General features: G+C 55.5%; 58 protein-coding genes (2 of these 58 cut by a window edge). 12 read left to right on the top strand and 46 right to left on the bottom strand.

Features of this window, described 5'->3' with window-relative positions:
• On the bottom strand, positions 1–640 hold the 5' portion of the coding sequence (locus tag QK300_RS02360) for an NADP-dependent oxidoreductase (protein WP_281300158.1). Its footprint begins 419 nt before the window's first position; the window shows 640 of its 1059 coding nt (coding positions 1–640); the start codon lies at positions 638–640; its stop codon lies beyond the left edge, outside the window.
• 191 nt (positions 641–831) lie between these two features.
• Between QK300_RS02360 and QK300_RS02355 the strand changes: the two genes are divergently transcribed.
• Entirely contained in the window at positions 832–1740 is a 909-nt protein-coding gene (locus tag QK300_RS02355) for a DMT family transporter (protein WP_281300159.1), read from the top strand.
• Between the two features lie 5 nt (positions 1741–1745).
• Here QK300_RS02355 and QK300_RS02350 read toward each other — a convergent pair whose 3' ends face one another.
• From QK300_RS02350 to fliF, 12 genes are all read right to left on the bottom strand, one after another.
• Positions 1746–3416, bottom strand: a complete 1671-nt coding sequence (locus QK300_RS02350; protein WP_281300160.1) for a M28 family metallopeptidase — start codon at positions 3414–3416, stop codon at positions 1746–1748.
• 73 nt (positions 3417–3489) lie between these two features.
• On the bottom strand, positions 3490–6756 hold the full coding sequence (locus tag QK300_RS02345; RefSeq protein ID WP_281320807.1) for a TonB-dependent receptor: 3267 nt from the start codon (positions 6754–6756) through the stop codon (positions 3490–3492).
• Between the two features lie 233 nt (positions 6757–6989).
• Positions 6990–8111, bottom strand: coding sequence for a FecR domain-containing protein (locus QK300_RS02340; RefSeq protein ID WP_281300162.1), 1122 nt, complete (start codon positions 8109–8111; stop codon positions 6990–6992).
• A gap of 12 nt (positions 8112–8123) precedes the next feature.
• Complete coding sequence (locus QK300_RS02335; protein WP_281300163.1) at positions 8124–8630, bottom strand: sigma-70 family RNA polymerase sigma factor; 507 nt, start codon at positions 8628–8630, stop codon at positions 8124–8126.
• A gap of 184 nt (positions 8631–8814) precedes the next feature.
• Entirely contained in the window at positions 8815–10077 is a 1263-nt protein-coding gene (locus QK300_RS02330; RefSeq protein WP_281300164.1) for a nucleoside transporter C-terminal domain-containing protein, read from the bottom strand.
• Positions 10067–11137: a radical SAM/SPASM domain-containing protein gene (locus tag QK300_RS02325; RefSeq protein ID WP_281300165.1), complete on the bottom strand. Its 1071-nt coding sequence runs from the start codon at positions 11135–11137 to the stop codon at positions 10067–10069. Before QK300_RS02325 ends, QK300_RS02330 begins: the two co-directional genes overlap by 11 nt.
• Before the next feature lie 95 nt (positions 11138–11232).
• Positions 11233–11898, bottom strand: a complete 666-nt coding sequence (locus QK300_RS02320; protein ID WP_281300166.1) for a DUF938 domain-containing protein — start codon at positions 11896–11898, stop codon at positions 11233–11235.
• Between the two features lie 62 nt (positions 11899–11960).
• Positions 11961–12992, bottom strand: coding sequence for a flagellar motor switch protein FliG (locus QK300_RS02315; RefSeq protein WP_042083122.1), 1032 nt, complete (start codon positions 12990–12992; stop codon positions 11961–11963).
• A gap of 20 nt (positions 12993–13012) precedes the next feature.
• Positions 13013–13924: a flagellar type III secretion system pore protein FliP gene (locus tag QK300_RS02310; RefSeq protein WP_281300167.1), complete on the bottom strand. Its 912-nt coding sequence runs from the start codon at positions 13922–13924 to the stop codon at positions 13013–13015.
• Between the two features lie 17 nt (positions 13925–13941).
• Positions 13942–14214, bottom strand: a complete 273-nt coding sequence (fliN, locus tag QK300_RS13590; RefSeq protein WP_042083124.1) for a flagellar motor switch protein FliN — start codon at positions 14212–14214, stop codon at positions 13942–13944.
• 209 nt (positions 14215–14423) lie between these two features.
• Positions 14424–15104 carry a hypothetical protein gene (locus QK300_RS02300; RefSeq protein ID WP_281300169.1) on the bottom strand — a complete coding sequence of 227 codons (681 nt, stop codon included), beginning with the start codon at positions 15102–15104 and terminating at the stop codon, positions 14424–14426.
• On the bottom strand, positions 15104–16810 hold the full coding sequence (gene fliF / locus QK300_RS02295) for a flagellar basal-body MS-ring/collar protein FliF (protein WP_281300170.1): 1707 nt from the start codon (positions 16808–16810) through the stop codon (positions 15104–15106). The genes QK300_RS02300 and fliF overlap by 1 nt, the downstream gene beginning before the upstream one ends.
• Positions 16811–16945: 135 nt before the next feature.
• Between fliF and QK300_RS02290 the strand changes: the two genes are divergently transcribed.
• From QK300_RS02290 to QK300_RS02275, 4 genes are read left to right on the top strand one after another with little or no spacing between them, the layout of a single operon-like run.
• Positions 16946–17482, top strand: a complete 537-nt coding sequence (locus QK300_RS02290; protein ID WP_281300171.1) for a flagellar basal body-associated FliL family protein — start codon at positions 16946–16948, stop codon at positions 17480–17482.
• Between the two features lie 22 nt (positions 17483–17504).
• Positions 17505–18554 carry a FliM/FliN family flagellar motor switch protein gene (locus QK300_RS02285; protein WP_281300172.1) on the top strand — a complete coding sequence of 350 codons (1050 nt, stop codon included), beginning with the start codon at positions 17505–17507 and terminating at the stop codon, positions 18552–18554.
• Positions 18551–19033, top strand: a complete 483-nt coding sequence (locus QK300_RS02280) for a hypothetical protein (protein WP_281300173.1) — start codon at positions 18551–18553, stop codon at positions 19031–19033. Before QK300_RS02285 ends, QK300_RS02280 begins: the two co-directional genes overlap by 4 nt.
• Position 19034: 1 nt before the next feature.
• On the top strand, positions 19035–19805 hold the full coding sequence (locus QK300_RS02275; RefSeq protein ID WP_281300174.1) for a hypothetical protein: 771 nt from the start codon (positions 19035–19037) through the stop codon (positions 19803–19805).
• 9 nt (positions 19806–19814) lie between these two features.
• Here the strand turns inward: QK300_RS02275 and flhB are convergent, their stop codons facing one another.
• From flhB to QK300_RS02240, 7 genes are all read right to left on the bottom strand, one after another.
• Positions 19815–20912 carry a flagellar biosynthesis protein FlhB gene (gene flhB, locus QK300_RS02270; RefSeq protein WP_281320806.1) on the bottom strand — a complete coding sequence of 366 codons (1098 nt, stop codon included), beginning with the start codon at positions 20910–20912 and terminating at the stop codon, positions 19815–19817.
• Between the two features lie 10 nt (positions 20913–20922).
• On the bottom strand, positions 20923–21687 hold the full coding sequence (locus QK300_RS02265; protein ID WP_281300176.1) for a flagellar biosynthetic protein FliR: 765 nt from the start codon (positions 21685–21687) through the stop codon (positions 20923–20925).
• 18 nt (positions 21688–21705) lie between these two features.
• Positions 21706–23769: a flagellar biosynthesis protein FlhA gene (gene flhA, locus QK300_RS02260; RefSeq protein ID WP_281300177.1), complete on the bottom strand. Its 2064-nt coding sequence runs from the start codon at positions 23767–23769 to the stop codon at positions 21706–21708.
• 16 nt (positions 23770–23785) lie between these two features.
• Positions 23786–24052: a flagellar biosynthetic protein FliQ gene (locus QK300_RS02255; protein WP_042083020.1), complete on the bottom strand. Its 267-nt coding sequence runs from the start codon at positions 24050–24052 to the stop codon at positions 23786–23788.
• A 38-nt stretch (positions 24053–24090) separates the two neighbouring features.
• Positions 24091–24414 carry a flagellar hook-basal body complex protein FliE gene (locus QK300_RS02250; RefSeq protein ID WP_281300178.1) on the bottom strand — a complete coding sequence of 108 codons (324 nt, stop codon included), beginning with the start codon at positions 24412–24414 and terminating at the stop codon, positions 24091–24093.
• 45 nt (positions 24415–24459) lie between these two features.
• On the bottom strand, positions 24460–24876 hold the full coding sequence (flgC, locus tag QK300_RS02245) for a flagellar basal body rod protein FlgC (protein ID WP_042083024.1): 417 nt from the start codon (positions 24874–24876) through the stop codon (positions 24460–24462).
• 63 nt (positions 24877–24939) lie between these two features.
• Entirely contained in the window at positions 24940–25341 is a 402-nt protein-coding gene (locus QK300_RS02240; protein WP_042083027.1) for a flagellar basal body protein, read from the bottom strand.
• 158 nt (positions 25342–25499) lie between these two features.
• On the opposite strand from QK300_RS02240, the gene fliI reads away from it, so the two are divergent.
• Positions 25500–26978 carry a flagellar protein export ATPase FliI gene (gene fliI / locus QK300_RS02235; protein WP_281300179.1) on the top strand — a complete coding sequence of 493 codons (1479 nt, stop codon included), beginning with the start codon at positions 25500–25502 and terminating at the stop codon, positions 26976–26978.
• Between the two features lie 24 nt (positions 26979–27002).
• Here the strand turns inward: fliI and QK300_RS02230 are convergent, their stop codons facing one another.
• The 8 genes from QK300_RS02230 to QK300_RS02195 all read right to left on the bottom strand — a co-directional run bounded on the left by QK300_RS02230 (position 27003) and on the right by QK300_RS02195 (position 32588).
• A complete protein-coding gene (locus tag QK300_RS02230; protein WP_281300180.1) occupies positions 27003–27809 on the bottom strand; it encodes a DUF1217 domain-containing protein in 807 nt (268 codons plus the stop codon).
• Positions 27810–27811: 2 nt separating this feature from the next.
• The gene (locus QK300_RS02225) at positions 27812–28180 is read right to left on the bottom strand and encodes a hypothetical protein (protein ID WP_281300181.1); all 369 of its coding nucleotides are present in this window, start codon (positions 28178–28180) and stop codon (positions 27812–27814) included.
• Positions 28125–28682 carry a flagellar biosynthesis repressor FlbT gene (locus tag QK300_RS02220; RefSeq protein ID WP_281300182.1) on the bottom strand — a complete coding sequence of 186 codons (558 nt, stop codon included), beginning with the start codon at positions 28680–28682 and terminating at the stop codon, positions 28125–28127. The genes QK300_RS02225 and QK300_RS02220 overlap by 56 nt, the downstream gene beginning before the upstream one ends.
• Positions 28672–29082 carry a flagellar biosynthesis regulator FlaF gene (locus QK300_RS02215; protein ID WP_281300183.1) on the bottom strand — a complete coding sequence of 137 codons (411 nt, stop codon included), beginning with the start codon at positions 29080–29082 and terminating at the stop codon, positions 28672–28674. Before QK300_RS02215 ends, QK300_RS02220 begins: the two co-directional genes overlap by 11 nt.
• A 132-nt stretch (positions 29083–29214) precedes the next feature.
• On the bottom strand, positions 29215–30456 hold the full coding sequence (locus tag QK300_RS02210; protein ID WP_281300184.1) for a flagellin: 1242 nt from the start codon (positions 30454–30456) through the stop codon (positions 29215–29217).
• Positions 30457–30678: 222 nt separating this feature from the next.
• Positions 30679–31209 (bottom strand): flagellar export chaperone FlgN, encoded by a 531-nt coding sequence (gene flgN / locus QK300_RS02205; protein ID WP_281300185.1) that lies wholly within the window; start codon positions 31207–31209, stop codon positions 30679–30681.
• Positions 31206–31484: a rod-binding protein gene (locus QK300_RS02200; protein WP_281300186.1), complete on the bottom strand. Its 279-nt coding sequence runs from the start codon at positions 31482–31484 to the stop codon at positions 31206–31208. Before QK300_RS02200 ends, flgN begins: the two co-directional genes overlap by 4 nt.
• A 63-nt stretch (positions 31485–31547) precedes the next feature.
• Positions 31548–32588: a flagellar basal body P-ring protein FlgI gene (locus tag QK300_RS02195; RefSeq protein WP_281300187.1), complete on the bottom strand. Its 1041-nt coding sequence runs from the start codon at positions 32586–32588 to the stop codon at positions 31548–31550.
• 337 nt (positions 32589–32925) lie between these two features.
• Here QK300_RS02195 and QK300_RS02190 point away from each other — a divergent pair, with 337 nt between their 5' ends.
• Positions 32926–33735 carry a response regulator transcription factor gene (locus QK300_RS02190; RefSeq protein WP_281300188.1) on the top strand — a complete coding sequence of 270 codons (810 nt, stop codon included), beginning with the start codon at positions 32926–32928 and terminating at the stop codon, positions 33733–33735.
• A gap of 102 nt (positions 33736–33837) precedes the next feature.
• Here the strand turns inward: QK300_RS02190 and QK300_RS02185 are convergent, their stop codons facing one another.
• The 6 genes from QK300_RS02185 to QK300_RS02160 all read right to left on the bottom strand — a co-directional run bounded on the left by QK300_RS02185 (position 33838) and on the right by QK300_RS02160 (position 41798).
• Positions 33838–34896, bottom strand: a complete 1059-nt coding sequence (locus tag QK300_RS02185) for a flagellin (RefSeq protein ID WP_281300189.1) — start codon at positions 34894–34896, stop codon at positions 33838–33840.
• A 9-nt stretch (positions 34897–34905) separates the two neighbouring features.
• Positions 34906–36369 carry a flagellar hook-associated protein FlgK gene (gene flgK / locus QK300_RS02180; RefSeq protein ID WP_281300190.1) on the bottom strand — a complete coding sequence of 488 codons (1464 nt, stop codon included), beginning with the start codon at positions 36367–36369 and terminating at the stop codon, positions 34906–34908.
• Positions 36370–36410: 41 nt separating this feature from the next.
• Positions 36411–37694: a flagellar hook-basal body complex protein gene (locus QK300_RS02175; RefSeq protein ID WP_281300191.1), complete on the bottom strand. Its 1284-nt coding sequence runs from the start codon at positions 37692–37694 to the stop codon at positions 36411–36413.
• A 141-nt stretch (positions 37695–37835) separates the two neighbouring features.
• Complete coding sequence (locus tag QK300_RS02170; protein WP_281300192.1) at positions 37836–38840, bottom strand: flagellar motor protein MotB; 1005 nt, start codon at positions 38838–38840, stop codon at positions 37836–37838.
• 24 nt (positions 38841–38864) lie between these two features.
• Positions 38865–39755: a flagellar motor stator protein MotA gene (gene motA, locus QK300_RS02165; protein WP_281300193.1), complete on the bottom strand. Its 891-nt coding sequence runs from the start codon at positions 39753–39755 to the stop codon at positions 38865–38867.
• Between the two features lie 45 nt (positions 39756–39800).
• The gene (locus QK300_RS02160; RefSeq protein ID WP_281300194.1) at positions 39801–41798 is read right to left on the bottom strand and encodes a hypothetical protein; all 1998 of its coding nucleotides are present in this window, start codon (positions 41796–41798) and stop codon (positions 39801–39803) included.
• 101 nt (positions 41799–41899) lie between these two features.
• Between QK300_RS02160 and QK300_RS02155 the strand changes: the two genes are divergently transcribed.
• The 5 genes from QK300_RS02155 to QK300_RS02135 are packed head-to-tail and all read left to right on the top strand — an operon-like array spanning position 41900 to position 45419.
• A complete protein-coding gene (locus QK300_RS02155) occupies positions 41900–42634 on the top strand; it encodes a flagellar hook-basal body complex protein (RefSeq protein WP_281300195.1) in 735 nt (244 codons plus the stop codon).
• Positions 42635–42678: 44 nt separating this feature from the next.
• On the top strand, positions 42679–43464 hold the full coding sequence (flgG, locus tag QK300_RS02150) for a flagellar basal-body rod protein FlgG (RefSeq protein ID WP_281300196.1): 786 nt from the start codon (positions 42679–42681) through the stop codon (positions 43462–43464).
• Positions 43465–43492: 28 nt separating this feature from the next.
• Positions 43493–44176: a flagellar basal body P-ring formation chaperone FlgA gene (gene flgA / locus QK300_RS02145; protein ID WP_281300197.1), complete on the top strand. Its 684-nt coding sequence runs from the start codon at positions 43493–43495 to the stop codon at positions 44174–44176.
• On the top strand, positions 44151–44915 hold the full coding sequence (flgH, locus tag QK300_RS02140; RefSeq protein ID WP_281300198.1) for a flagellar basal body L-ring protein FlgH: 765 nt from the start codon (positions 44151–44153) through the stop codon (positions 44913–44915). The genes flgA and flgH overlap by 26 nt, the downstream gene beginning before the upstream one ends.
• A 15-nt stretch (positions 44916–44930) precedes the next feature.
• Entirely contained in the window at positions 44931–45419 is a 489-nt protein-coding gene (locus QK300_RS02135) for a hypothetical protein (RefSeq protein ID WP_281300199.1), read from the top strand.
• Positions 45420–45516: 97 nt separating this feature from the next.
• Here the strand turns inward: QK300_RS02135 and QK300_RS02130 are convergent, their stop codons facing one another.
• The 12 genes from QK300_RS02130 to QK300_RS02075 form a co-directional block, all read right to left on the bottom strand.
• Positions 45517–46173, bottom strand: coding sequence for a flagellar hook capping FlgD N-terminal domain-containing protein (locus tag QK300_RS02130; protein ID WP_281300200.1), 657 nt, complete (start codon positions 46171–46173; stop codon positions 45517–45519).
• Positions 46174–46189: 16 nt separating this feature from the next.
• Positions 46190–47503 (bottom strand): flagellar hook-length control protein FliK, encoded by a 1314-nt coding sequence (locus tag QK300_RS02125; RefSeq protein WP_281300201.1) that lies wholly within the window; start codon positions 47501–47503, stop codon positions 46190–46192.
• A 358-nt stretch (positions 47504–47861) separates the two neighbouring features.
• Complete coding sequence (locus QK300_RS02120) at positions 47862–49085, bottom strand: hypothetical protein (RefSeq protein ID WP_281300202.1); 1224 nt, start codon at positions 49083–49085, stop codon at positions 47862–47864.
• A gap of 147 nt (positions 49086–49232) precedes the next feature.
• Complete coding sequence (locus tag QK300_RS02115) at positions 49233–50927, bottom strand: Na(+)/H(+) antiporter subunit D (protein WP_281300203.1); 1695 nt, start codon at positions 50925–50927, stop codon at positions 49233–49235.
• A complete protein-coding gene (locus tag QK300_RS02110; protein WP_281300204.1) occupies positions 50917–51207 on the bottom strand; it encodes a hypothetical protein in 291 nt (96 codons plus the stop codon). Before QK300_RS02110 ends, QK300_RS02115 begins: the two co-directional genes overlap by 11 nt.
• Positions 51204–52670 (bottom strand): proton-conducting transporter membrane subunit, encoded by a 1467-nt coding sequence (locus QK300_RS02105; RefSeq protein WP_281300205.1) that lies wholly within the window; start codon positions 52668–52670, stop codon positions 51204–51206. Before QK300_RS02105 ends, QK300_RS02110 begins: the two co-directional genes overlap by 4 nt.
• Positions 52667–54154 carry a monovalent cation/H+ antiporter subunit D family protein gene (locus tag QK300_RS02100; RefSeq protein ID WP_281300206.1) on the bottom strand — a complete coding sequence of 496 codons (1488 nt, stop codon included), beginning with the start codon at positions 54152–54154 and terminating at the stop codon, positions 52667–52669. The genes QK300_RS02105 and QK300_RS02100 overlap by 4 nt, the downstream gene beginning before the upstream one ends.
• Positions 54154–54525 (bottom strand): cation:proton antiporter subunit C, encoded by a 372-nt coding sequence (locus QK300_RS02095; RefSeq protein WP_348651812.1) that lies wholly within the window; start codon positions 54523–54525, stop codon positions 54154–54156. Before QK300_RS02095 ends, QK300_RS02100 begins: the two co-directional genes overlap by 1 nt.
• Positions 54525–55499 carry a DUF4040 domain-containing protein gene (locus QK300_RS02090; RefSeq protein WP_281300208.1) on the bottom strand — a complete coding sequence of 325 codons (975 nt, stop codon included), beginning with the start codon at positions 55497–55499 and terminating at the stop codon, positions 54525–54527. Before QK300_RS02090 ends, QK300_RS02095 begins: the two co-directional genes overlap by 1 nt.
• Positions 55496–55861 carry a monovalent cation/H(+) antiporter subunit G gene (mnhG, locus tag QK300_RS02085; protein WP_281300209.1) on the bottom strand — a complete coding sequence of 122 codons (366 nt, stop codon included), beginning with the start codon at positions 55859–55861 and terminating at the stop codon, positions 55496–55498. Before mnhG ends, QK300_RS02090 begins: the two co-directional genes overlap by 4 nt.
• A complete protein-coding gene (locus QK300_RS02080; protein WP_281300210.1) occupies positions 55861–56184 on the bottom strand; it encodes a monovalent cation/H+ antiporter complex subunit F in 324 nt (107 codons plus the stop codon). The genes mnhG and QK300_RS02080 overlap by 1 nt, the downstream gene beginning before the upstream one ends.
• Positions 56185–56188: 4 nt before the next feature.
• Positions 56189–56546, bottom strand: the 3' portion of a protein-coding gene (locus QK300_RS02075; protein WP_281300211.1) for a Na+/H+ antiporter subunit E. It continues 116 nt past the right edge of the window; the window shows 358 of its 474 coding nt (coding positions 117–474); the start codon falls outside the window, past its right edge; it ends in the stop codon at positions 56189–56191.

Genomic DNA, 56546 nt, shown 5'->3' with positions numbered 1-56546 from the left:
CGAAATCATCGGCCTTATGATCGATACAGGCATCAAAACCTAAGGTTTCAACGGCATAGGCGCATTTTTCCGGGCCCCCGGCAACGCCCACCACATGGCAACCCAAAATCTTGCCGATCTGGCCGACGGTGGCCCCCACAGGGCCGGTGGCCGCCGCTACCACCAAAGTTTCCCCGGTCTTGGGCTGACCGATTTTGGTCAGCCCCGCCCAAGCGGTAAAGCCCGGCATCCCCAGAACCCCCAAAGCCCAGGACGGATTTTGCGGATTGCGCCCCAAGGGCATCACCCCGGTGCCATCGGATAGGGCATAATCCTGCCAGCCATTAAAGCTCACCACCCAATCGCCTTTTGCAAAGCCATCGCGCTCGGATTGCACCACCTGGGCCACTGTGCCCCCCACCATCACACCGCCGATTTCCACCGGTGCAGCATAAGATGGGGCATCGCTCATCCGTCCGCGCATATAGGGGTCGAGAGATAAAAACTCGGTCCGCAGCAGCATCTGGCCTTTTTTGGGGGTGGGAATCTCAGCGGTTTCAAGCCTCAAGGTCTTGTCCGTCGGCTCGCCTTTCGGGCGTTCGGCCAGCACGAGACGACGATTGACCGAAGCCGTTTGCTGGGTGGCAGAAGATTGAGACATCACATATTTCCTTGTTTGCCAATACCATCATATTGATCTGATCATATCCTGATCGGGCCATAAAGCTCACAAAAAAGGCATGTTGTACATCAGGATTGAGGGTCAGGAATCATTATCCGCTCGACCTCTTAGGCTATCCCCTTATGCTGCATTCCGGCTCCATCCCATAGCATCAGATTTTTGGAAATTTCGTGATCACTCTCGCCTCTTTGCGCCTGTTTCTCCTCAGCCTTGCCGCCTTGCTGGCCTTTGCCGCCAATTCGGTGATCTGCCGTCTGGCGCTGGCCGATGGGGCCATCTCGCCCGCCGCCTTTACCCTGATCCGGCTTTTATCGGGCGCTTTGATGCTGGCTTTTTTGATGCTTTTGCGAGCAAAAGGGCGATCAGACAAGCTTGCTCAGGCATGGGCGGATAGAGGGTTTTGGCCGGCCCTTTATCTGCTGATTTATGCCGCCGCTTTTTCCTTTGCCTATATCCGGCTTGAAACCGCCACCGGGGCTCTGATCCTTTTTGCCATGGTTCAGGCGAGCATGATCGGCGTGGCCCTGTGGCGGGGGATGCACCCTTCCGGGCGCGAATGGCTGGGGATCGGGATCGCCCTGAGCGGGCTTGGCGCTTTTCTTCTGCCCGGGGCCAGCGCTCCCGATCCTGTCGGTGCCCTGCTGATGGGCTTGAGCGGGGTGGCCTGGGGCTTTTATTCCCTTCACGGTGCCAAAAAATCTTCGCCCAAAAGCGGTTTGGCCCACGATCCCATCGCCGCCACCGCAGGCAATTTCCTGATGGCCAGCCTCATGGCCTTGCCATTGTTTGTGATATTTGGCGATTTTGGCCGTCCACATGCTTCGGGCCTGTTCCTTGCCATTCTATCGGGGGCCGTCACCTCGGGTTTGGGCTATGTGATCTGGTACAAGGCCCTGCCCAAATTATCGCCAAGCCTAGCCGCCTTGTCGCAAACTTCGGTCCCCCTGCTGGCTGCATTGGGGGGAATTGTGTTCGTGGGCGAAGCGCTGAGCACGCGCTTCATCATCTCAAGCATCCTAGTTTTGGGTGGGCTTTTGCTGCTGATCCTGAAACCCAAAGCCCAATCCACCGCACCCTGATCGGCTCAGGGCCGCATATCGGCGCTTTCAGCGCGGATGGCGCGGAAGGGATTGCCTTCATACCATTGGGGCCACAGATCGCTATTGGCCACAGTCCAGCCCACATCATGGATCGCCCGGGCATCCAGCACCACCCCGCTATAATCCCAATCGGGCATGATTTCATCGGATGGTTTATGATAGCGATGGGCCACATAATCGGCCTTGGCCTCGGCTACAAAGGCACGACCCTTGGTGATATGGTCGGTTCCGGTATCCAGATAAAGCGCCGGCACGCCACGCTTGGCGAGGGCGAAATGATCAGAGCGGAAATAAAAGCCCTGCTCGGGATTGGGATAGGGGGTAAGGCTGCGCCCTTGTCCCTCGATTTTTTCGGCCAAAATCTCTTCAAGTTCGGAGGACCCGCGACCGATCACCGTGATATCCTTCATCTCGCCCAAGGGCAAAACCACATCCGTATTGATCAGGGCTGCCGTTTTCCCAAGGGGGATGACGGGGTTATCGGCATAATGATAGGCTCCCAAAAGGCCCTGTTCCTCTGCCCCCACAAACAGGAACAAAACCGTGCGGCGGGGGGATTTTTCGGCAGCGGCCATTTTTTGCGCCACTTCTAAAACCGTCGCGATGCCCGTGGCATTATCGGCCGCGCCATTATAAATTTCATCCCCATCCACCGCCGGGCCTTCGCCCAGATGATCCCAATGGGCCGTATAGATCACCGCCTCATCGGGATGGCTCGCCCCTTTCAAAACGGCACCGATATTCACCGTTTGGGATGTCTCGATGCTGTTTTTCACCGCCACCGATGCGGTCAAACCCATCGTCATGGGCTTGAACCCCGGTATTTGTGCGGCCTTCGTCAGGTCATCAAAATCAAGCCCGGCATCGGCAAATATCTGCTGCGCCACCCTTTCCTGCACCCAGCCTTCAATCGCCACCCGCCCGGCATTGCCATCGGGGCGCACCAGATCAAATTGCGGGCCGGTCCAGCTATTTTCCACCACGCTCCAGGGATAAGCGGCTGGGGCGGTTTGGTGAATGATGATCGCGCCCTCTGCCCCTCGGCGGGCGGCCTCTTCATATTTATAGGTCCAGCGGCCATAATAGGTCATGCTATTGCCATCAAACAGATCGGGGTTTTGGGTGGCAAAGCCCGGATCATTGACCAGAATGACCGCGGTTTTCCCGGTCATGTCGATGCCTTCATAATCATTCCAGCCATATTCGGGGGCGTGGATGCCATAGCCCACGAAAACGAGGTCGCTGTCCTTGATGGCCACATGGTCAGCCACCCGCGTGGTCCAGACCATCATATCGCTGCCATAGGCATAGGATCGCGTTTGCTCATCGCCCGCGACCCGCAACACCGCATCGGGCGCCGCTTCGATCGAGACAAGCGGCACTTTTTGGGTAAAGCTTTCGCCAAAGGCGGGCTTTAGCCCCATGTTTTTAAGGGCATCCACCAGATAGGTGATGGTTTTATCGGCCATTGGCCCCGAAGGGGGCCGCCCACCAAAATCATCGCTGGCAAGGATTGCTGTATGGGCGGCCAGATCCTCCGCTGTGATCGCGGGGCTGAGAGACGTTTTAGCCTCATCCGGTTTTTGCTGGCCGCAGGCAGCAAGGCTAAGGACGAGACAAAGGCCGATGAATTTAAAATCACGTGGGTCGCCCATGGTGCATCACTCCATCTTCATAAAAAAAGGGGGTCAGGCTTTGGCCGAACCCCCTTTTCCGCAATTTAAAAGCCTAGAATTGAACCGTAACGCCGGCATAAAAGAAGCGACCGATCTGATCGAAGACCACCGCATCATCCCCAAAACTGCGGGTTTCCGGCACGCGCGCCAAAGGCGGCGGGGCATTATCAAACACATTATCCACGCCGAAATAGACCTCGGTCAGATCAGCCAGACGATAGCGGACCTGAAGATCGGTGTACCATTCCGATCCGGTGCTGTTGGGATCGCGGAATTCAGGTGATTCTGCCAGATCAAGGCGCTGGCTGGAAATAAAGCGCTGAAAAAGGCTGAAGGTGAGATCGCCCAGTTCATAGGTGCCCCGAAGATTCACCGTCCATTCCGGATCGCCCAATTCTCCGGCTTCCCGATCCGGCACGGCCTGACCTTCCTGCGCAAAGAAATTGAGCTTGTCGAGATAAGTGGCCACCAGATTGAGATCGAGGGTGCCGGGCACGGCATTGTTCGTCACCGCCCCCAGATCCATGAAATATTTGGCCTCGATATCGATGCCTGCCGCTTCCAGCGACGCCACATTGATCAATTGACTGGAAATGCTTTCAAAATTTCCATCCGCCCGGCGCGTGATGCTCTCGCAAAAGGGATTATCGATGCTTTCGGCATCCACGCAATTATTGGCCACCGCCTGTACCGGGAAGCTGTTCACCGCATCATCGATTTCAATATTCCAATAATCGACGGTGAGGCTGAAGCCGGGGATCATGCGCGGGGTGAGCACCGCCCCGAATGTCAGGGTATCGGCGGTTTCTTCTTTCAGATTTTCATTGCCTCCGGTCAGCACCCGGGTGGTAACGGCACCGGCATTGGAAATGAAATCGGCCGGCAGTCCCAAAGCCGCGCAATTGGCGGCCCGGCTGGGTGCCCCGGCTTGCAGATTTGAACTATCGCAGGGGTCTTCCAAAAACACATTGGCCAGCCGGGTCGGGGCAAACAGCTCGCCGATATTGGGGGCGCGCACGGCCTGGCTCACCACCGCCCGAAAGCGAATATCGCTGATGGGTGCCCAATCGCCGCCCACCTTCCATGTGGTGGCGCTGCCGATGGTGGAATAATCGGCAAAGCGCACGGCCGCTTCCAGATTGACCTCTTCAGCAAAAGGCACCCCGCGCAAAACCGGCACGCTGATTTCCCCAAAAGCTTCCCACACATCAAAGCTGCCGGCCACATCTTCGATCGGGCCGCCGGGGAACACATCACCGCTATTGCGCAGGAAGCCTTCTTCGGTTTCTGCCGATTCCTTGCGGTATTCGGTGCCAAGGGCAAAGCCAAGCGCCCCCGCAGGCAGATCGATAAAGCCTGCGGTATCGCCGGTGATGGTGGCATTCACCACCTGCTGAGTCAGTCGCCCTTCGGTCAGGAAATCAACATGGCTGAAGGCCAAAGCATCCGCAGTTGCGGCATTGGGGCCCAGCACATTCAAGGGCACGCAGCCATTCGATTGATCACGGCACACGATATTGCCACCCGCATCGCGCACCGCATCAAGCTGCTGATTGAAGCGCGACAAGATCTGTTCATTCTGGAATTCGGTGGTGTTGTCGGAGCGGCCATACTGATAATGCACCGTATAATCGAGATTGGGATTGATATCCCCCTCAAACCCGATTTCAAGCTGGATGGTATCGCGATCCGAACGCGAGCGCCGCTGCCCCTGATCGACATTGGTGCGCGAGACAAAAAATCCATCCGCCCCGTTGTTCGCCAGAATCGTGCTCAATTCCTGCGGTATGAAGGGGTTGTCGGCGGTCAGGAAAATGGGTGAGAAGGTGGGCAGGGTAAAGGTGGGCTGGCCTGCCGTTGCGCTTTCGCTTTGGGCGTATTTGGCATTGGCAAACAGCGTTACCTTTTCATGCAAATCATAATGCATGCCGGTTGAAACGATCAGGCGTTCAATGGGCACCTGCAAAAGATCGAAAGCGGAAAGATCGACAAAATCGCCACCCTGGCTCAGGAATGGTTCGGGCAATTGCCCCAGAGTCTGGGAAATCAGATTGCCATTCTGATCGAAGGTGAAAGGGCCGCCATCCGCTTCAAACAGGCCAAGGGTATCGGGTGCAACCACCCGGCCCCCTGCCGGGGTGCCGATGAAGCCGGTATTTTCAAACAAAATCTGATCGGGCACCCCATCATTGGGGCCGCCATTGGCCGGATTGCTGGCAAAGCGCAGATTCTGGCTGGCATAGCCGCGATCCAGCGCATTGATTGATCGTGTTTTGTCATAGCTCGTGTTGAAATAAATATTGCCGCGACCATCATCGAAATTGGTGCCCGCAGTCAGGCTCAATTGATAGCTTTCGCCATCGCCCTCATCGGTGATCCCCACCTGTCCATCGAGCTTCAAGCCCTGAAAATCATCGCGCATGATCAAATTGACCACCCCCGATACGGCATCGGCACCATAAACCGCCGAAGCCCCGCCGGTGATCACCTCAACCCGTTCGACCATCGCCGTGGGGATGGTATTCACATCCACCGCCGTGGTGCCAGGGCGGCTGCCCACATGGCGGCGGCCATTCACCAGAACCAGCGTGCGATCAATGCCCAAGCGCCGCAGATTGAGGAAATTGGTCCCCGCTTCCTGCGGATTATCATTGCTGTTAGCCAAGGTCTGCGTTGCCCCGATGGCGGGAAGATTGTTCAAGGTATCGGCAAGGCGGGCATCGCCGCTCAAGGCAATGGCGCGGGCATCGAGCATGGTGACGGGGATCGGCGTTGCGGTGCCGGAGCGCCGAATGCGCGACCCTGTCACCACCACTTCTTCGATCATCTGTTGATCGGCCTGCGCAGCCCCGGCACCCTGGGGTTGTCCTGCGCCCGTTGCCTGCGCCATTCCGGCCATCCGCGCGCCACTGGCTGATGCCAGGCGGGTCCAGCGCTCATCCTGACCATTTTGGCTATCTTTTTGAGCGGATCTGGTCAGAACAGCGATGGTTTTTTCGTCGATCTGGCGAAATTCAAGGCCGGTGCCATCCAGAAGAATCTGCATCGCCGCAGACGGGGTATAATCGCCCTTCACCGCTTTTGCATTGAGCATCGAGGCATCATTGGCTAGCCACGCCATTTGAAAGCCCGATTGTTCGGCAAAACGCTGCAAGGCGGTTTCCACCGCCTGTTCTTCAATCTCGAATGTGCGCGTGTCAGCCTCGGCGACACTTGCCTGCAGCGGGCCCTTATTTTGTGCCGCAACACTGCCGGCATAGGCGGTGCTGGCCAAAGCCATCGCAAGTGCATATGCAGAAACACTGGTCTTGAAGGTCATCATCTTCTCCCAAACTGTCCGCCCTTGATGGTGCGCGATCCAAGGCTTTTTAAAATCCGCATCCCATCGTGCCAAAGATGCAGATCAAGCTTTGCCCACAGGATTAATTATTCTTCCTGTGAAAAGAGTGACGTTTGAGCGATGCTTTTCGGGTACCCGATTTTGTGTTTTTAATATAAATCTTGAATATGATGATTGTAGATCATTATAATAATCTATCAAAATGAGATATATTATATATTATCTTGGATGTTTTTGATCAATATTCTGGATCGCCCGAAAACCAGCGCTTCCACCGGTGCGAATGCTTCCAGCGTATGTGAAAAGGCTTCGGGATCGCGGGAATCAAAAACCCCGCTGATCGACAAATCGGCCAAATCCTCATCCGCCAGAATGATTTCCATCGTGTTATAGCGATTGAAATCCGCCACCACATCGCCAAGGCGCGCGGCCTCAAAAATCAGCTTGTTCTGCCGCCATGACACCACTTTTTCCAATGGCACATCATCCGATCTGCGGATCAGGGGATCGTTATCCGCGCCGCCATCAAAGCGGCTCAGAACGGCCTGCTCGTTCCGGCTCAGGCTGGTTTCCCATGCTTTAGTTTGTTTGGCATCATCGGCTTTGATCTGGCGCAGCATCACCTTTCCCTCCACAACCGTGACGGCCAGATCATCGGGACGCAAGCGGACATTGAATTCGGTCCCCACTGCCTGCACGCTGGCCTTATCAGTCCGCACCACAAAGGGCCTTTGCGGATCTTTGGCCACATCAAAATAGGCCTCACCCTCGAGCATCATGATCGTCCGCTCATGCGGGCTGAAGCGCACTTCCAGCTTTGACAGCGTGTTCAATTGGATCACCGAACCATCATCGAGGGCAATCGTCCGGCTTTCGCCCTTACGGGTTTGGAATGGCTCCACCGCCGGGCCGAAAAGATTATCCGCAATCTGTGAAACCAACACCCCGCCCCCCAAAGGCGGAAAGGAAAGAAAAGCCAACGCCATCAGCATGATCACGGCGAAAGCCGCCGCCATGCGCCCGCCCTTCATGGCCATGAAAAAGCCGTAGAACCGCCGCCCGCGCCCGTCCGCGTCTTTGGCGATCACCCCTTTATGGGCAGGATATAAACGGATCACATCGCTGGTGGGATCAAGGGCCGCGCCATAATCGGCCGCTTCTGTCCATAAGGATAAAACCGCCCTATATTCCTGCAAATGCAGCGGGTTTTCATTGATCCAATCGGCAAAGCCTTTCTTTTCAGCCGCCGTTGGCGCCCCCGATTGCATGATCACGCACCAATGGGCGGCTCTCTCGTGGCGCGATTGTTCCTGATCCATCATCTTGTTATTCATTTTCAAAACGCCTCAAGCCCGATCCGCCGGATCGCCGGCAGGCTGCATATGGGCCCGCAAATGCGCCAAAGCTTTGACCAGATATTTTTTCACCATATTGTCGGAAATCCCCATGCGATCGCCAATATCGCGATAGCTCAATCCATCGCAACGGCTGAGCAAAAAAGCGGTTTGGCATTTGGGAGACAAATCGCCAAGCAAGGTCCGCATCTGGCGCAGGCGGGCGCGATGATAAGCATCGATTTCAGGCGAAGATTGCGCAGCAGGAATATCGGCTGGCAAATCCCCCGCCATTTGCACATGCCGCCGGCTGACATTGGCCCGGCGGATATGATCCTTCATCACATTTTGCGTCGTGCGAACCACATAAGCCGACGGATTATCGACGCGCTTAGGCTGTTTGATGGCAGAAAGCCTGAGCCAGGCATCATGCAAAATATCGCGGGCATCCTGACGATCCCCCAGGCGCGCCGCCACCATGGCATGGAGCGCCTCACGCCTTTCCAGAAAAACCGCCAACAATGGATTCTCCTGATCGGAAAGCTGCGGAATCGTCCCTCTCCCAAATTTATAGCCCCTCCCCAAGCTGAGACCATAGCAGAGTTCCATGAAAATGGCACGGCAGGGGATGTCAGCTTCAATGTTCAAGTACAGACGTTTGAGAGGCCGGGTTCGGGTACCGGACATTTAAAAAACCCCGATTTTAAAACAGCACAAGCCCGGCAATCGCCCCGGTGGCCCCGGTCGCCAGATTGCCCGCAAGCCAGGCCTTCGGCCCCAAAGCCGCGATTTCCGCCCGCCTTTCAGGGGCCAATGTTGCAAAGGTGGCGACCTGAAGACCGATGCTGGCCAGATTGGCAAAGCCGCACATGGCATAAACCATGATCAGCGAGGATCGTGGGGATAACGCCCCCGCTGGCAATTCCGACAGGGCCTGATAGGCGATAAACTCGTTCAAAACCGCCTTCGTTCCCATCAATTGCCCGGCCACCCCGGCTTCAGACCAGGGCACCCCGAATAAAAACACGATGGGCGCAAAAATCCAGCCGAACAACCGATCAAGGCTGAGCGGCGCCCCCCCGATTTCAGGGGCCAGACCCAAAATGGCATTGGCCAGATAAACCAGCGCGAAAACCACGATCAGCATGGCCATCACGCTTAAAAAAACCTTCAGCCCATCTTCGGTGCCCCGCACCAAAGCATCCAAGGAACTGGCATAGCGCACAGTTTGATCAAAATCCTTCGCCCCGGTGGCACTGTCACCCGGGATCATCAGCCGCGCAAATAACAGCGCTGCGGGCAACGAAATCAGGGAAGCGGTAAGGATATGGCCGGTGGCACCCGGCACCACGGGTTCGATCAAGGTGGCATATAAAACCAGCACAACCCCCGAAACGGTGGCAAGCCCCGCCACCATCACCATGAAAATTTCCGCCCGCCCCATGGTGCGTACATAAGCGCGCAAAACCAGTGGGCTTTCCACCACGCCCATGAACAGATTGGCCGCCGTGCCAAGCCCCACTGCGCCACCAATTCCCAAACTGCGCTGCAAAGCCCAGCCCAATCCGCGAATGATGGCGGGCAAAATCCGCCAATGCCATAAAAGCGCCGACAAGGCGGCTGTGACCAGAATGATCGGCAGAATTTCAAAGGCAATGATCAGGGTTGATGCCCCGGCTTTTGCCTCGAACGGTAAAGGGGCGCCCCCCAGATAGCCAAACATATAGGATGAGCCCGCGCGCGACGCCTGTTCCAGCACCATCACGCCTTCGCCGGCTGCTTCCAGTAATTTCCATAACATCGGCACACGCAGGAATAAAAAAGCCAGCACGATCTGCAAAAGCACCGCGCCCACCACCCAGCGCCATGAAAAAGCGCGCCGATCCTCGCTGAAAAGCCAGGCAATGCCAATCAGCACCGCCAGACCAAAAGCCGGCTGGATGGAAACCAGAACATTATCCAGCATAGCTGCGCACGCCCTTTTCGCTCAGGCGTTGCGCGCGGAGATCAGCAATGACCTTGCTCAAAACCTCGCGATGGAAAGCATCGCAGCCAAAACATAAATGGCCCTGAATTTCCCCCTTCGGGGTTTCGCGCATGGATTTTTCATAGAATGTTTCGGTATCCCAACCAAATGACAGGCCCATGCGTTCGGGATGGCCCATATTGATGGCCTCGAACGCCGGATGCCCGGCAAGGCTATCGAGAATATCCACCAGGGCTTCCTGTTGCAGATTGCCCAAGGGTGAAGCCGATTTCAGGCAACAGGGATAAACATCGCCATTCGGCTCAATGGAGACTTCAGACCCGGCATGGCCATGATCAAGAAAATGCAACCCCCCCGACCAGCCATTGCAGAAATTATCGCTGAATGTGGCTTTCGACAGACCATTCAGCCATGACCGCCCCCGGGGCCATAAAGCGCCGATCCATTCTTCGCCATTCGCACCAAACATATCATAAACCGGGCCCTCTTCGTCCGCCCAGCCTTTCACCGGGGCATGATAGCCCGATTTCCTGATCCCCCGCCGGGCAAACAGATCTTTCAGATGAGCAACAAGCGGCAGTTTTTTATCACCTTCAAGGCCCACATGATAATCATCCATGCCGGAAATTGAAATCATCCACATCCCGCGTTCCAACAGATCATCAAGGATGTCCGGGGTCACCAGATCGCCCGTGGTCTGCACGATGATCCGCACGCCGCCCCGATCGCGATATTTGCGGGTGATCGCCTCCATCGCCGGATACAGAATGCGGGTGCGCACCGGATCGACCAGCACATCGCCCCCCGATAAAACGATCCGGCCAATCTTTTCTTCGGGCTCGCCCTTTGCATTACGGGCATCAAGATCGCGATAGGTCATGCGGTCGGGCAGATTGGCGATGATGCGAGCATAGGCCTGTTCGCCTTCCACCACCACAGATTCAAGAGCATCGCGCACATAAGGGCGAAAGCGATCATCATAGCAATGCTTGCATTTGCGATGGCAGGCCCAGCTCAGAACATAATAGATCGATTCCACACTCTACCCTTGTTTTTCAGATCATCTTTGGTCGCAGTCCACCGGTTCCCTTCATTAAACATATTTTGCCCAAAGGGGAAAGAGACAGCGCCCCCCTATAGCCGATGCGCTTCGCTCGATCTTTCAAAAATCAGTGAATAATTATTGGCGGGCATGGCGATCTGATCGATCAGGATGAGATGGTGGGATCGCGCCAGATCGGCTATGGCCTCCAGATCGCGCACGCCCCAGGCCTCATCCTGCGCCTTTAGCCATTGATCGAAATTTTCATTGCTGGGCGCTGTGTGGACACCCTTGATTTTATAGGGGCCATATAAAATCACCCGCCCGCCCGGCGGCAAAAGCTGCGCAGCGCCCCGCATCAGCCCCTCGGCACAGGCCCATGGGCTGATATGCACCAGATTGATGGCAAGGATGGCGCTGATCTGTGGCCGGGCATCCAGAAAAGGCTGCGCCCAATCGGGGGCCGCCACATCAAGCCGCACCGGATCGCGCAGATAAGCTGATGGCTGCTCCATCGCCCAGGCCCTGATGCTGCGCAGATTATCTTCATCAAGATCGCTGGGCTGCCACAGCCTTGGCGCCAGCTTTGGAGCCATATAAACCGCATGTTCGCCGGTTCCCGATGCCACTTCCAAAATCATGCCATCTTGCGGCACAGCTTTATAAAGCACCTGCAAAATGGCCTCGCGATTGCGTTCGGTTGCGGGCGCATGGCGCTTCGCATCAGGCGCAAGATGTTCAGACGGCGGCTGGCTCACGATATTTCCCGGATCAAAACAAAGCGTTTCCCTAGCACGAACCGATCTGGAAATCACCTGACCTAATAGATCACCTGACTATTGGCGTTATCGCCCCGCTGGATCACGATCGCCCCGGCTTCGGCCAGATTTTTTGCCTTTTGCAAAATATTGTTCTTGGCCTGCTCCACATCCCGGGCCAGCACCGGCCCCATGGTTTCGATGGAATCGCGCAAAATAGCCCCGGCGCGTTCCGACATCTGGCCAATGAACATATCGCGGATGGGGGCTTTCGATCCCTTCAGCGCATAAACCAGCATATCCGTATCGCAAGAGCGGATAAGCACCCCCAAAGACATCGGGTCCAATTCCACCAGATCGTCGAAGGTAAACATCAATTGCTTCACAAGGGCGGCGGAATCCGGCATGTCGCGCTCGAAATCCTCGATAAAATCATCAAGGGATTTGGGATCGGTGCGGTTGAAAATCTCGGCCAGTTGTTCATGGCTGTCGGTGGTTGCCGCCAAGGCATAATTGAGCATCAATTCCTTGTGCAGAACTTCTTCCACATCGCCCACCACCTCTTGGGGGATCGATTGCAATTTGACGATCCGGCGCATCGCCGAGCGGGTGATATGGCGTGGCAAAAGGGGTAATATCTTGGCGGAATGATCGGGGTTCAGCTTGGACAGCACCACAGCCACGGTTTGGGGATGCTCGCCTGAGAGATATTTTGCCAATAAATGCTCATTCACGCTCGATAGCTTTTCCCATGTGGTGCGTCCGGCGGGGCCACGAATATAATTCATGATCTCGCCCACCTTGTCATCGGGCAGAAAGGCCTTCAGCATCCGTTCGGTGCTTTCATAAGAGCCGACCACCGAACCCCCCTTGGCGAATTGTTCGGTAAAGCGATTGATCAGATCTTCTAAAACCGATGCCGTGATATTCCCCAAACCCGACATGGCACGGGTGACGATCCTGATTTCATCCTCATCAAGCCGCTCCAGCAATGGGGCGGCGCGTTTCTCGCCCAAGGCCAGAAACATGATCGATGCCTTTTCAGGGCCGGTCAAAGCCACATAATTATCCCGAACGATCGATTGTCCTGCCATGGTCGCGGTTCCTTCCATTCTCAGCCGGCAAAAGACAGCACAAGGCTGCCCGCCAATAATTGCCAGCCATTGATCAAAACGAAAAAGATCACCTTGAAGGGCAAGGCGACGATGGCTGGCGGCAGCATCATCATCCCCATCGACATCAACAAGGCCGCCACCACCAGATCGATGATCAGGAAGGGCATGAAAATCAAAAAGCCGATTTCAAAAGCGCGCCGCAATTCAGAAATCAAAAAAGCCGGGAGCAAAATCCGCAAGGATACCGCATCCGCCCCCCCTTCAGCCGAGCCATCCGCCATTTGGGCCGCCCGGTCGATCATCGCCAGCAGATCTTTGCCGTCCATTGCCGCCGCCCCGCCACCCGGGCCGGATGTTTCTATGGATGGTGATGCGGGCGGGGATGGGGGATCGCCGGATGGATCCTTTACGGCCCCGAAACTGCGTGCGGCCAGTGCATCGAAAAAGGCCAGTTCGCCGCTGCCCACCTGCATCAGCATGAAGCTTTTCACCGGGGCAATAATGTTGCTCACCCCTTGTTCGATGGTCACATCTTCATTGATCATGGGCCGCATGCCTTCATTCCAGGCGCGCTCAAAGGTGGGGGCCATGATGAAAGCTGTGAGAAAAAGGGCAAGGCTGACCAGGACGATATTGGGGGGGGCCTGTTGCAGCCCCAGGGCCGAGCGCAGGATCGACAACACCACCACGATGCGGACAAAACTCGTCACCATGATCAGGATACCCGGCGCAAGGCTAAGCACAGTGATCATCAAGATCACCTGAAACAACCGGGCGGTGAGGGTGGCATCGCTGCCGGTTCCCAGATCAAAGCTCATGGATTGGGCCAGCGCCATGCCCGGCCAGATCATGAAGGCGGCGGCCATCAAAAGAATGCCCAGATGAAAAGCGGTTCTCCGGCTTTGCGGCATATCCCCTCGCCCTTATCTTAATTGTGCGTCATGCGCATATCGACGATATCGGTGAGGGTGACACCCAGCCGATCATCTTCAACGATCACCACTTCGCCCCGGGCCACGAGATGGTTATTGATGTGGATATCCACCGATTCCCCGACCTTGCGATCAATTTCCACCACGGCACCCCGCCCCAGCTTCAAAAGCTGATTAACGGTGAGCGCCGCCGACCCCAAAACCACCTTGATATTGACCGGCACATTATAAAGGGCGGAAAGGCTGTATTTGCCATTTTCATCGGCCATCACCCCACCATCGCCGCCCCCGCTATTGCCGGCAGTGGCCTCACCCGCTTTTTTGCCAACCGGTTTATCTGCCGGTTTGGCCGAGGATTTTCCGGTAGATTTTCCGGCCGATGTCTCTTTTTCCATAACACCCTCGTCGCTGGCTTGTGTCGCGCCTTTTCCGGTTGCTTTTTGATCTGGCTCTTCGCCATCAAAATCTTTTAAATTCATCAGAATGTTCCTTCTTCATGATCTGATTTCAAACGCAGGTCGGATATCGTGCCGATCATTTTGTCGATGCGGTCCAGAGTTTCTTGTGGATCATGGCGCACCGATCCCCGTGCCCATGTGATAGCGATGCCAAAATCGCTCAGATGATCATTTTGCTTCACCACCAGGCCATTCATCTGAGCTTTCATGGTGCCATCGCCCTGCTGCACCAACCGATTGAGGGGATCGGCCAAAAGGCGACCGGCCTCGATCATCAGGCTGGGGGCATCGCCATGCTGATAAAGGGCCTGGCGCACCAGATTTTGCGCAACGATAAGGGCATTATCCTCGGTCAAACGATGCGCCAGCTTTTGCAACAGGGCCAAAAGAGTGCGGGTGGCCTGCTGCTCAATATCAGCCAGAATGTGATCAAGAGCTTCGCGGGCATCGGGCATCTGATCGCTGATATGGTCCAGTGCTTCTAAAATCAGGGCATCGCGTTTGGCCGCAATGGCTTCGCTGGCAGCTTTTTGCCCGGCGGCATAGCCTGCCTGATGGCCGTCTTCGCGGGCCTTTAGCTGCGCGGCCTCAAGATCGGCATCGCTATGGCGCAAGATCAATTCCGGATCGACTGCCGGTTCCTTTGGGGGGGCGGCCTCTTCCTGATCGAAATCACGATGAAAGGCGAAGGGGCGATGCATCAGGCGGCATCCTCATAAATCCAGCTCCGCAAGATCGCCACCACTTCATCGGGATTGTCTTCCACGATATCGCCCAGCTTGCGCAGGGAGCTTGCCCGCACTTTTCCTTCAACCGCGCGCACCTCCAGCATTTGATCAAGACGTTCATCCACACTGGGTTTGGGCAGGGCCCGTGCCCCGCTTGCCGCCGCATCATCGGGGCCATCGAGCCGGGCCTGTTCACCATCCGCGCCCGCCTCCAACGCCAGATCGCCATCCCCGCCCTGCTCTGATGATCGCCCCTGCGCGCCTGCAATGGCCAGCCTGTTTTCGTTTTTGCCATCGCGATTGGCCAAGGATGCGATCAAGGGCCGCAAGCCAAAAATGCTGACCAAAGCAATCGCCACCAATAAAACCAGATAGCGCAGAATGCTCATCAGATTGGATTGAACGAAAGCCATCAAAGCAGACCCCTGCGGCGGGAAGGCCGCGCTGGCAATATCGATGAATTCCAGATTTTCGACCGTCACCTGATCGCCACGGCTGGCATCAAAGCCGATGGCCGATTTCACAAGATTTTCAATGCGTGCCAGTTCCTCAGCCGAGCGCGGCACATAAACCTGATTGCCGGCCTCATCGGTTTGATAGATGCCATTCACCAGCACCCCCACCGATTGCCGGCTGATACCGCCGGGTTCCGTGCTTTGTTCAAACACGCGCGAGGAAATTTCGTAATTCGTGACCTGTTCGCTGCGCTCGCTGTTATTGAGATCGCTGGCGGCATTTTCGCCCCCCACCACCACCTGCGGCAGATTCTGTTCCACGGTCACGGGTTGTTCATTGCTGCCCTCACGATTGGTTTCGGCTTCTTCAACCGATTGCGTGGAACGCACCGCCGTTCCCGAGGGATCAAAAGTTTGTTCACGCAGGCGGCTGCGATTGCGGGCAAATTCAACCGCCGCCTGAACCCGCACATTTTGCGCCCCCAAACGCGGGGTGAGCAAAGATTCAACGGATCGGATCAAAGCCAGTTCGGCCTCGGCTTTCATGCCGGTGGCCGCCCCGGCCATATCCGATCCATCATTGGCAAAAATCTTGTTGCCCCGGCTATCCATCACCGTCACAGCCGATGAATGAAGGCGCGGCACCGAGGCTGATACCAGCGATTGAATGGCACTGGCCTGCGCCTTTTCCAGCGCAAAATTACCCCGCATCCGCACCACCACCGAAGCCGAAGGGGTGATCTGTTCGCGGGTAAAGGCATCGCGATCCGGCAAAACCAGATGCACCCGCGCCGCATCCACATCGCGCAAAGCGGTGATCGTGCGGGCCAATTCCCCCTCCAGCGCGCGCAAGCGGTTGATCTGCTGCATGAAGCTCGTCAGCCCTAAAGAGCCCTGCTGATCAAACAGCTCATAGCCCATTGCCCCATTGCTGGGCAGGCCTTCTTCAGCCAGAGCCATGCGCGCCCGGGCCACGCTGGGCTGCGGCACGAAAAGGGTTGTGCCGCCATCCCGCACATCGACGGATATGCCCATCTGCTCAAGGGAACGGCTGACCTTGCCCGCCTCGGCCAGATCAAGCCCCGAATAGAGAAGCGCCATCGGCGGCTTGGCCAATTGCGCGATCATAACAATCAAAACCACAAGGAGCGTTGCACCCGCAAGGCCCATAACGATCAGGCGATTGCGATCCATTGCCCGAAGAGAGGCAAGCAGCTTGGTCACAAGATTTCTACCTTTGTTGTCTGTCCGAATGCCCCGAAGCTACGACAGCCTGTTTAAACTCAGTTCAAAGATGTGATGCTAATAATCACTCACGAACACTTGGTAGAAATGCATAAAAGAGCTTTTTTAATTAAAATGCCAAACAAAATTGAAGAAGACGATGAAATTGATGAGCCAAAGAAAAGATGGCGTCCGCATCTTCGCTCATCAGCCCGCAGGCATCTTGGTCTGGCTTTGGCTGGCCTTTTGGGGCTGCCCTTGGCGGGCCTGATCGGCCTGATGGCAGCCGTGGGGCCGGATCGGGCCATGAGCCTTGCGGGCGAGACGATGATCGCGATCCGTGCATCCTTTGGCCCGGAAATCAGGGAGCGGCCCCCCGCTTATGTGCATCTGCCCGATCTTCTGGTCAATGGCAGCGGGCCATCCGGGCCGGTGGTGATCAAAGCCCGGATCGTTTTGAAAACACCGGCGCTGATGGTGGGCCGGGTCGAGGCCGCCGAACCCCTGATCATGGATATGATGCTGGAATTTTTCCGCGAACTGGGGGCCCGCGATACCTATGGCAGCGCCGGGCTTTACCGGATGCGCTCTGAATCCTTGCGCCGGATCAATCTGTTATTGGGTGATGAGATCATCGAGCAGGTGCTGATTACAGATCTTTTGGTGCAGTAAACCATCATGAAGGGGTGGATGAATGGCAAATGAGCCGCAAACCGACGATCAGCAAGGCACTTTGGGTCAGGCTTTTGCCGCTGCCGTTGATGTTGATCTTTCCAAAAACGAACTGGATCAAAGCGATATCGACCGCCTGATGAGCGATCACGCCACGAGCTTTGATACCCCTGAAACAGTGATGCAGAAAATCGCCAATTCCACCATCGTCAATTATGAACGCCTGCCCATGCTCGATGTGGTGTTTGATCGATTTGTGCGTCTGTTCGGCGAAAAGCTGCGGCAATTGATGTCAGCCAATCTGGAAGTCAGCATCGATCAGGTCTCGGCCATCCGCTTTGGCGATTTTATCGAACAGGTGCCTTTGCCCTGCCTTGTTTCCATCCTGAATGCCGTGGAATGGGAAGATAAATGCGTGGCCGTGATGGATCACAGGCTGGTTTATACGGCGGTTGAAATCCTGCTGGGCGGGCGCGAGATGCTCGATAGCGATACTTTGGAGGTGCGCACGCTGACATCAGTTGAACGCAGGCTGGTCACCCGGCTGATGACGGTGTTCAGCGGGGCTTTGAGCGAGGCCTTCACCCCGGTTTCAGATATCGCCTTCAATGTGGATCGGCTGGAAACCAACCCGCAATTGGCGATGATCGCGCGCTCCACAAGCGCTTCGATCCATGCCCGTTTTGCCATCGAGATTGAAAATCGCCATGGTTTCGTGGATCTGGTGATGCCCTATTCCATGCTGGAACCGGTGCGCACCTTATTGTTGCAGATGTTCATGGGGGAAAGCTTTGGCCGCGACAATGGCTGGAAAAAGCATTTCCGCGATCAATTGCAGCGCACGGAAATCCGTTTGGATGGTGTTTTGGCCGAAATGGAAATCCCGCTGGCCACCGCCTTGGGCTGGAAAGCCGGAACCTTCATCGAATTGAACAAAAGCGCGGATGGCAGTGCCGATCTTTTATCCGGGGATATGCGCCTTTTATCGGGGCATATCGGCCAAAGCAAAGGCCAGATCGCCATCAAGATCGAAAAGAATATCTTTGATGCTTCTGAGGAGCAAAATGCATGAATGGGATGCTCATCAATATCCTTGTGATTGTCGCCTTGCTGGCGTCGGCCCTTTATTCCATCCGGCTGAATAAAAAAATCAGCGAGATGCGCACAGCGCTGCGCGATATGGAAAGCCTGTTCAAGGATTTTGGGGCGCAGGTGGATCGCTCGCAATCGCTGCTGGCAGATATGAAAGCCGCTGGCGAGCATATCGCCACAGTGCTGGATGAAGGCGTGTTTGAAGCCGAAAAAATCAATAGCCGTCTTTCGCTCACCCTTGATCGGGCGCATCAGCACCGGGCCCCTGCCCCCGCTTTTTCCACCCCGGCCAAAGCGCCGGATGCCCCCCCGCCTTCGTCGCAAGCTTCACCCCCTTCTCCAACGCAATCTTGCGGTCATCAACCGGGTTTCAAAAAGGTTTTATGGCCATTGGCCCAAGCCAGAATCGAACCCATAAAAGGGGCAAATCCTTTTGATCCTGCAAGCGGGGAGCGCTGATATGGCGGTTTTTTCATTTCGGATCATGCCCATCAGCATCGCCGTTTTATCGATGGCCGCGATGGCCCAAGCCTATCAACTGGCCCCGGACAATGACGAAGCGGCGAAAACAACGGCCGCCGCCCAGCCACAGACGGATGATGAGACGACCAAGCCCTATAATGCCTTTGGTCAGCATGATCGCCCCTGGGCGCGTAATTTATTGCCGAAAAATGCACAATCGCCCTTATCGTCGCCTGAGCCATTGGCCAAAAGCGTTCGCGATAATCGCGCTCCCACACCCCAGAACGACGACAATATCTCTGAACTGACCGAACTCTTTTACATGACCGATGCTTTCACCTCGGCCCGAGCCGAGCGCGTGCCAAGCCGGGCTTTGGCCCTGATCCGCGAGCGCGAAGCCGATCTGGCCCGCCAGGAAGCCGATCTGGCCGATGCCCGGGCCCTTGTGGAAGCCAGCCGCAGGGCTGTGGCCGCTGATTTTCAAAAGCTGCAGGATCTGCACCAGAAAACAAGCCAATTGCTTGATCGCCTACAGCAAACCGAAGAAGCCGATCTCACCCGCATGACCAATCTTTATCAGAATATGAAACCCAAAGAAGCGGCGGAAATCCTGAACGAGATGGATGAACGGGTGGTGGCAGCGGTGATCGAGCGCATGCCCGAACGCATCGGCGCCCCCATTCTGGCGCGCATGGATGTGCAAAAAGCCCGCCTTGTCATGCGTCTGTTTGCTGATCGCAAAGCGGCCTTTGCATCAAATAACGGCTGAAGCGGGTGATCAGCCCTTCTTTTTCTTATTATAGGCGCGGCGATCTTCTTTCATCACCACGGTCAAAATCTGGGCAATCATCTTATAAAATTCGGTGGGGATATAATGATCGATCTCCACCAGGGGATATAAAGCCCGGGCAAGGGTAGGATTATCCACCACAGGCACCCCTGCCTCTTTGGCAACACTGCGGATTTTCAGGGCCAGTTCATCCACCCCCTTTGCCAGGCACAGGGGTGCGGGCGTCTGCCCCCGTTCATAGCGCAGGGCAATGGCATAATGGGTTGGGTTCATGATCACCACGGATGCTTTGGGCACCTCGGCCATCATCCGCCGTTTCACCCTTGATCGGCGAATTTCCCGAAGCTTCGCCTTGATCTGGGGATCGCCTTCCATCTGCTTGTGCTCGTCCTTGATTTCCTGTCGCGACATGCGCAATTGTCGCCGCCAATCAAAGCGCCGCCACAAAACATCAAGAATGGCGATCACCACATAAACCAGCATCACAAAAAACAGCAATTGCACCGATAAAGCGCTCAAAAGTCGCGATAATTCATCAATGCCATAGCCGGTGGCCTGCTCGATGCCACCCAATTGCTGGTAGATCAAAATCCCCACCACCAAACCCACCGCCAGCACCTTCACCAGGCTTTTGATGAATTCCACCACAGATGAAAGCGAAAATAGCCGCTTGAACCCGGCAATGGGCGAGACCCGCTCGGTTTTTGGGGTGATCCGATCCACCGCCAGCATGATCGAATTCTGCATCCAGCCCGATAAAAAGGCCGCCGCCACGAAAAAAGCGGCAATCACCGCCAAGGGTGCAAACAGGCCATAAAGGATCTGCAAAGCCAAAGCCCGCAAATCCCCTTGGGCGGATTGCACATCAATCGCATGGGATTGCATGATCAGGGGCGAAATGCTGTTGGAAATCCCCGATGTGAACTCAGCCCCATAAAAAGCCAGCATGATGAGCGCCGCCAGTATCGACATGGCATTCGCCACTTCCCGCGAGACCGGCAAATTGCCTTTCTTGCGGGCCTCATCCAGCTTTTTCTCTGTTGGCTCTTCGGTTTTTTGCGATTTATCCTGATCATCGGCTGCCATCATCGCCCCTCTACAAAACCGTCAGGCGCATCAGCCAATCGGCATAGCTGTCGCGAAACAGGGTCAACATCGCCGAAACAGATAGAATGAGGATGAAAAGCCCCCCGGCAATCGCCGCCGGGATCGAAACGAAAAACACCGGAAGCTGCTGCATCGCCTTGTTCACAAGGCCAAGGCCCAGATAATAAATGAACCCCAAAACCAGAAAGGGCGAAGCCAGTTCAACTGCCAATCGAAAGCTGTGGGCCACAACGGCTACAAAATTTTGCGAAATCCAATCCATATCGGGAATACGCCCCATCGGCAGACCGATATAGCTGCGCGCCAAAGCATCGATGCTCAAAAGATGAAGGCCCGATGCAAAAATGAAAACCAGCCCCGAAAGCATCAGAAAGGCCCCCACAACCGAACCAAGCTGCATCGAAACATTGGGCATCACAAAAATATTCGACAAACCAATCATCTGGGAAATCATCTGCCCCGCCGTGACCAGTGCGGTGATGAACATCCGCCCCGCCAATCCCAGAAAGGCCCCGATGGAAATTTCAAAAAACAGAGCCTGAAACAATATAAAAGGCGCATCGGGAAGATCAGGCTCCCCATGGCTGAGCAGGGGCATCAAAGCCCAACTGAAAACCAGCGCCAATAAAAGCCGTATCCGGGCGGCAACAAAAGATTCCCCATAGCCGGGGATGAACATGAAGGCCGTTCCGGTTCGCGCGAAAATCAAAAGCAGGATATAAATCTCACGGCTGAGAAGGGCTTCCAATGTCATTTTTTGCCCCTCGTAAAACTATATCTGATCCAGAGTTTTAACCGGCGTTTTCGGATCAAGCTCGGCATGCGACAAAATCGGCGTGGTGGGGCTGACCCGTTCCAGAAGCGAGCGCACAAAGGGCCGGGCTTCGGCCCCCACCAAAAGAGCGGGCCAGCAATGGGCGCTGGCATGGGTTTGAATTTTCGAGCGCGCCTGCGTCACGAATTCGGTGACCAAAGAAGGCGGCATGGCAAAAGAGCGATCTTCGCCTTCGCGGCGGATATGCTCCAAAAAGGCCTGTTCCCATTTCGATGACAAGGAAATCACCGCAATGAACCCATCGGCCCCCTTCAAAGTGGCGGAAATCTGCGCCGAAAGCCGCGCGCGCACATGCTCGGTGATCAGGGTGACATTGCGGGTCCAGCCGATGGCTTCGGATATGCCTTCCAAAATCAGCGGCAGATTGCGCACCGATAAACGCTCGGACAGAAGCGCTTGCAGCACCCGCTGGATGGCCGTGGATGAAAGCTGCGATGGCACGATATCGCCCAGCAGCTTTTCATAATCGGGATCAAGATTATCCAGCAAGCGCTGATAGGCGGCAAACGTCAGCAGATGATGCAACTGCCCTTTCAAAACTTCTGCCAGATGGGTGATGATCACGCTTTCCGTATCCACCACCGTATAGGCGCGGGCTTCCGCCAGTTCGGCTGTTGCATCATCCACCCATTTCGCAGGTAGGCCGAATGTGGGCTCTTTCGTCGCTTCGCCCGGCACATCCACATCGCCGCCGCTGGGATTGATCACCAGCTTGCGGCCCATCATCACATGGCCGCGCGCCACTTCGATATCCTGCACCAAAATGACATAGGCATTGGCATCGACATAGGCATCATCACGGATTCTGACCGGGGGCAGCAAAAAACCGAATTCCCGGGCAAAGCGCATCCGCAAGGATTTCACCTTGGGGGGAAGCCCTTTATCGGGGGCCGCGATCAGGGGCACCAATTGCCCGCCCACCTGTACCTCTATATCCTCGATCTTCAAGGATTGTTCGGCGCTCTGCTCTTTATCCGGCAGAGCCGCACTGGCGGTTTTTTCATCTTCTTCGGCGCGGGTTTTCAAAACCCCTTTATGCACCAGCCAGCCCGCTGTACCTGATAAGCTGCCCAAAATCAGAAAAGGCAGCGCGGGCAGGCCCGGCATCAAACCAAAAACCACCATCAAACCCGCCAACAGCATCAAAGCCTTGGGATAGCCGCCCAATTGCGCCACCACGCTCACATGGGCGCTGCCGGTATTGGACCCTTTGGCCACCAAAAGCCCCGCCGCCAATGAGACCACCAAAGCCGGCACCTGGCTTGCCAACCCATCGCCCACAGTGAGGATGGTATAAGACGCCGCCGCCTCACCGGCAGCCAAATCCATCTGCACCACCCCGATGATCATACCCCCGATGATATTGATCGCGGTGATGATCAAACCGGCAATGGCATCGCCCCGCACGAATTTCGATGCGCCATCCATCGATCCGAAAAACGAGCTTTCATCTTCAAGCTGCTTGCGCCGGGTTCTGGCTGTTTTATCATCGATCAGCCCCGCCGAAAGATCGGCATCAATGGCCATCTGCTTGCCCGGAATGGCATCAAGGGTAAAGCGCGCCCCCACCTCGGCAATGCGGGTCGCCCCTTTGGTGATGACCACGAAATTGACCACCACCAAAATCGCAAACACAATGAGGCCAATCACAAAATTGCCCGATATGATGAAATGCGATAGCCCCTGGATCACCCCGCCCGCCGCATCGGGGCCGGTATGACCTTCGGCCAGAATGAGCCGGGTGGACGCAATATTAAGGGCCAGACGAAACATCGTGGCGACCAGCAAAATCACCGGAAAACTTGAAAAATCAAGGGGCTTTTCGATCCACAAAGCCACCAAAAGGATCAGAAATGCCAAAGCCATAGAGGCCGATAATCCGGCATCCAGCGCCCAGGCGGGCATCGGCAGAAACAAAACCGCCAGAATGCCCAGCACACCAATGGCAAAAATCAGATCCTGATGGCGTTTGGCGCCATGGGGCAGAGCAAGGCTTGCCATGCGATTTATCCTGTTATCAATAGCCCCGGATCATCATATCCACCAGAAGTTCGGCATAGCGGGCCATGGCCTGATACATAAACGGCAGGCTGATCAGCACCGCAAAGAAGATGGCGAAAATCTTGGGAACGAAGGTGAGGGTGATTTCCTGAATTTGGGTCAGCGCCTGGAAAAATGCGATCAAAAGGCCCGAAAGCAAAGCCGCTGCCAAAGAAGGGCCACCCACCACAAGCCCGGTCCATAAACCTTCACGGATCACCGTGATCACATCGGCTTCATTCATGGCACGCCACCATCCGACCCGGCATTGCCCAGCATTGCCTAGATCGGCATTCTGAGGATTTCCTGATAGGCGCTGACCAGCCGATCACGCACCGCGATCACCGATTGCACGGTCATATCGGCGGCCATCACCGATTGCACCACCTCCTGCACGCTGGCTTTACCGCGCAGGGCCGCTTCGGTGACCGCTTCCGAGCCGCGCACGCGATTGATCGCGGTCTCGACCCCGGCTTTCATGAAATCTTCAAAGCTGACACCGTTCTGATCGGTGAAGAATGCCGCACCGGGGCCATCAAGGCCCATGGATTGGGCGGTGTTATAGGCCTGAGCTACATGTTCGACGGGGAGAAAAGTGATCGCCATGGCTGAAATTCTTCCAAGCTTGTGGGGGATATGAAAAAATGAGGATCAGGCGCGGCGCAAAAGGTCCACCGTGCTCATCACCATTGAACGCGCCTGTTCGATGACATTGAGATTGGCCTGATAGCTGCGGGAGGCTTCACGCATATCGGTCATTTCGATCAAAGGCTTTACATTCGGCATCAAAACCATGCCATCGGCCCCGGCTGAAGGATGGCCGGGATCATGGACTTCCAGAAAATCGGAGCGATCCACACCAATATTTTTGATGGTCACCAGCTCTGCGCCGGTGGCGCGATCCATGATCTGATCAAATACCACGGTTTTCCGCCGAAAGGGATCACCCCCCGGAACGCTGGCCGTGGAATTGGCATTGGCGATATTTTCTGCCACCACCCGCAGGCGCAGGCTTTGGGCCTGCAGCCCGTGGGATGCAATTTTCATCACAGCTTCAAGGGCATCCATAGCGCGGCTCCTGACTATTCATCTGCGGGGGGTTTGCGATTGTGCGATCAGGGATCATCGCCATCAGGCCCTGAAGCTCAGGGCGGTGCGCATCATATCGCCGGTTTTGCCCATAATCAGGCTGGTCAGGTCATAGGCCCCGGAAATCTGCGAGGCTTTCATCATTTCCTGTTCCAAAACAACACTATTGCCCGCCGGGGCCCGTTCCCAGCCATCGGCCTTGCGATCAAGGGCAAAGCGCTGTTCACCGGCCAATGGCCCCAGATGATCGGCATGGGTGCGGGCCGTGGTCATGGCCATCCCGAACGCCTTATCGATCACCTGATCGAAGGGTTTTAAATCCTTGGTCTGGAAATTGGGCGTATCGGCATTGGCCACATTGCTGGCCACCAGCTTGTGGCGTTCGCTTAAATATGAAAGCCGCATCTGCGCCATGCGGACGACTTCTATTCCATCAAGCAGCATCTGAAAGGCTCCGGTAACAGAATCAATTCCTGATTTGGCTCACAAAACCATGCACGCGCTGACTTAAACACGATTTAAAGGGAACAATTTTATCTTTTACGTCTCTTTGACGGGGCGAACCTATGCTGAGGCAAAGGCATCCATAAGCGGATATTTTGATGAAAATATTTGATGAATTAACACTGGAATTGCGCGCCATGCCCGGCCCGCGCTGGCAGGGCTCGGTCACCGCAACGGCGGGGCGCACCCTTTTGGTGGAAGGGCTGGAAACCCGCCTGGCGGTGGGTGATATCTGCCAGATCATGCGTCGCGATGGCACCCAACTTCAGGCCGAGGTCATCGGTTTTCGCGATGGCCAATCAATTGTCATGCCGCTTCAGGATATGGATGGCATCAGCCATGGCTGCAAGGTGATGTTTGATGGGGCCTATTTCAGCGTCAGGCCCCATGATGGCTGGCTGGGGCGGGTAGTGAATGCTTTGGGGCAGCCCATCGATGGCCTTGGCCCCCTGCCGCAGGGCGAATTTGTTCTGCCTTTGCGCAACACCCCCCCCAATGCCATGAGCCGGCGCCCGGTGGGGGGCAAAATCCAGACCGGGATCAAGGTCATCGATCTGTTCACCCCCCTTTGCCGGGGCCAGAGAATGGGAATTTTCGCAGGCTCGGGGGTCGGCAAATCCACCCTTTTATCGATGCTTTTGCGCCATTCCGAAAGCACGGTGAATGTGATCGGGCTGATCGGCGAACGGGGCCGCGAGGTGCGTGAATTCATCAATGGCTTGGGCCGGGCCGGCCTTGAAAAATCGATCATCGTGGCGGCCACATCCGATGAAAGCCCCTTGATGCGCAAGCAGGCCAGCTATCTCACTTTGGCTTTGGCCGAAGATCAGCGCAAGCGCGGCCGACAGGTTTTATGTGTGATGGATAGCGTCACCCGCTTTGCCATGGCCCAGCGTGAAATCGGCCTGGCCGCAGGGGAACCACCCACCGCTAAGGGCTATCCCCCTTCGGTCTTTTCAGAATTACCCAGGCTTTTGGAGCGCGCCGGACCGGGCATCAACCGCCAAGGCGATGTGACCGGAATTTTCACCGTGCTGGTGGATGGGGATGATCATAATGAGCCGATATCCGATGCCGTGCGCGGCATTCTGGATGGCCATATGGTGCTATCGCGAAAGCTCGCGGAAAAAGGCCGTTTTCCGGCCATTGATCTATTGCGCAGCCTGTCGAGAATGCTGCCCGATTGCCATAATGATTGGGAAAACGCAGTCTATCGGGCGGCGCGCAAATGGATGGCCATCTATGAAGAACGCGAAGACCTGATCCGTTTGGGCGCCTATAAGCAGGGCTCTGATCCCGATGTGGATCAGGCCATCGCCTATTATCCCAGGCTTGAAGATTTCTGCCGCCAATCCACCCATGACCATGTCAATCAGATGGAAGCCTTTGAAACACTGGCCGCGATCATCGAATTTAGCGATCCCCCACCCCATCATCATGATGGGGGGCAGGATCAATCCAAATGGCGCAAAGACGATCAAAAAAGCGAGGTGCGAACGGGCACTGTTTTAGGCCCTGATGAAAGCGGCCCTCTTGCCATGGCCGCTGATCATCGGCCTAAGGTGATGGACTCCTGAAACCTTTGATCATCGGGCTGAACATTAAAAGACGAACGGCCCACGCACCGTGATGGGGGGGATGGACAGCAGATTATTCTGCCCCGATGAAGGCAAGGACAAAGGCCTGAACAGGCTGAGGCGGTCCGCAGCAACCCCGGAAAGACCGCCCGCACCGCCATTTTCCAGATCATGCAGGATCGTGAAGCGTTTGATAAATTTTTCCACCTCAACCGGATCTTGCAGTTTTTCCAGATCAAACCGGCTTTCAAGCTTGACCGCCAAACGATCAAGATCCTGCGAAAAAACCTGCTGGGGCAAACGCAAAGCCACGCGAAACACTTCGGATAAAGCGCGATCGGCAAAAATATCGAAAAAGGATTTGATGCGCGGCGCCTGTCTTTGGAAAAACAGGGCAAGCTGCACGGCTTCATTCTGCTTGCCCTGATCTTCTTCCACCTTCACCGATAAAAACTGCTGAACAACCGCTTTGGTAAAATCGAGACCGGCATTTTTAGGCGCGCCGGGGCCGCCAAAATTAAAGGCAGCGGCAAAATCGCGAAAGCGCCGATCCGTCATCCGCCGGGCCAGGGATCGGGGATCATCCAGATTGCTTTCCAGAACCTGCTGCACCAGAGCTTTGGCAAAAAACTGGCTTTCAAGGCCAAAGGCGGTCAGGGAAAAGCGCAAAAGACGGCTATCCTTCACCAGATCTTCGGCGCTTTCCACATTGGCAATATTGTTCACGAAATATTCAATCTCGCGGCGGTTTTCCCCCCGCGAAGCCATCGTCTCCACCTGCTTATTGAAGGTGCGATCCACCAGTGAAAACTGGGCAAAGCTGCTGGTCATGATCAGCGCTCCTCACGGATCGAGGGAATATCCTCAAGCACCGGCTCCCCTTCCAACAGATCATCAAGGGTCACCATAAACGGCTCCAAAGGGCGCAAGCCGGGGGGAATTTCATAGAGAACATTGCCGGTTTGGGAATCGAGCACTTCGGTCACCAGCCGGGTTTTATCGCGAAAGCGGATGCGAAACGCTTCGCGGTTCTGCTGCTTATCGCGCACCTCATCGGCCAGGGCGGCGCGGGCGATGGCTTTTGCCTCCAGCGTATCCGAGCGGCCTTGAGTTTGCGCCACAGATGCCCTGTTATCGGCAGCCGTTTCAAGGGTGGTGGGCTGTTGAACGGTTCCAGATCCGATCGGGGGAACTGACGCCATGGTCTTCCTCCTCAACGCTATAGGTAAAAATACTGCGGGGCTTCTGCCCTTGCCTGGGCGCTGTCCCCTCGCCCTCGGGGCTTTCATCGGGCGCGTGATCATCAGCCACCCCGGATGGCAGGCAATCGGGGGCTTCACGGCGCATCAGGGCGCGGATATGCGACAGGGCCTTGTAAAAATCACCGGCATGAACAAAATCGAGCGCCCGCATCAGGGCTGTACGTTCTTCATGGGATGTTGCCGCCAGATAAAGCTGCGAAGCGATCTTGTTGATCTCGTCGATATGAACATCGCCTTTTTGCGCTTCGATCAATTGCGTTTGGACCTGAAAATAAAAGCGGCCATAAAGACTTTTCGCGCCTTCCGGCTGCATGATGTCCTTGCTTTTGATGACATGGCCAAAATTCGACAAAGTAATGGTATTGCGCCGGTTCCCATTGGTGACGACACAGCCATTGATGATCACTTTTTCAAAGGGCTTCAGCCGCAATCTAAGCGCCATGCCCGCCTCCATCGCCCGATGCAATGCCCTCAAGCCCGCGAATGATGGATTGGTTGAGATCGATCAGGCTACCCATAGGCCGTTTGCCCGCCACCACATCCGGGGTGGTGCGATCCACATAAAGCGCCATATTGATCAATTGAGCGCGCAAAGCCATGGGCAGGGCATTCTCCTGATCTGAAACTTCAAATAAAACCACGCCCCATAATTGCGAATTGCGCGCCAAAGCATCATTGCGGGCGCGCATGATATCGGGTTTGAAGGGCGGCTTTTCATGGGCCAGCTTTTCAAGAGAGGCCGTCACGGATTTGAACACCCGGCGTTCGATGGAACGAGGATTTTCCGTTTCCCTGATGGTTTGTTTATAGGCGGATGCGCCGCCCACAGCCGATGCCAACATCGATCCAATCTCCTTGCTTTTCTACAAGGGCGCGCAGGCGATCCATAAGCCTCGCAGCGCCGGGAAGAACGGGACGCCATGACAGCGTCCCGTAACGATCCCGTTTCCCGACCAAAAGCCGGGAGACACGTCCTATCGGAAGAGCGACAGGATGTTTTGAGGATTTTGATTGGCGATCCCAAGGGCCTGAATGGCCAACTGCTGCTGCACCTGGAAGGCCTGCAAGCGGGTGGATTCTTCATCCAGGTTCGCTTCAACCAAAGAGGCGACGCCCTGCTCCAGAGAATCGGAGAGATTATCGAGGAAATTCTGACGATTTTCCAAGGTCCGCTCGAATGTCCCCAAAGTGGATGAAGCCAGATTGACCTGACCGATCAACGCATCGGCCACCACAAGACCTGCCTGCACATTGCCATTGGCTCCATTCACCGCAATGGTCCGCAAAGCACCGGTGAAGCCGGATTCCGCAACCGCCTGACGCAGGGCCGTATCCCCCACAACAACCGTATTGACGAATTCCGCAAGCGTGTTGACATCATTGACACCACCGCCATCGAAATCAAGAACCACTGCAGCCGCACCATCAAATGTAAAGGTGCCATCGCCATTGGCAGCAATAGCTGCCTGACCAAATTGCACCAAAGCATTATTGATGGCCGCACCGACATCGGCATTGACCGTGATTTCCGTTGCGATGCCAGAGGCTACGGCCGCCAGATCATCGTCGCCACCGGCCACGAAATCGATCTGTCCATTACCGCCCAGCCCTGTGGGATTAGCCCCATCGATCTGATCCAGAACACCCGGAGCAAAGGATGCGAAAGCGCGCTCAAGGGTGAGCACACCACCCGCTGCCGTGGCATCAAAGCGGGAGATATCACCAAGATTTTGTTCGACGAGGGTAAAGGTCGAGATATTGAAATTACCGCCGTCGCGGGTCACCGTGGTGGTCACAGTCTGGGTATTGTTCCCCGCAAGGAGATTAATGCCGTTGAAAGAGGTGGCATTGATCGTGCCTTCCACTTCGCCCACCAGATTATTGATGGTGAACTGAAGCTCGTTCAGGGCCTGACCGGAATCAGCGGTGGTCAGCGCCTGCTGGATTTCGTTGATCGTGCTGAAAATGGACGTGATGCCATTGGTCGCTGTTTTTGCCGCATTCACCGACAGGGTGAGGTTATCTCGCAAACCATTGAGCACGGCATTATCGCCCCGCACCTGCTGTGAGACGAGGAAGAAAGACGGATTGTCTTTCGCTGTCCGCACTTCAAGTCCGGTGGAAATCCGATCCTGGGTTTCATTCAGGCTATTGGTTGCCGAACGAAGGGTTTGCAAGGCGACCTGCGCCTGCACATTGGTTAAAATACCAGCCATTTTACAAGTTCCCGTTTTCTCAGGTTGACACGGGCGCCTTCTGACGCTGGGGCATGAGGAACAGGGTTCTATCCCTCTGCACCATCACTGTGACAGAGGCCGATTAAGGCGAATTAAAAAATGGAATTTTAGGTATTTACGCATCAAATCATAAAAGATCATGCCCGCTCTATAAAAAAGAACGGGCACGACAACTTCATATATGCCTATTAGAGCCAGCCCCTAAAGCCGCGTATTCAGCCCTTTTTGCGAAAGATTGCCCGGACGCGAGAGGGTTCCATCTTTGGCATAGGTGCCATCGGCATGGCTTTTTTCCAGAGCCATCATGAAACAACTATGCAAATGCAGCACGGCATGTTTATGCGCTTCCAGCTTATGCTTGCATTCCTCGGCCAATTGATCGCACTGCCCGGCCTTTTTTAAAAGCTGTTCCGAAACGGTCCATCCGGCTGTATCAGCGCTTTCCCGAAAACTTTTCGCTGCAACAATCAACTGATCCAGCGCCTTTTCCTTTTCAGATTGCAGCCCGGCCAAAGACTCGATCCTACCGGCTGCCAGATAGCTGCCCTCCTGCTCCAGCACTGCGATGAGCTGATCCATATCCTGCAAAAAGGCGGCTTCATGTTCAGAGATATTCTGATCATCCGCCCCTTCAGCCCCATCGCTTTGGGTGGGCTCAACAGCGGGGGCATCCTGTGTTTCAGGCTTTTTGCCAGTGAAATCTTTCAAGATCGAGCGCAAACCCATCATCATGCATCACCCATTGTGTCATAGGATTGATAAATACCTGAAATATCTCGGTAAATTGCTTCGGCAATGCCCAAAGAGCCGGCTGAGGACAAGGCTTTTCCCAAAGGCTCGCTCAGCATGCCCCGGGCCATTTTCTCGCCATAGCCGCCGCTAAAAAAGCCACCCTGATCAAGGCCCGCAAACATCTGCTCCACCATCTGGCCCATCATCAGGGCTTCAAATTCCTTGGCCACGCCCCAGGCTTTTTCATCGAGGGGCGCCGGGCTTTGAGCAGACATAGGAGAGGCCTGTGCAAGGCTTGACGCATTGATAGGCGCTAAGGGATCAAACATCGGCTTTCCTTATTCTATGATCAGTTCCGCATGAAGCGCCCCGGCCGATTTGATGGCCTGCAAAACGGAAATCACATCCCGCGGGCCAACCCCCAGCGCATTGAGGCCCGCCACCAGTTCCTGCAAGGTGGGGGCTTCGGGCAAAAGCTGGAAACGCGCTTCGGATTGATCATCAACCCCGATATTGGTGCGCGGCACCACCACCGTTTCCCCCTGCTGGGCAAAGGGTGCGGGCTGCGAGACGACCGGCTGTTCATTCACCTCGATGGTGATCGACCCCAAAGTCACCGCCACTTCGCTGATCCTGACATCGGCCCCGATCACGATGGTTCCGGAATTTTCATCGATCACCACCCGAGCCAATTGATCCGGCTCAACCCGCAAAGCCTCAACCTCGCCCAAAAATTGGGCCACACGCCTTTCAAAGCGCTCAGGCACGGCGATCACGATGGTCGATAAATCTTCAGCCTTGGCAATTCGCGCATCGAAATAGTTGTTGATTGCCGCCTCTACACGCAAAGCGGTGGTGAAATCGGGATTGCGCAGGCGCATCCGCAAACTTCTGAAATCATCAAGATTGAACCCCATTTCGCGTTCCACCAAAGCCCCATTGGCAACGCTGGCGATGGTGGGAACCCCACGGGTAACGCTGGCCGCATTGCCGCCCGCGGCAAAGCCGGAAACCGAAAGCTGCCCTTGGGCCACCGCATACACCTGGCCATCAGCCGCCAATAATGGGGTGGCCAGCAGCATCCCGCCTCGCAGATCAGTGGTATCCCCCATCGCCGCCACCGAAACATCGATCGCCGAACCATTGCGGGCAAAAGCAGGCAATCGGGCCGTAACCATCACCGCCGCAACATTGCGGGTCCGCAGATTGGCATTCGGAACAGCCACCCCCAAACGCAGCAACATGCTGATGATGCTGACTTCGGTAAAGGGGGTGTTGGTCAGGCGATCCCCCGTGCCGGGCAGCCCCACCACAAGGCCATAGCCAATGAGCTGGTTATAACGCACGGATTCAAAGCTGGTGATATCCTTGACCCGCACCTGCGCCGCCTGAGCGATTTGGGCGGATATCCCAAAAAAAAATAAAAGAATGAAAATTAAATTTTTAGAAAAACTGGCCACGTTCCACCTATGTAAAAACTGATCCAATGACACTCACTCTAAAGCGCAAACTTTAAAATAGGTTATAAATACCTATTTGTTAAAATTTTATGCTTGTTTATCGTTTAGAATGTCAAATTTTTGATCTAATTTATAATTTTCTATTTATCTTTACTTAATATGGTTGTGTCGATTATTCATCTGTATTCGTAAAATCGCGTGTCAGGTGAAAAACACGAAATTTTATGTGATAACAGCCGCAAATAAGGGGGTTCTTATGCGTGCCTTGCTTTTCGAAACCAATCCAGAAACCGCACGATCCATCGCCAATGCCATGGAACGCGCCAAATTTCCCACGGATCTGATGGACCCACGCCTGTTGCATGGTCTTGATCAGGAACAGCTTGGGCTCGATGCTTATGGTGCCGTTATTTTAGGCGATATTGCCTGCCCAATCGATATCGTCGCCACCTTGCGGCAGTGCAATCTGAAAGCCGCGATCATTCCACTGCTTCCCTTCAGAAATGCCCGCCAATCTGCCGATCTTTTGGCTGCCGGGGCCGATGATGTGGTGGTCAAACCCATCAATGGCGATGAAATGGCCGCCCGAATCAGGGCGATTTTGCGGCGCGGTTTTGGTGAAAACAAAAGCAATCTTCAGATTGGCGATCTCACCATTTTTCTGGATGGCCGCGATCCCGATGTCAAAGGCCGGCGGCTGAAGCTCAGCCACCGCGAACACAGCATTTTCATGCATCTGGCCCAGCAATCGGGACGCGTCGTTTCCAAGGAATCGGTGTATAATGCCGTTTATGGCACGGTGGATATGCTGCCCCACGATAAAGTGATCGATGTTTATATCTGCAAGTTGCGCAAAAAAATCGCCGATGCCACAGGCGGTCAGCAATATATCGAAACCGTTTATGGGCGCGGTTATAAATTCGATCTACCCCAAAAAACCAGCGCCGGGCGCACCCGATTCGGCAAGGCCTGCGAGCAGACCCCCGCCATCCGGCTTCCCACGATGGTGAAGGCACCGATCAGCATCGCACAGATCAGCCGACCACAATTCCAAAAAGCTATTTGAAATCATAGCTTTATAGCACAAAATGACAAACCCCCCGCCCAGTGATCTGGCAGGGGGTTTTTTGTGAATTTTTCATGAAAAAGATGGCGAAAAGCCGCCCGATCAGCGGATGAAATTGACCAGCGACAAATTGGCAATCCGGGCGGTGAGGGTGAAAGAGGTTTCCAACTGCCCGATCAGCGCCTGCAAACGCACCTGAGTTTCAAAGGGATCGACGGTTTCAAGGTTCACCACACGCTCATTCAGCATGGTTTTCAGGGCCCCATTGCGATCTTCCAAAGATTGGGCAAGGCGCTGCTGCTCGCCAAGGCGGGCCGCGCCCGAGCGCAAGGCATCAAGCCCCGATGACAAGGCATCAAAGGCCCCCTTCATCAAAACCGGAAAGGCATCATCGGGCAAAGCTGCCGGATCAAAGCTTGCAAAAACCGCCAGCCCCTTGATGATGTCGCGCAGGGCCTGATCATTACCTTCGGGGCCGAAATCAACAATCACCTGATCGGAAATCCGCGCCTGCGATGGCGGGCTGCCGGTGGGCGCCCCATTGAAAAAGGTTTCTTCAAAATTGGTGCCTGCCGCCGCGGTATCAGCAAAAATCTGATCGATGGAGGCTAAGAACGCCGTGGCGCTGGCCGCATCCACCGGCGGGGTGGTGGCAATAGCATCTTCGATCACCTGAGCCGGCGAAAAGCCGGTGCCCGGATTGATCTGGTTGAAATTCTGCATGGGCGCACGATCCGTGGCAATGCCGCTGAATAAAAAGCGCTGGCCATCGCTGACATTGAAAGAGGCGATCAACTCATCAAGCGCCCCTTTCGCTGCGGTTTGCAGGCTTACCCGCATGGTTTCATTCAGATCATCAAGCCCGGTGGCGGCAATGGTCAGCACCCCGGTCAGGCTGCCCTCAACAGATTGCATCGCCTGTTGCTTTAAATCCGCGCGACTTTGAAAGCTTTGCAAAGACCGCATATCGCTTTCGATCCGGCTGAATTGCGCCCGCAAACCGATCAAAAGCGCTGATTGGCCGGGGCCATCGGCCGCCATATCAAGCTTATTGCCGGTGATCGATTGTTCCCGGAATTGCGCAATATCGGATTGCAGATTTTTCACCAATGAAGCGCTGCTCATCTGCGCGCCCAGGGTTGAAGGGGGTAAGCTGATCATCTTGCCATCCTATCTGATACGATTAAGCTCATCGAACATCGCCTGAACCGTGGCAATGATCCGGGCATTGGCGGAAAAGGCCTGTTCGATGATCAAAAGCCTTTGGGCTTCATCATCCACATTCACCCCGGTTTGATTAACCAGGCGGTTCATCAGGGTATCGCGCACAATGGCGCTGGACCCGGCATCGCGCTCTTTTGCCACTCTTTGCGTTTGCTGCTGATCCACCATGGCCGCGGCAAAGCCCAGTAAAGTTTGCGACGTGGGAAGCCCTGTGCCGGGGGGAAAGCTTGTGGTGCCGGTCAGGCCATCAAGGAAATTGGCAATCTGGCTGCTATCCCCGCTGGCCCCCGGCACAATCGCCCCCACACCATCGCGCAAACGACTGAGAACACCCCCCTGCGCCGGATCGACCTGCGCGCTATTCACGGCGATGCGGCCCGCCAACCCCACGGCAAAGGCTGCCGGATCATGGGCGCCCCCGGCATCGGTAAATAAAGCCGGCGTGCCAGCCGGTACGCTGGGATCGGCATTTTGAAAGCTGTTGATCACCCCACTGGCCAGCCCATCGAGCTGGGCTTGAAAGGCAGGGAACACCTCATCGCGCAGGGCAAAAAGCCCCGCCAAACGGCCCGATTGGATTGATGTGGGGTCGCCACCGCCGGGGGTGATTTCGATCCCTTCAACACTCAGCCCGCTCAATCCCGCGCCGAAAACCAGATTGGGAGGCATGGCGCTCACAGCCGTGAAATCAATTTGCCGGGCCCTGCCATCCACCAAAGTCACCCCTTCGCGGCTGAGGACCACCATTTCCCCATCTTCACGGGTAAAGCTGCGTATCCCCATAAGGCTGGACAAGCCATCAAGCTGACGATCGCGCTCATCCTGCAGATCCGAGGCATCTTCGCCCAAAGCCACGGCCTGCCGGATATCCCGGTTCAGATCCTCGATCCGCCCAAGCCGTTCATTGGCTTCACTCACCGCAAAGGAAATAGACTGTTCCGCCGTCAGCCTTTCGGCATTGAGGGTATCTTGCAAAGCGCCAAAGCCATCAACCAATGCATTGGCCGCATTCAAGGCACCGCGCTGCGCGCTGGGGCTGGCCGGGGCATCGAACAAGGCCCTGAAGCCATCGGCCAAACCTTCGATCAGAAAGGGGATGGATCGCTCCTCCCCCGGTTCGCCCAATTGAAAGCTGTAGCGGCCCAAGGCTTCGGCCTGCACTTCGGCACCGGCTGTAAGTGCGGATTGAAAGCGGATATCGCGCACAAGCTGCTGATCCACCGGCGAGCGCAATTGGCTGGAGACCACACCCGATCCCACGCCCCCAAGCACCAATGAGCTGAGCGACACATCCTTGCGCACAAAACCTTCCGTGCTGGCATTGGCAATATTGACCGATGTGGTGGCAATCTGCTGCTGCGCTGCCCGCAAGCCGGATTGCGCATTGGACAAGGCCAGTGTCAAACTCATGATCGCTCTCCCTTTCGCTTAAAGCCCCGCATTAAAAGATTTTAACGTTTCAGGCGGGTGGCTTCTTCCAGCATTTCATCGGCGGTGCGGATCACCGTGGCATTCGAGGAATAAGCCCTTTGGGTTTCGATGATCGAGGTGATTTCCTGAGCGATTTCCACATTCGCCACTTCCAGAGCATTGCTGCGCAATTCCCCGCTGGGGCCTTCCCCGGGATTGAACAGACGAAAGGTTCCTGAATTTCTGGTCAGTTGAAAGGCATTCCCATCAATAGGCTGCAAGCCATTGGGATTGGCCAGATCCGCCACCGGTATGATGAAAGAGGCGAGCCTTGCCCCAGAGTCGAAGATGGCGAAAACCGTGCCATCATCGCCGATTTCCACGCCCCGCAATTCCCCTGCCGGGGTGCCATCGCGCACGGGCGCGCGCACCGAATTATCGCCCACAAATTGGGTGATCCCGTTCAAGCCCCCCACATTGCCCAGGGATAATTCAATGACCTGCCCGCCATTAACGGTCAGGGTCACAACCCCATTGGCTTCGGGAAGCGCGGTGGTAAAGGCTGCGGGCGATCCCGCCGTGACACCGGGGGTGATGCCATCATCAAAATCGATGGTGACCGTGCCCAAAGCTGTGCCATCGAAATCCGTGATGCTGAGATTAAACTGATTGGGCGTGGCCGTGGCCTGCCATTCAAGGGTCAGGGTTTGGGCGGCGCCCAAAGGCGTGAAATATTCCACCGATGTCACCAGCGGGCCGGGGGGCGGGGCAAGCCCGGTCAATTGCGCCGGCAGATTGCCCTGCAGGCCCAATTGGGTTGTGGGGGTGCCGATATTGTTGAACGCATTGATATTAACCGGCTGCAAGCTGCCAAATGTATCACGGCTGGGAATCCCTGCGGCAAAGCTGCCATCAGGATTGAGAGCAAAGCCCTGAAGCACAAAGCCCGCGCTATTGCGCAAAAAGCCATTGGCATCAGGGGAAAACTGCCCGGCCCGGGTAAGGGCGAATTCATTGGCCCCGGTGCCCGCAACATCCGATGTCACCACAAACATGCCGCGTCCGGCAATCGCCAGATCGGTGCTGCCGCTTGATGTGGTGATGGTTCCATTCAAGGAAATATCGGTGCGAACATTAGGAATGGTGCCTGATGCGGCAAAGCTGCTACCGCCGCCGGTGCCCACGAACAAGGATGTGAAATCAACATCCGATCGTTTGAAGCCAACCACAGAAGAATTTGCCAGATTATCGGAAATGGTCGCTAATCTGGTGGCCTGGGCCAAAAGACCGCTTACCCCGGCTTGCAATGCGCTTCCCAAACTCATGTCGTCTACTCCTCTATGGGGTTCATTCATCGCTCTCCCAAGACTAGGCCCGTCACTTTAAACTGCGATGAAATTTCACTTTTACTGATATTTTTAGATATTTATTTGCCTATCCAGCACACCCCGCCTTCTTATGCTTGTTCAACGGCGGTATTTATTGGAAAATTCCGGCAATAGATTCACCGCCAAGGGTGTTTGCCGCAAAACATGAATGGCAATCCGCCGATTGCGCGGATCAAGGGGGCGATCCATGATCAGGGGATCGCGATCAGCCATCCCCTCGATTTTCCTGATCCGATCGCCTGCCACCCCACCGGATTCCAAAAGCCGCCGGGCCGCATTGGCGCGGGCTGCCGATAATTCCCAATTGCCAAAAGCTTCTGCCGAATAACCTGCGCCATCGGTATGGCCCTGCACGATGATCGGATTATCCACCCGCCGCAAAGCCCGGGCCACCAGATCAAGCAGAAGCACCGCGCGTTCTCCGGGCTGGGATTGTGCAGTGGCAAACATCGCAAAGCCTTGCTTGTCAGTGATCTGGATCAACAATCCTTCAGGTGTACGTTCAAACAGCATCACCGAAAGCAGGTCCGTCAAATCGTCTTCGGCCTTGATCGCATTCAGGATTGCTTCCTCAAGCCCATCCATGGCTGTGGTCTCGCTTTCTGCCATGGTTTTGATCCTGCGCATTTCAGCTTTCACGCCTTCATCCATTTCGGCCAGAAGGCGGCGCGCATCCATGCTTGCCTCATTGCCTGTAGGCAGGCTGAGATCATCGCCCAGATAAGGGGCCCGGGCTTCGCTGCCGATTTCGGCTTCCACCGGCGGGGATGAGACCGGCAGGCTGCGGTCGCCTTCGGCATGGGGAGAGGTGAGCGACCCCTGCTGATCCACGGAGCGTCCACCCATGATGCCCTCCCCCCCTGAATTGGAGCGAGACACCGAAACCGGATTGAAAAAATCGGTCAGCCCATCGCGCTGGCTTTCGGTGGTGATGGTGGCGAGCCATAAAACCAGAAAAAACGCCATCATGGCCGTGGTGAAATCGGCATAGGCAATTTTCCACACGCCATCATGTTCGCCATCATCATCATCCGATAATTTCGGACGGCGGATGATGATCAGATTATCCGGTTTTTTGGCCATGGTTCACCCTTTCAAGATTTCAGATCAGGCCGCCGCCTGTTCTTCCTGTTTTCTGTTCATCGCCACCGCCAGCATCGTCGCTTCTTCCACCTCATAAAAACTGGGGCGCATTTCGGTGATCAGAACCTTGCGGGCATATTCAACGCAAATCTGGGGCGCATAGCCGTTGAGATAGGCCAAAAGCCCGGCCTTGATGCAGGTGAAATAATTCAGATCTTCCTCGCGCCGGGTTTTGATCGCCACCGCCACCGGCGAGGCAAAGCCATAAGACAGCATCACCCCCATGAAGGTGCCGACCAAAGCACCGGCAATCAATCCACCCAGAATTTCAGGCGGCTGATTGATCGCCCCCATCGCCTTGATCACCCCCAAAACGGCGGCCACGATCCCCAGTGCAGGCAAGCTTTCCGCCACCCGATGCAGGGCCTTTGGGGCTTGGGCCTGCTCTCTTTGCATGGTTTCCATTTCTTCCTGCATCAGGGCTTCCAGCTCATGGGCGCGTTCCGATCCCAATGAAATCAGGCGCAGATAATCGGTAATGAACAAAAGACCGCGTTCATTTTTCAGGATGCCGGGAAATTTATTGAACAAATCGCTGGAGAAAGGATCATCGATATCGCGTTCTAACGACATCATGCCCTTGGCTTTTGCCTGCTTATAAAGAGCAAATTGCAAAGACAGTAATTCCAGATAATCGGCGCGCTTATATTTGTTATTTCCCAATAACCCCATCAGCGCCCGGCCGGTATCGCGGATCACCCGGCGCGGATTGCCAATGGTAAAGGCCCCGATGGCCGACCCCACGATGATCAGAATTTCATAAGGCTGCCATAACAGATCCACATGCCCGCCAAGGGCTGCAAAGCCGCCCAAAACACTGACGATCACAATGATCGCGCCGATAATCATATTCATGATTTGTCCTCCTTTTGCGGCTTTCGCGGCATGAGCGTCACCCCCTCAGCCTTCTGCCGCATTGAAATCTTGTTGCTGATTTAAAATATCTGCGGCGATCTGCTCGATGACCGTGCCCAACGCCGTGATGTCCGGCAGGTCCTGCCTCAGCATCTCGGCATGGCTCAAAGGTTCGGCCCCGGGGGATGATCCATCGCCAGAAGGCTGGGACGCGAGCGTTGACGGCGCTTTTAGGTCAGCACCATAAAGGGCCGCATAAAGGGCTGCATTCCCTGCCGATAGATCATGGGGAGCCAGATTTTTCTGGACCCGATTTTTTTGGGCCAGATTGTTTCCGGCCAGATATGACCCCACCAGAAAGCGTCGGCGCTGATTTGGGGACAGGGCCATCGGGTCCGCATCGCCCATCACCGCATCATAGGCCGAAGCCGCCTTCGCCCAAGCCCTGATCTGCCAATAAAAATCCGCAGCACCCAGTGGATTTTCCGCTTCATAAGCGGCAATCAGCCCGGCGGCCCGGCTTTGCTCATCGCGGGCAATGGCGATCCTGATTTCAAGCCATAATGGATCAACCTCGGCCAGCAAGGGTGGCTTTTGCGGGCTGGCCGCATCCAGAATGGCCGCAGCCTGATCCGGCTGATATGCCGCCATCAGGGCATGAGCATGGCTGATCGCAAAGGCATCTGCCTCCTGTGGGCTGATCGCGGCGCGATAGGCCTGCATCATGCGGGCTGCCGCCATGGGCAGGCCCGCCGCCATCAGATAATGGCTGGAATAGCGGGTGATTTCACGTTGGATAAGCCCCGGCTCATGATCATCATGACTTGCCAGCAGAAAATCGATCACCACCAATCGATCTGCATCCGGGATCGCGTCATCGCTCTTTGGCTTGACCAGGGCATGAACCAGTTCGGATAATTTTTCCCGCGCCACCAGCGCCCACAGGCTGCCCGGAAAAGCCGTGATCACATCATGCAAAACATGGCCGCTTTCAATGGATTGCCCCATCTGCTGATAGGCTCCGGCCAAAGCCAGCATCACCTGGGCTTCGATTTCATCGCCGCGCCAATCATAACGCAAAGCCTCAAGGGCTGTGATCAATTGGGGCATGCTTATGTCCCGGCGCTTTGCCGCCATCAACAGCAAGCGCAAGCGCGCTTCGATAGCGGCACTCCCTTCCCCGGCCATGGCTTCCAGATAAAGGGCTTTTGCCTCTTCATATAAGGCCTGCTCTTCGGCGATCCGACCCCGGATCAGCAAAAGGGCGGCCTGATCGGCTGGCAAAATTTTCGTCTGTTCAGAGATCCGGGGTTCAGATAACCGGGAAGGCAAGCTTTCCGCCCCGAGCAGCTCCGCCGCTTCCTCGACCCGGCCCGTTTCCACCAGCGACTCTGCAAAGATCGCCATCAGCCGCCCGCGCAACCATAAAGGATAGGCGGCAAGGCGCTGATAGGCCGCCCCTAGCCAAAGATGATCGGCCAAAGGCCCGCCTTTCAAAGCCGATTGCACCGCCGCCCATAAGCAGGCATCGCGATCCCCATCCACCAGCCATGCCGCCCATCCGGCCTCATCCATGGGGCGGTCGAGCAGGATCTGCGACGCCATTAAAATCGACGCATCAGGGGCGGGATCATCGCGCAAAACCGCCAGAGTTTCAGCCAGCATGGCATGGCCGAAATAAAAACGGGCGAGCTCCTTGAGCGCCATTTGATAGGCCAAAGAACCCTCATCATTGCTGGATAAAGCGACATGATAGGCAGCGCGCTGCGCCTGAAAGCTGCGATCCGATGATGTCGGCGGGATGATGGGATCACTTATGGGAGCTTTTATGGGCAAGCGGCAATATTGCATCCCCAGCGCCCATAAAGATGAGGAGGGCCGATTGCTATCAGCAACAGCCGCTATCCCCTCAGCCTTGATCGGCTTGAGCCGAGGCACCGGCGTAGATTGTGCAAAAACACCATGGGGATGCGCCGCAAAAAATAAGCACAAAAGTGATACATAAAATTTAATGACAAATTTTTTATTTAAATTTTTCATCATTTTTTCAATTCTTTACTAAGTGCGATGGCCTTTTGATTTGAAACTTCGATTTAAACTACGTGCTGTACATTAAATTCAGGTTCAAATTCAGAGAGTGGATCATGGATACATCGCTTTATGTGGGGCTGTCGCGCCAAGTGGCCTTGGAACGCAGCTTTGACATCGTGGCGCATAATATCGCCAATGCCGGCACGGTGGCCTATCGCGGCGAAAGCACCCTTTTTGATCAGTCTATGGAGAAAGCCGGGCTATCTGATCCGGTGTCTTTTGTGATCGATAAGGCAAGTTTTCTTGATGTGCGCCAAGGCAATCTGGATGAAACGGGCAATCCCCTCGATCTGGCGATCATGGGGGAAGGCTGGCTGAGTGTGGATGCCCCCCAAGGCGTTTTGCACAGCCGGGATGGCCGGATGGCGATTTCCCGCGATGGGGTTCTGGTCACCCGCATTGGCGGCCTGCCCATCCTTGATATCAACGAGGCCCCCATTGCCATCGACCCAGAAGGCGGGCCGATACAGATTGCAAAAGATGGCATGATTTCCCAAAAGCTGGGGGAATTCGAACAGCAGATCGGCCAGATCGGCCTTGTTCAGTTTCCTGAAGATCAAAGTCTGACACGCGCCGCCGATGGCCTTTATGCCGCCGTAGCACCGCCGCAACCGGCTTTGCAAAGCACCCTCATTCAGGGATCGTTGGAGCAATCCAATGTGCAGCCGATATTGGAAATGGTGCGCATGATGGATATTTCCCGCGCCTTTCAGCAGGCCACGGAATTCATTGAAAATGGTGATGAATTAAAGCGTGAAGCCATCAGCCGGCTTGGCCGCAGAAGCTAATTCCGCAGCGTTGAACCCTTTCAATTTTTCTGAGGAGACCCGCCATGAGAGCTTTGAAAATCGCCGCCACCGGCATGATGGCACAACAAATGAATGTCGAGGTGATTGCCAATAATATCGCCAATGTGAATACCACTTCCTTTAAGCGCAACCGGGCCGAGTTTACCGATCTGATGTACCAGACAGAAACAAGGCAGGGTGCCTTTTCTTCGGATGCGGGCACCATCGTGCCTGCCGGGGTGCAATTGGGATTGGGGGTAAAAGCCGCCGCCGTCAGCCGCATCGGCACCCAAGGATCGTTGATCCAGACATCCAATCCCCTTGATATCGCCATCGAAGGCCGGGGATTTTTTGCCGTAACCCTGCCCGATGGGGAAACCGCCTATACGCGGGCCGGCAATTTCCAGCTTTCCGATGAGGGCGAAATTGTCACCAATGAAGGCTTCCAGATCGATCCGGGCATTTTCATCCCCCAGGAAGCGACGGATATCATCATCAATCGCTCGGGCGAGGTGTTTGCCGTGGTCGATGGGCAGGATGATCCCGTGGCTCAGGGGCAGATCACCCTTGTCGCTTTTCTCAATGAAGTGGGGCTGGAAGCTTTGGGCGATAATCTTTTTCGCGAAACGGCCGCTTCGGGCGATCCGCAATTGGGCATTCCCGGGGAAGAAGGGTTTGGGCGCTTGCGCCAGCGCTTCGTTGAAGGATCGAATGTCAATATCGTTGAGGAAATCACCAATCTGATCACTGTGCAGCGCGCCTATGAAATGAATTCCAAAATCATCGAATCCGCCGATGAAATGGCCCGGACCGTGACCAATCTGCGCTAGATTTTTAAGGCATCAAGGAAAGAACGCCATGGCTCGATCCCTTATGCAAAGCATAGTCCGCCTTGCTATCTGCGGATGTTTCGCGCTTTATCCCGCGCATCCCGCATGGGCTGACATCGCTTTGGAAGCCCGATTAGCCGAGCACATCCTGAGCCAGCATGACATGAGGCTCAATGCGGATGAAACCCTGACCGTGAAGGCGGTAAGCCAGGGCATCACCGAGACCATGCCCATCCAGCAGATCGATTTCGACCGCGCCTCGGGGCGTTTCAGCGCGCTCATCAATACCGGCAGCCATCTTGCCCGGATTTATGGCCGCGCTTATGTCGAAAAGCCTGCCACCGTTCCAACCCGCACCATCCGCCCCGGGGAAAGGATCACAGCTAATGATCTTGTGCGCGAGCCATTGCGGCTATCTGACATATCGCCCGATGCTGTGCTTGATGGCAGGGATCTGATCGGCCAGGAGGCCCGCCGTGCACTGCCCGCAGGACGCCCCATCGAAGCCCACCAGATCGGTGCACCCACCATCGTCAGCCGCAATAGCCTCGTAGAGATTTCTTATGCGTCTTCGCAAATGAAAATCACCGGCAAAGGGCGCGCCTTATCCGATGGCGGGCTGAACGAAATGGTGCAGGTGATGAATATCGCCAGCAAGAAAGTCATTGAAGCAAGGATTATCGGTCATGGCCATGTTGAAGTCAGTTTTTAAATCCGCCGCTTTCAAAGCCATCCTACTCACAAGCCTTGGCACCAGCCTCAGCGCCTGTTCCGGGCGCTTGGGGCGGATCGGCGAAGATCCGCAAATGGCCCCGGTTGAAGATCCCCAGCAACGCCGGGAGGATCATGTTGTCAGCTACCCCCTGCCCGCCATGAGCGATCAGGCATTGCCGCCCAATGCTTTATGGACGGCGGGCAAAAAAACCTTTTTCCGCGATCTGCGCGCCCAATCCATCGGCGATCTTCTAACCGTGGTGATCGATATCGATGATGAAGCGGAATTAAGCAATTCCACCCGCCAAAGCCGTACCGCCAATACTGATCTGGGACTTGATGGATTTTTTGGCCTGCCCGGCGAATTGGATAGGGCCCTGCCCAATAGCTTTGATCCTTCGTCCGCCATCGATCTCAATAGCAACAGCCAGCATAATGGAGCGGGCCGGATCGACCGAGAAGAAGAAATCCGTTTGCGGGTGGCGGCCATCGTCATTCAGGAATTGCCGAATGGGAATTTCGTGATTTCCGGACGACAGGAATTGCGCGTGAATTCCGAACTGCGCGAAATCCGCATCGCCGGGATCATCCGCCCCGAAGATGTCGCCACCGATAACACCATTCGCTATGACCAGATTGCCGAAGCCCGGTTTCAATATGGCGGCCGTGGCGTGCTCAGCGATATTCAAAGACCCCGCTATGGTCAGGAATTTCTGGATATCATCCTTCCCTTTTGACAAAGGCCCTGCACCATGCCCCTTCCTTATAAACAAGTGCTCACCCATCCTCTTGTGATCCTTGGCCTTTTGGTGGGGCTTGGGGGTTATGGGGTTGGCTATTTTACAAACCCGGATAAGACCCAAGATCAAAAGGCCGAAGGTGGGGATGATAAAGAATCCGCTTTACCATCCGATAACAGCTATCTGGAGATGGGCCAGTTGGTGATCCCCGTTCATGATCTGAACAATGAGGTGAAAGCCTTTTTGCTGGCCGAAATCAGCTTAGGTGCCTCCAGCACTGAAAGCGCCGGTTTTTTATTGCGACATATGCCCCGTGTGCGCCATGAAGCCTTGGCGGGTTTCATGCAATTGGCGGCGCGGGGGGTTTTTGATCTGCAAAATGCCCAGCAGCCTGATCTGTTATCGGAATTTCTGCGCCGCGACATGAACAGCCGATTGGGGGCTGAGCACATCGCCTCAGTTCATTTCAGCCGTCTGATGCTGCAACCCCGCCCTTCATAAACTTTAAAACTCCCTATGCGGACATGAAAAACCCCCGTTTAATGAACGGGGGTTTTTTTGATCTCAAAACAAAGCAGCACTCCTCAGCCCGCCGGGCCTAGAGGGGGGCGATGGGGGCTGAAGCCCGGGTGATGCGATCGGCTGGCACGCTCAGCCCATTCGACAAGATCAGATCGGCCTCACCCGCTTCATTCACCCGCACCTGGCTCACCACCCCGGCGATCACGGGATCAACCCGGGTCATCTGCCCATTGCGCAGGCTTTCGATAGCAATGGCATAGCTGCCGGGGGGCAAAGCGATGCCATCCTCGCCCCGGCCATCCCAAAGCACGGTATTCGCCCCGGCTTCCACCGATCCGGGCAGGGTGGCAAGGGGTTCCCCACCCGGCCCCAAAATCGTGATTGTTACCGCATCGGCGGGATTATCAAGGCGATATTGAATTTGCGCGCCATCCGGGCCCAGAGGCAAACGATCGGTTCTGGCTTCCACGATCTGCCCCATGAAAGCGATCTGATCGCTCAGGCTTTGCCCTTTCATCACATCCAGAATGGATTTCAGGCTGCTATTGGATTCCAATTGCTGTTCCACCTGACTGAATTGCGCCAATTGGGCAACGAATTCGGTATTATCCACGGGATTGAGGGGATCCTGATTGCGTAATTGCGCGGTGAGCAATTGCAGGAAGGTATTGATATCCCCGCTCAGGGCATTCGTGGTGGCGCTGCCTACAGATGATGTATTGGTGATATCCATCAGCTTTGATCCTTGTCTAAAGTTTTACATCCACATGGCCATCGCGCCGCCCCCATAAAAGCGGTGCAGCCTTGTTTTCATTGCTTGTCGCCTCTAGGTCTGATGGCGCTAAAGCACCCGCTATGGTCGTTGCAGCGGCGCGATCCGATCGATCAGGATGATCACCCCCCGAGCCGCCCAAATAGCCGCCAAATTGCCCGCCCCGATCATGGCCCCGGTCATTTCCCCGGTCATTTCTGAGCGATAATTCCAGCTTTGTTTCCGATCGGTCATCAGCCCGGGCTGCCGGGTCGGCCAGGGCTTTTTCCAGATGGCGGCTTTGGCTTTGCAATAGCTCCAGCGTTTCAGGGCGATCAACCAAAAGATGCGCGGTCATCCTGCCATCCCGCATGGTAAGCCGTACATCCACCTGCCCCAATTCCGATGGATGAAGGCTGATCCGCATGTGGCTTTGGCCCTGTAACAGGCTGTGGCGCGCCGAGCCATTCAACTGTGCAATGATCTGATTGGCAATCGCCGGGGCGGCGGGCAGAGCGGCTGAGGCCAGCCCGCCCGGTGCCGCACCAGATGAAAACGCGCCGCCCCCGCTAAAAGCCGAAAAGGATGAAGATGGGAAACCAGCCTCGCCTATGCCACCCGGAATGAAGGAAGCTGATGCCGCCACAGCCGAAAAACCTTTAGGCGATGGTGGCAATGCCGGTGACGGCGGTGATGGTGGTACGTCCAAAGACGCTGCCAAAGCCCCGGCTGAACTGCCTTTGGATGCGGCTGCGGTTGGGTTGATGATCGTGCCATCTGCGATGACAGGAGCAGCAGGGGCAGGTGCTAAGGGCAGCGCCGCCGCCCCATTTGGAAGCACAGGGAGCGGCTGCATTGGGCCGGGCTGGGCTGGAATGGCCTGCACTGGTATCGCTGTGGCCGCCCCATTGATCACCACGGCTTGGCTTAGCCCCTGAAATAGAGGTGCGGGGACAGGCGATAAAGCGGCTGGCATCGGAACAGGTGCGGGAACAAGATCGCTGGCCATGCCCTGCCTTGGCAGATCAGCCGATGGCCCCTCGATCAGCGGTATTTCCCCCGAAGGCTGGGCTGCCGGCATCACGAGCGATGCGGCTAGAATGGGCCCGCCCTCATCTGCCATGCCGCCAAGCTCAGCCGCTATGATCTGTGTCTCTGGATTGGGGCTGCTGATGAGCGGCTGCCTCAACGGATCGGGCAGAGCCTCGGCAATGATCTGATCACGCCCCGGCCCTTTGGCTGTCAAAATATCTGGGGCCGCCAAAGTGTCTGGATTGCCCAGCATCAGATTCAGGCCGCTAGGGGCCTCCATACTCTTATTTTGGGGCCTGCTGCTATCTGCTAAAGCAAGAGGCGCGGCTCTCTCGGTTTCATTGGGCGCGACCCTGCCTGGCTCGATCCCGCTTTCTAAAACTTTAGCTTCCGTGCGGGCAGGTGCAGGCATGCGCTGATCATCCGATCTGGCCTTTTCCGGGCGGCGCTGCGCATCTTTTGCCGCCTCCATCAGATGCGCAAACGGCCGTTCGTCCCGCGAACCAAGGCGATCTTTCTGTTCGGACAACGGCCGTGGGACAGGTCTTGTCTCGGCAGTCGCGAAACCCGGTGGCATGGGCATAATATCCCCTCCATAAGAATGATGATCAGCCTATGATGAGCGGATTAAACCCGTACTAAATCTCGGATTTTAGATGTTTTGAGGGAAAATCGCCTGTCTTGTCTCCCCACTTTCCCTCCGGGTCAAAGGTCTCAGGCGCGCCTGCGGCTACCGCTTCGAGAAAAAATTCCAGATGGATCTGGGGGCCATAATAATGAAAGGCCTTGCGCTTTTCCTCGGCTTCATCCGGATCCAGCCTGCTGGGCCTGTTTTGCCGCCGAATGCGAAAGGGATAGGCCCTGATGGATGCCGCGAAATCTTCCGCCCGGCTTTCCAGATGCGCCATCGGCATCGCCCGCATCAGCACCAGATATTCATCCTGCGCCAATTGAAAAGCCCCATAAGAGCCGAAAGAGCGCAGGCGGGCCGCCAGCAAATGCTCCATATCCCTGATCGTTTCCGAGCCAAAAGCCAATTGGATTTCTGCCCGCCCCTTAAAGCGAAAGCGGGCTGATAAAGGCTGCTCAAGGGCCGCAAGACAGGGCTTTAAGGCGGCTTTTCGATAAAGGCCCGTGCGCGGATCGATCAGCCGGTTTTGATAGGTCCAAAAAACCATACCGAAAGCCGCACAAAAAAGCGCCAAAGCCCCCTGAAAAGCTGCAAGGGATTGATCCACATTTTGATTGAGCGCCAGAAAAAAAAGCGTCACTGCAGGCAAAAGGGTAATCCGATCATCCAGCATCGGCCCTTTTTCAGATTTAAACAAATGCGCGCTTAAGGCTATCACCAAAATCAGCCCGCCCAGATCGGGGAAAAGTGAAAACACCGATGATGCGGAAAAAAACGGATGCAAAAGAAAACCGCCCAGAACATCCCCGATCCATAAAGGCGGAAAAAAAACGGCCAAAAACACCCCTAAAGCCACCGCAAGCCCGGCAAAAAACCGCCTTTTAGGGAAAGATGTGCGATTGTGATCATGCATCACGCCATAAGCGAGGCTCCAAAAACCCAGAAAGACCAGACTGAAAAGCGCCAGAAAACGAGGCGGATCCCCGGCTTCAAAAATGCTGAGAAAAAGCAATCCCAAGCCCATAAAAACCGCCGTCACCAAAAAGGGCATGGCCTGCTGCCGATAAGACAAGATCAGCATAAGCGCCCACAGAAACCATGAAATGCCGAATAAAATATTGGGATGTTTCGGTATCGAAATGGATAATCCCAAAAAAGGGATCATCGCCAAAATCAGGCACAGCCCGGCCCATAAGGCCAAAATCCGGTTGAGTGTAGCGCGCTTTATCACTGAAGCCCCCACAGCCTTTTATCATGGAAAAACGACTATCCATGGCGAAGGCCTGCGGCTCAATCCCCAAATATCAGGATCTATACTCCGGCTTAAACATTTGGCCGATCAAAAGAGCGGGGACGGATCGGCTACCGTCGATAGGGATCACATCGCCCGCAGATAATAGATCACCGCATAAGCCACCACGAAAGCCAGCACCCACAGGGCCGATATGCCGATGCTCCAGCTTGCGGCCAAGCGCTTTTGCTGCCCCACAAGGCCATCAAAACCCGATCCCATCGATCCCCAAAGGGATGACAATATGGCCATCACGCTCGCCAGCAAAGCCGCCAGCCCCCGCGAGAGGCTGAGGGCCAAAGCCTTGCCAGCCCGGCGATAAAACCAATCCGTATCAAGGCAGATGGTACGGGTGCGCCGCATCAGGGGCAGGAACAGGAAGAAAGCCAGCCCCGAAAACAGCAATAGCTGCAAATAAAACACCAGCTTTGACGCTTTATAGGCATGGAAGCTCGTTTCATAAGGCAGCATCGCATAAAGCGGCTCGGGCCAGATGCCAAGGCCGATGCAAAAGGCCGACAACAGCCCCATCGCCAGCGCCATATTCCAGGGCGCATCCTTGGGCCGCATGCCGCTGTCTTTCTGGAAGAATACAAACCACGGGAATTTGATCCCGGCATGGAGAAACACCCCCGCCGAAGCCGCCGCCAACAAGAACCACACCACCGGCAAATGCTCCAGCGCGGCGGCTTCGGATATCATGGTTTTGGTGGTGTAGCCCGATGTCATGGGGAAGCCCGAAATCGCCAAAGCCCCGATGATCCCGCACAGTGCCGTAATCGGCATGGTCCGAAACAGGCCCCCCAGATCGGTACACAGGCTTTTGCCGGTGCGGTGCAGCACCACACCCGCGCTCATCAACAAAAGCGCCTTATAAATGATATGGGCAAAAGCATGGGCGGCCGCGCCATTGATGGCCATTTCTGTTCCGATGCCAATACCGGTGACCATGAAGCCCACCTGATTAACGATGGAATAAGATAAAATCCGCCGCGCATCATTTTCCAAAAGCGCATACATGATGCCGTAAAACACCATATAAAGGCCTACGAAAACCAGAATCTTCTCGCCCGGAAAGAGCAGGATCAGCGTCAGCACCGCCGTTTTGGTGGTATAGGCGGAGAGAAAAACCATGCCGGTGGCGCTGCTTTCAGGATAGGCATCCGCCAGCCACGACGATAAGGGCGGAGCCGCCGCATTGATCAGCAAGCCGATCAGAATCATCCAGCTCGAAAAATCCGTAGCTTTCATCGCCATGATCTCAAGGGATCCTGTACCAAGATAATGGCCGATGATCCCCACCATCAGGATCACACCCCCCAGAAAATGGATGACGCCATAGCGAAAACCCGCCGCCCGGGATTTTTCGGTTCCCCCCATCAGGATGACGAGTGTTGAGAAAATCGCCATCATTTCCCAGAAAATGAACAGGGTCAGCAGATCGCCGGAAAAAGCCACTCCAATGGCCCCGCCCGCATAGGCAAAAGCCGCTGCGAGCTCGGCATTTCGGGCGGTTTTGAAGGCATAAAGCCCCCCGGCAAAGGCCATGATCGAAAAGACCGTGGCAAACAGCCGGCGCACCGGGCTGCCTTCAATCAATTCCACCGGATAGTTCATATAATGGACGGAAAGCGAAACCCCATCAGGCACCTGCAGCACCGCATAAAGGGTGAGCAGCGGCGCCGCCAGAACGATCAGAGTCCGCATGTGCCCACGGCTGAAGGCAATCAGAATGGCCGCCAGCATCATGATCAGGCCGGGGGGGATCATGTCAATGCTCATAATGATCTTCTCCCCGCTTCAAAACAAAACCGGCAAGCTTGGCAACCACCACCATCACCGCGCAGGATAAAAAGCCAAACACGGCGGCAAAGCCCAGCCAGCCATCAATCCCAAAAGTGGCATGGGGCTTGACGAACAACTGTGCCACAACAGTGCCGGCCAGGATCGCCACAAAAATCACCCATAAAAGCCGGATGGTTGAGGGGCGCACCAGCCAGTGCGGCTGTTCATCCTGCGCAGCCAATTCAGGATCAGGTTGATGGGCGGATTGTTCGCTCATGGTCTCAACTCCACTATCGGCATCACCAGATCGATCACCGGCCCATTGAACACAAAGAACACGATCACCAGCAGAGATGTTGCTAAAAGCGCAATCTGAATCGGCGCATTCGCCTCTTTATGATCAAGGGCCGGGGACACATCTTCGGCCCGGAAGAACGCGCGAAAGATGATCGGCAGAAAATAACCCGCATTAAGCGCCGTGGATAAGATCACGGTGCCGATCGCGATATAATTTTCAACCGCGAAGGCCCCGCTCAGCAGATACCATTTCGAAACGAACCCCGCCGTGGGCGGCACCCCGATCATCGACAAGGCCCCAATGGCAAAGGCCCCCATGGTGATGGGCATCCGCAGCCCGATCCCATTCAACTGGGTGATTTCGGTTTTTTTCGATGCGGTGTAGATGCTGCCTGCCGCAAAAAACAAGGTGATCTTGCCAAAAGCATGGGCCACGATGTGCAAAATCGCCGCAATCTGCGATAAGGGGGCCAATATGGCCGTGGCCATCACGATATAGGAAAGCTGGCTGATCGTGGAATAGGCCAGCATCCGCTTCAGATTGGTTTGCTGCAAAGCCACAAGGCTCGCCGCAATGATGGTAAAGGCTGCCACCGGCACCAGCCAACTGCCCATCCCGCTATTGAACAGAAAATCATAGCCAAAAATCAGGATGATCACCTTGGTGATGGTAAAAACACCTGCCTTCACCACCGCCACCGCATGGAGCAGGGCAGACACCGGCGTGGGCGCCACCATCGCCGCAGGCAGCCATTTATGGAACGGCATCACCGCCGCTTTGGCCACCCCAAACACATAAAGCCCCAGCATCAGCCCCAGCGCCGGACCGGCGATATGGCCGTCTAAAATGCCGCCCGATTGAAAATCCAGCGTTCCGGTGAGGCTATAGGTCCAGATGATGGCGGGCAGGAATAATCCGATCGAAGCACCGATCAGAACTCCGAAATAAACCCGGCCCGAGCGCATGGAATTGGCATCGCCCTTATGCGTAACAAGGGGATAGGTTGATAAGGTGAGCACTTCATAAAAAATGAACAAGGTCAGCAAATTGCTGGCCATGGCCACACCCATGGCGGCAAAAAGCGCCACCGCGAACAGGGCAAAAAACCGGCCCTGATGCGCTTCCTTGTTCCCGCGCATATAGCCAATCGAATAGATCGTACTGATGATCCATAAAAGGGATGCAAGGGCGGCAAACACCATGCCCAAAGGCTCGATCCTGAACGCCAGCGGCACATGGGGCAGAATATCAAACAGGATAAGCTGCGGCCGATCCCCCGCCATCACCCCGGGCAGCAGGCTCCACACCATGATGGTGAGGGCAAAGGCCGCGATCAGGCCGAGCCCATCGCGCAGATTGGGAAAGCGCGCGAAAAAGGCAATGAGGATCGCCGCCACTGCCGGAATGAGAAGGATGGCGCTTAGGATGAAGCGATCAGTCATTTGGCATGTTCCATCAAAATCTGGGCGGCATGTCCGGCCAGTTCCATGGGTATCTGCGGATCAAGCCCGAAATAGATATTGAGCCCCACCATGCCCCATAAAGGAATGAGCATCACCAAAGGCGCTTCCCGAGGCGGCGGCAGATCATCCGCAGGGGCCCGGAAATAGGCCACTTCAACCACCCGCCAGATATAAACCACCGCCATGAGCGAACTGATGAGGATAGCCACGATCAGCGCCACGCCTAAAGCACCCTGCTCCAAAGCGGCCCCGACCAGAACCCATTTCGAGATGAAACCCGCTGTTAAAGGCACGCCCACAAGGCTCATCCCTAAAAAGACGAAGCCCGCCATGGTCCAGGGCATCCGCCGCCCGGCCCCTTCAAAGGCCTTGAGGTCAGCCCCCCCGATCCGCACCACAAGCGCTGCAATGGCCAAAAACAAGCCGCCCTTGATCATCGCATGGTTGAACATATGCACAACCGCCGCCGTTAATCCGGCAGTGCTGAGCAAAGTGGCCCCCAAAAGGATATAGCCAAGCTGGGCCACCGATGAATAGCCCATCATCCGCTTGATATTCTGCTCGCGCATGGCCACCGCCGAACCGATGATCATGGCCAAAAGCGCCAAGGGCATCAGGAAGCTGGCGAAATGCAGATCATGAAGGGCCAAAGCTCCGCCAAAAACCAGAAAATCGAAGCGAAACAGCACATAGAGCATGACCTTGGTGGCGCTGGCCGCCAGAAACACCGCCACCGCCGAAGGGGCCTTGGCATAGGCATTGGGCATCCACACATGGAGCGGGAAAATCGCCGCTTTCAAAGCGAGGCCAATGGTGACGAAGGCCGCCGCCAACATCACCGGATGCAGATGCGGGGCATTCATCAGGCGTTGAGACAGATCGGCAAGATTGAGCGTGCCGGTCATCATATAAAGCAGACCAACACCGATCAGATAAAAAGACGCGCCGACTGTGCCCATCACCAGATATTTGAAGGTGGCGGGCAAAGCCCCGCGATGGGGGCCATTGGCAATCAGCACATAGCTCGCAAGGGATGAGATTTCCATGAAAACAAAGATATTGAAGGCATCGCCCGCCACCGCGATCCCGCAATAGGCTGCCAATGCTAAAAGCCAGGCGGCATAAAATAAAGGCTGGCGATCTGCGGCGATGTCCTGATCAATGCTGGGTTTTGCGGTCAGCAACGCCAGCGTTGAGGCCCCGGAAACCACCAGAAGCATCACCGCCGAAAAGGCATCGACCCGTAGCTCGATCCCATAAGGGGCCACCCATCCCCCCACGGCATAGGAAATGATCGTGCCATCATAAACGCTGATCGCCAAAAAAATGGCCGTAATAAAAACCACGAGGCTGACAGCCAAAGCCAGAAGCCAGGCCAACAAACGATTGGGCATCAAAGCGGCAAGAGGGGCCGACAGCAAAGGGATGATCACCGGAAAAACCGGGAATTGCGCCGCCAGCATCAGTGCGTCCGATCCATATCTGAAACCTTATCTTCTTCAATCGTGCCATAGGCTTCCCTGATCCGCACCACAAGGGCAAGACCCAAGGACGTTGTTGAAATGCCCACGACGATGGCGGTGAGGATCAAAACCTGCGGCAGCGGATTGGAATAAATCTGCGGATCATGGGCGGCCTGCGCACCATGGGCAATGATCGGAGCGGTGCCCCCCTCGACCTTATCCATCGAGATATAAAGCAGGAAAATGGCCGCCTGAAAGATATTCAGGCCGATCAGCTTCTTGGTATAATTGGGTTTGGTGATCACAGCATAAAGACCGATCAGCAGCAGGAACGCAAAAACCCAATAATTATACAGCCCTAAAAGATCCATCATGATCTGTGCTCATGTCCGGCGAATGCATGAAAAATGGTCAGCATCACACTGGCAACCGCAAGCCCCACGCCAAATTCGATCAGGATGATCCCCAAATGCTGGCCTGCCACCGGATCGGATGACAAAACGGAATAATCCAGAAGATTGCCCCCCAGCAAAAGCGTGACACCCCCAACCCCCGCATAGATGAAGGCCCCCAAGCAGGCGAGGCCAAAAATCAGCTTTGGTGGCAACAGGCGGCGGGCCACATCCCCAGAATAAAGCAGTGCATATAAAATCAGCGCCGTGGCAATGATGGTGCCGGCCTGAAATCCCCCGCCGGGGCTGAAATCTCCATGAAAATGGACATAAAGGCCAAATAAAATGATGAATGGGATGAGGATTTTGCCGACCACCCGGGGGATCTGCTGATGATATAGACCATCATTGATCGCCTCTTGATCCAATTTTGCGCGGGGAAAGCCCAGCAGGGATAAAACCCCGATGGCCGCGGTCAGCACCACAAAGACCTCGCCCAACGTATCATAGCCCCGGAAACTGGCCAAAATAGCCGTCACCACATTGGGCACATGAATGAGTTCGGGCGTTTTCTCAAGATACCATGGGGCCAGATATTGATGCACCGGCGCCGAGGGATCGCCCAATTGCGGAAATTGCAGGCTGGAAAACAGGATTAGCATGGCCAGCGATGCCATCACCACAAGCCCTATACCCCGCTTGCGCGTGGGGCTGTGTTCATGTTCAGCGCTCAGCGCAATGGCCCCCAGAAAAAACACCGTCGCCACCCCGGCCCCCACGGCAGCCTCGGTCAGCGCCACATCGGCGGCATCCAGAACAAAGAAATTGGCAGCCATCAAAAAGCTGAAAATCCCGGTCAGCATGGCAGCCGCAAACAGATTGGGCGTTTCCACCACGGCCAGCGCCACGATCACCATCATAGTCAGCAAAAACAGGCTGAAAACGATCATCATGGCCTGTTCTCCTTCATGTCTGGCCCCTTGTTTTTTGGCGAACCAAGGCCCAAAGGCTTTGGCACGTCCTTGCCATGCACACGGGATTTGATCGCCGCATGGGCCAGCGCATAGCCCGCTGTGGGGCTGGTGAACAACAAGAAAAGCAGGATCGCCAACAGCTTGAAGCTGGCCAACGTCAAGCCAGATTGCAAAAGAAGACCCAAAACAACCAGAAGCGCGCCACCGGTATCGGCAAGGCTGGCCGCATGCATCCGGGTGAAGAAATCAGGAAACCGCAGCATCCCGATACCGCCGATCAAAACAATCAAAGATCCGCCAATCAGACAAATCCAGCTTAAAATTTCAATGAATTGATCCATCACAGGGCCTTCCCATCCGCGGCACCCTTGTCGGCCTCATCAACCACGGGATTTTGCGCTTCCAATGCCCTATTGCGGGCACGGTGCTCAACAAATTGCAAAACGGCCACAATGCTCACGAAATTGATCAGGGCATAAGCCAAGGCCAGATCGAGAAAATCCGGACGCCCCGACAGGAAGGAAACCACCGCGAGAAACAAAACCGTTTTGGTGCCAAACATATTGGCGGCCAAAATCCGATCATAAACCGAAGGCCCCACCACCGCGCGGGCGATGGCCAAACACATAGTGACCAGCAAAGCCAGACTTGCCCCGATGAACATAGGCTCAGTTTTCTCCGCTGAAATTCATGGTGCGACGCGACATGGCGACGATCCCCGACAAAGCATCGCGATCATCAAGGCTGTGAACCAGCAAAACGCCCTGCAGCATATCGCAGGTGACCGTACCGGGCGTGAGAGTGATGGAATTGCCCAAAATCACCTGCCCCAGATCATGGGGATTTTCAGCCTCGAATTTTAAAAAGCCGGGGCTGATATCAAGCTTTAGCGAGAGAATGGCGCGGATGACCGTAAGATTGGACAAGGCGATTTCCTTGAGCAGCCACACCCAATAACCAAGAATAGACAGACCCAGCTGCACCGGCACCGTATCTTTGGTGATGATCCCAAGATGGTGGGAAAGC

The sequence above is a fragment of the Iodidimonas sp. MBR-22 genome (genome assembly GCF_029946565.1).
Lineage (GTDB): Bacteria > Pseudomonadota > Alphaproteobacteria > Sphingomonadales > Rhodothalassiaceae > Iodidimonas > Iodidimonas nitroreducens.
Note: the sequence above shows the minus strand (reverse complement) of the source record. Positions and strands in the feature narration are given on the sequence as shown.

What these genes read in the sequence shown, in the direction of transcription:
- QK300_RS02300 (WP_281300169.1), bottom strand. Translation starts at nt 15,104, where the DNA reads ATGCATCGCCCCTTCGCCTTTCATCGTGATTTCGATCAGGAAGAGGCC.
- fliI (WP_281300179.1), top strand. Translation starts at nt 25,500, where the DNA reads ATGAAAATATTTGATGAATTAACACTGGAATTGCGCGCCATGCCCGGC.
- flgH (WP_281300198.1), top strand. Translation starts at nt 44,151, where the DNA reads ATGGCCATGTTGAAGTCAGTTTTTAAATCCGCCGCTTTCAAAGCCATC.
- QK300_RS02275 (WP_281300174.1), top strand. Translation starts at nt 19,035, where the DNA reads ATGGCGGTTTTTTCATTTCGGATCATGCCCATCAGCATCGCCGTTTTA.
- QK300_RS02250 (WP_281300178.1), bottom strand. Translation starts at nt 24,414, where the DNA reads ATGGCGATCACTTTTCTCCCCGTCGAACATGTAGCTCAGGCCTATAAC.
- QK300_RS02155 (WP_281300195.1), top strand. Translation starts at nt 41,900, where the DNA reads ATGGATACATCGCTTTATGTGGGGCTGTCGCGCCAAGTGGCCTTGGAA.
- mnhG (WP_281300209.1), bottom strand. Translation starts at nt 55,861, where the DNA reads ATGGATCAATTCATTGAAATTTTAAGCTGGATTTGTCTGATTGGCGGA.
- motA (WP_281300193.1), bottom strand. Translation starts at nt 39,755, where the DNA reads ATGAATATGATTATCGGCGCGATCATTGTGATCGTCAGTGTTTTGGGC.
- QK300_RS02210 (WP_281300184.1), bottom strand. Translation starts at nt 30,456, where the DNA reads ATGGCTGGTATTTTAACCAATGTGCAGGCGCAGGTCGCCTTGCAAACC.
- QK300_RS02185 (WP_281300189.1), bottom strand. Translation starts at nt 34,896, where the DNA reads ATGATCAGCTTACCCCCTTCAACCCTGGGCGCGCAGATGAGCAGCGCT.
- fliN (WP_042083124.1), bottom strand. Translation starts at nt 14,214, where the DNA reads ATGGCCGATGAAAATGGCAAATACAGCCTTTCCGCCCTTTATAATGTG.
- flgK (WP_281300190.1), bottom strand. Translation starts at nt 36,369, where the DNA reads ATGAGTTTGACACTGGCCTTGTCCAATGCGCAATCCGGCTTGCGGGCA.
- QK300_RS02290 (WP_281300171.1), top strand. Translation starts at nt 16,946, where the DNA reads ATGCCAAACAAAATTGAAGAAGACGATGAAATTGATGAGCCAAAGAAA.
- QK300_RS02130 (WP_281300200.1), bottom strand. Translation starts at nt 46,173, where the DNA reads ATGGATATCACCAATACATCATCTGTAGGCAGCGCCACCACGAATGCC.
- QK300_RS02265 (WP_281300176.1), bottom strand. Translation starts at nt 21,687, where the DNA reads ATGACATTGGAAGCCCTTCTCAGCCGTGAGATTTATATCCTGCTTTTG.
- QK300_RS02285 (WP_281300172.1), top strand. Translation starts at nt 17,505, where the DNA reads ATGGCAAATGAGCCGCAAACCGACGATCAGCAAGGCACTTTGGGTCAG.
- QK300_RS02220 (WP_281300182.1), bottom strand. Translation starts at nt 28,682, where the DNA reads ATGGCGCTTAGATTGCGGCTGAAGCCCTTTGAAAAAGTGATCATCAAT.
- QK300_RS02125 (WP_281300201.1), bottom strand. Translation starts at nt 47,503, where the DNA reads ATGGAGGCCCCTAGCGGCCTGAATCTGATGCTGGGCAATCCAGACACT.
- QK300_RS02160 (WP_281300194.1), bottom strand. Translation starts at nt 41,798, where the DNA reads ATGATGAAAAATTTAAATAAAAAATTTGTCATTAAATTTTATGTATCA.
- flgC (WP_042083024.1), bottom strand. Translation starts at nt 24,876, where the DNA reads ATGGATGCCCTTGAAGCTGTGATGAAAATTGCATCCCACGGGCTGCAG.
- flgG (WP_281300196.1), top strand. Translation starts at nt 42,679, where the DNA reads ATGAGAGCTTTGAAAATCGCCGCCACCGGCATGATGGCACAACAAATG.
- QK300_RS02345 (WP_281320807.1), bottom strand. Translation starts at nt 6,756, where the DNA reads ATGACCTTCAAGACCAGTGTTTCTGCATATGCACTTGCGATGGCTTTG.
- QK300_RS02280 (WP_281300173.1), top strand. Translation starts at nt 18,551, where the DNA reads ATGAATGGGATGCTCATCAATATCCTTGTGATTGTCGCCTTGCTGGCG.
- QK300_RS02135 (WP_281300199.1), top strand. Translation starts at nt 44,931, where the DNA reads ATGCCCCTTCCTTATAAACAAGTGCTCACCCATCCTCTTGTGATCCTT.
- QK300_RS02330 (WP_281300164.1), bottom strand. Translation starts at nt 10,077, where the DNA reads ATGCTGGATAATGTTCTGGTTTCCATCCAGCCGGCTTTTGGTCTGGCG.
- flhB (WP_281320806.1), bottom strand. Translation starts at nt 20,912, where the DNA reads ATGGCAGCCGATGATCAGGATAAATCGCAAAAAACCGAAGAGCCAACA.
- QK300_RS02255 (WP_042083020.1), bottom strand. Translation starts at nt 24,052, where the DNA reads ATGAATGAAGCCGATGTGATCACGGTGATCCGTGAAGGTTTATGGACC.
- QK300_RS02200 (WP_281300186.1), bottom strand. Translation starts at nt 31,484, where the DNA reads ATGTCTGCTCAAAGCCCGGCGCCCCTCGATGAAAAAGCCTGGGGCGTG.
- QK300_RS02095 (WP_348651812.1), bottom strand. Translation starts at nt 54,525, where the DNA reads ATGGATCTTTTAGGGCTGTATAATTATTGGGTTTTTGCGTTCCTGCTG.
- flgA (WP_281300197.1), top strand. Translation starts at nt 43,493, where the DNA reads ATGGCTCGATCCCTTATGCAAAGCATAGTCCGCCTTGCTATCTGCGGA.
- QK300_RS02090 (WP_281300208.1), bottom strand. Translation starts at nt 55,499, where the DNA reads ATGATGATCGTTTTCAGCCTGTTTTTGCTGACTATGATGGTGATCGTG.
- QK300_RS02230 (WP_281300180.1), bottom strand. Translation starts at nt 27,809, where the DNA reads ATGACCAGCAGCTTTGCCCAGTTTTCACTGGTGGATCGCACCTTCAAT.
- QK300_RS02225 (WP_281300181.1), bottom strand. Translation starts at nt 28,180, where the DNA reads ATGGCGTCAGTTCCCCCGATCGGATCTGGAACCGTTCAACAGCCCACC.
- QK300_RS02315 (WP_042083122.1), bottom strand. Translation starts at nt 12,992, where the DNA reads ATGGCAGGACAATCGATCGTTCGGGATAATTATGTGGCTTTGACCGGC.
- QK300_RS02310 (WP_281300167.1), bottom strand. Translation starts at nt 13,924, where the DNA reads ATGCCGCAAAGCCGGAGAACCGCTTTTCATCTGGGCATTCTTTTGATG.
- QK300_RS02240 (WP_042083027.1), bottom strand. Translation starts at nt 25,341, where the DNA reads ATGCTGCTTGATGGAATAGAAGTCGTCCGCATGGCGCAGATGCGGCTT.
- QK300_RS02215 (WP_281300183.1), bottom strand. Translation starts at nt 29,082, where the DNA reads ATGTTGGCATCGGCTGTGGGCGGCGCATCCGCCTATAAACAAACCATC.
- QK300_RS02170 (WP_281300192.1), bottom strand. Translation starts at nt 38,840, where the DNA reads ATGGCCAAAAAACCGGATAATCTGATCATCATCCGCCGTCCGAAATTA.
- QK300_RS02080 (WP_281300210.1), bottom strand. Translation starts at nt 56,184, where the DNA reads ATGTTCATCGGGGCAAGTCTGGCTTTGCTGGTCACTATGTGTTTGGCC.
- QK300_RS02100 (WP_281300206.1), bottom strand. Translation starts at nt 54,154, where the DNA reads ATGCTGGCGGCGCAATTCCCGGTTTTTCCGGTGATCATCCCTTTGCTG.
- QK300_RS02115 (WP_281300203.1), bottom strand. Translation starts at nt 50,927, where the DNA reads ATGAGCATTGACATGATCCCCCCCGGCCTGATCATGATGCTGGCGGCC.
- QK300_RS02110 (WP_281300204.1), bottom strand. Translation starts at nt 51,207, where the DNA reads ATGAGCGAACAATCCGCCCATCAACCTGATCCTGAATTGGCTGCGCAG.
- QK300_RS02175 (WP_281300191.1), bottom strand. Translation starts at nt 37,694, where the DNA reads ATGAGTTTGGGAAGCGCATTGCAAGCCGGGGTAAGCGGTCTTTTGGCC.
- QK300_RS02105 (WP_281300205.1), bottom strand. Translation starts at nt 52,670, where the DNA reads ATGACTGATCGCTTCATCCTAAGCGCCATCCTTCTCATTCCGGCAGTG.
- QK300_RS02350 (WP_281300160.1), bottom strand. Translation starts at nt 3,416, where the DNA reads ATGGGCGACCCACGTGATTTTAAATTCATCGGCCTTTGTCTCGTCCTT.
- flgN (WP_281300185.1), bottom strand. Translation starts at nt 31,209, where the DNA reads ATGATGATGGGTTTGCGCTCGATCTTGAAAGATTTCACTGGCAAAAAG.
- QK300_RS02340 (WP_281300162.1), bottom strand. Translation starts at nt 8,111, where the DNA reads ATGAATAACAAGATGATGGATCAGGAACAATCGCGCCACGAGAGAGCC.
- flhA (WP_281300177.1), bottom strand. Translation starts at nt 23,769, where the DNA reads ATGGCAAGCCTTGCTCTGCCCCATGGCGCCAAACGCCATCAGGATCTG.
- QK300_RS02190 (WP_281300188.1), top strand. Translation starts at nt 32,926, where the DNA reads ATGCGTGCCTTGCTTTTCGAAACCAATCCAGAAACCGCACGATCCATC.